Raw genomic sequence first — 56,712 nt, 5'->3', positions numbered from 1 at the left:
CCGCGGTCGCCGCGGCCAACCGCGTCCCGAACGCCGTCACTGCTGGGCGCCGAGTGAGCTGTGCAGCTCCTGCAGCGACCGGACGCCGATGTCGCCGCGGATGCCCGCCTCGATGCCCTGCACCGCCGCCGACGCACCCTGCACCGTCGTCACGCAGGGGATGTTCATCGCGACCGCCGCCGAGCGGATCTCGTAGCCGTCGATGCGTGGTCCCGAGTTGCCGTACGGGGTGTTGATGACCATGTCGACCTCGCCGGCGCGGATCGCCTCGACGGCCGACATCGCCGGCCGGTCGGGGGTCGCCTCCTCGAAGTGCTTGCGCACCTCGTCGCACGGAATCCCGTTGCGGCGCAGCATCTCCGCGGTGCCCTCGGTCGCCAGCACGCGGAAGCCGAGGTCGGCGAGCCGCTTCACCGGGAACACCAGCGACCGCTTGTCGCGGTTGGCCACCGACACGAACACCGTGCCGCTCGACGGCAGCGACCCGTAGGCGGCGGTCTGGCTCTTGGCGAACGCGGTGCCGAAGTCGCGGTCGATGCCCATGACCTCGCCCGTCGACTTCATCTCCGGGCCGAGCAGCGAATCGACCTGCGACCCGTCGGTCTTGCGGAACCGGTTGAAGGGCAGCACGGCCTCCTTGACCGCGATGGGTGCACCCGGCGAGATGCTGGCACCGTCACCGGTGCGCAGCAGCACGCCCTCCTCGCGGAGTTGGGCGATCGTCGCGCCGAGCATCACCCGTGCGCACGCCTTGGCCAGCGGCACCGCGGTCGCCTTCGACACGAACGGCACCGTGCGGCTGGCCCGCGGGTTGGCCTCCAGGACGTAGAGGACGTCGTCCTTCAGCGCGTACTGCACGTTGAGCAGGCCGATGACGCCGACGCCGTGGGCGATGGCCTCGGTGGCCCGCCGCACCGACTCGATGTCCTGGCGGCCCAGGGTCACCGGCGGCAGCGCGCAGGCCGAGTCGCCGGAGTGGATGCCGGCCTCCTCGATGTGCTCCATCACGCCGCCGATGTAGACCTCCGTGCCGTCGCACAGCGCGTCGACGTCGATCTCGATGGCGTCCTCGAGGAACCGGTCGACGAGCACCGGATGCTCGGGGGACAACTCGGTGGCCCGGGTGATGTAGCCCTCGAGCGTCTCCTCGTCATAGACGATCTCCATGCCGCGTCCGCCGAGCACGTAGGACGGCCGGACGAGGACCGGGTAGCCGATCTCGGCGGCGATCTTGCGGGCCTGGTCGAAGCTGGTGGCCGTGCCGAACCGGGGCGCAGGCAGCCCCGCATTGTTCAGCACCTCGCCGAACGCGCCCCGGTCCTCGGCCAGGTCGATCGCCTTCGGCGGCGTGCCGACGATCGGGACGCCGGCCTGCTCGAGCTTCTCGGCGAGGCTGAGCGGCGTCTGCCCGCCCAACTGCACGATCACCCCGACCACGCCGGGACCGCCCTCCCCGGAGATCTGCTCGGCCCGGTACACCTCGAGGACGTCCTCGAACGTGAGGGGCTCGAAGTACAGCCGGTCGGCGGTGTCGTAGTCGGTCGACACCGTCTCGGGATTGCAGTTGATCATCACGGTCTCGAAGCCGGCCTCGCTGAGCGTGGTCGCGGCGTGCACGCAGCTGTAGTCGAACTCGATGCCCTGGCCGATGCGGTTGGGCCCGGAGCCCAGGATCAGCACCTTGGGCTTCTCGGTCTGCGGCGCCACCTCGGTCTCGGCCGACGGGTCGAGTTCGTAGCTGCTGTAGTGGTACGGCGTCTTGGCCTCGAACTCCGCGGCGCACGTGTCGACGGTCTTGTACACCGGGTGGATGCCGAGGCGCTGGCGCAGCGCGCGGACGCCCATCTCCCCGGCGAGCTCGTCGCGCAGGGCGGCGATCTGGCGGTCGGACAGCCCGCTGTGCTTGGCCCGCCTCAGCAGCTCCTCGTCGAGGACGGGTGCGGCGCGCAGGTCGGTCCACAGCGCCACCAGGCCGTTGATCTGGTCGACGAACCACGGGTCGACGCCGGACGCCTCGGCGACCGTCTCGACGCTGGCGCCCAAGCGCAGCGCCATCTCGATGTCGTAGAGCCTGCCGTCGGTGGGCGTCCGCAGCCGGGTCAACAACTCCTCGACCGTGAGGTCGGGGTCGGCCTTGGTCCAGAAGCCGGTGCGCCCCGCCTCCAGCGACCGCATGACCTTGCCGAGCGCCTCGATGAAGTTGCGCCCCAGTGACATCGCCTCACCGACCGACTTCATCGTGGTGGTCAGCGTCGGGTCGGCGCCGGGAAACTTCTCGAACGCGAAGCGGGGCGCCTTCACGACCACGTAGTCGAGCGTCGGCTCGAAGCAGGCCGGCGTCTCCTTGGTGATGTCGTTGACGATCTCGTCGAGGGTGTAGCCGATCGCCAGCTTGGCGGCGATCTTCGCGATCGGGAAGCCGGTCGCCTTGGAGGCCAACGCGCTCGACCGCGACACCCGCGGGTTCATCTCGATGACGATGAGGCGTCCGTCGGCGGGGTCGATGGCGAACTGGATGTTGCAGCCACCCGTGTCGACGCCGACCTCGCGCAGGATCGCGATGCCGAGGTCGCGCATCGTCTGGTACTCGCGGTCGGTCAGCGTCATCGCCGGGGCGACCGTCACCGAGTCGCCGGTGTGCACGCCCATCGGGTCGAAGTTCTCGATCGAACAGACGACGACGACGTTGTCCTTGCCGTCGCGCATCAACTCGAGTTCGAACTCCTTCCAGCCGTAGATGGATTCCTCGATGAGCACGTTCGCCGACGGGGAGGCGGTGAGTCCGTCCCCGGCCATCCGTTCGACGTCCTCGGCCGAGTAGGCCATGCCCGAGCCCAGGCCGCCCATCGTGAAGGACGGTCGCACGACGACCGGCAACCCGAGGTCCTCGACGGTCTCGCGGACCTCGTCCATGGTGAAGCAGACCCGCGACTTGGCCGACTCGCCGCCGACCTTGGCGACGATGTCCTTGAACTTCTGCCGGTCCTCGCCGCGCTGGATGGCTTCGAAGTCGGCACCGATCAGCTCGACGTCGTAGCGCTCGAGGGCGCCGTTCTCCGCCAGGGCGACGGCGGTGTTGAGCGCGGTCTGGCCGCCGAGGGTGGCGAGCAGCGCGTCGATCTTGTTGCCGCGCTCGGCTTGCTGGGCGATGACCTTCTCGACGAAGGCCGCGGTGATCGGCTCGACGTAGGTGTTGTCGGCGTACTCGGGGTCGGTCATGATCGACGCCGGGTTCGAGTTGATCAGCGTCACCTGCAGGCCCTCGGCGCGCAGCACCCGGCAGGCCTGCGTGCCCGAGTAGTCGAACTCGGCGGCCTGGCCGATGACGATGGGACCCGATCCGATGACCAGGACGTGACTGAGGTCCGTGCGGCGTGGCATCTAGCTCTTCTCCCCTGCCATGAGTTCGACGAAGTCGTCGAACAGGTAGTTCGCGTCGTGCGGCCCGGCGGCCGCCTCCGGGTGGTACTGCACCGAGAACGCACGTCCGTCGAGCAGCCGAATGCCCTCCACCACACCGTCGTTGGCGCAGGTGTGGCTCACCACCGCGCGGCCGAACGGCGTGTCGAACTCCTCGCCGGCCTCGCCCTCGAGCGCGAACCCGTGGTTCTGTGCGGTGACGGCGACGCGTCCGGTGAGGTGGTCCATCACGGGGATGTTGATGCCGCGGTGGCCGAACGTCATCTTGTACGTCGAGCGGCCCAATGCGCGGCCGAGCAACTGGTTGCCGAAGCAGATCCCGAACAGCGGGATGCCCGCGTTCAGCACCTCCTGGGTGACGGCGACGACGTGGTCGGCCGTGGCCGGGTCGCCCGGACCGTTGGACAGGAAGAACCCGTCGGGTGTGATCTCGGCGATCTGCTCGAACGTCGCACTGGACGGCAGGACGTGGGTGCGGATCCCCCGGTCGGAGAAGTTGCGCGGCGTGTTGGTCTTGATGCCGAGGTCGAGCGCCGCGACGGTGAGCCGGTGTCCACCAACGGGGTCCACGACGTAGGCGGCGTCGGTGCTGACCGCCCCGGCGAGGTCGGCGCCCAGCATCGACGGCTGGTTGCGTACCCGCTCGAGCAGTTCGTCGACGGGTGCGTCGGCAGCGTCCCCGCTGAAGACGCCCGCCTTCATCGACCCGACCGTACGCAGGTGGCGCACCACCGCGCGGGTGTCGATGCCGGCGATGCCGACGATGCCCTGGCGGGCGAGTTCGTCGTCGAGGGTGCCGGTGGCGCGCCAGTTGGACGCGCGCGGCGAGGGGTCGCGCACCGCGTAACCGGACACCCAGATCTTGTCGCCGCGACTCTCGGCGTCCTCGTGATTCCAGCCGGTGTTGCCGATCTGGGGCGCCGTGGCCACCACGATCTGGCCGTAGTAGCTCGGATCGGTCAGCGTCTCCTGGTAGCCGGACATGCCGGTGGAGAAGACCGCCTCGCCGAGCGTCTGGCCGACGGCGCCGAACGCGGTGCCGGTGAAGACCCGGCCGTCGTCGAGTACCAGCAGTGCCTTCGGGCCGCGCGGTTCAATGCGCGATCCGCTTCGCTGCTCGCTCATGTCGCGTCCTCCTGTACCCAGTTGGCGAGTTCGCGACGGTCGTCGCTGCGGAACCCGGTGTCGATCTCGGTGCCCGAGGGCAGTGTCCAGCGGATGGCCAGGACGCCCTCGTGCGTGAGGGCCTTGCCGGCGATGCCGCGTTCGGTGCGGATGGCGGTGATGGACTCGTCGGGAATCCAGATCGGGCTGGCTCCCGTGCGCTGCAGCATGATTCCCTCCGGGTAGCGCGTGAGGACGGCCTTGCTCCGAAAACCCAGATCGCCCACCGCGACCCGGTCCTGCCAGCTGGGCGCGAGGGTGCTGCCGACGTAGAGCCCGCGGGTCGCGGGGATGAGCGCGGGGCCCACGGTGTCCGGCATCGGAGGCAGCGTGCCGATCAGTTCGGCCTGACGCTGCGCCCGGCGCAGCCACCCTCGCATCATCTGCCGGATGAAGAAGGCGATGAGCACCGCGAGCACGGCGGCCAGGACGAACGACGCGATCAGCGTGGGCGTGTTCACGGGTGAACCGCCTTGCCGTCCCGCGCCGTCACCGTGCCGCGCAACGTCGTCAGCGTGACGACGGCGGGCAGCGTCATCGCCTCGTACGGCGTGTTGTCCGACCTGCTGGCCAGCGCCGACCCCGTGACCGTCCACGTGGCGTCGGGATCGACGACGGTGAGGTTGGCCGGCTCGCCGACCGCCAGCGGGCGGCCCTGGTCGGGCAGACCGACGATGGCCGCGGGCGCCTCGCTCATCACCCGTGCGACGTCGCGCCACGTCAGCAGACCGGTGCCCACCATCGTCTCGGCCACGACGGACAGCGCGGTCTGCAGACCCAGCATCCCCGGTCGCGCCGAGGCGAATTCGCACATCTTCTCGTGGTCGGCGTGTGGCGCGTGATCGGTGGCGACGCAGTCGATCACACCGTCGGCGAGTGCCTGCCGCAGCGCCAGGGCGTCGCTGGCCTCCCGCAGCGGCGGGTTCACCCGGTTGCGGCCGTCGTAGTCCGCGAGGCGGGCGTCGTCGAGCAGCAGGTGGTGTGGGGTGACCTCCGCGGTGATCGAGATGCCCTGCTCCTTGGCCCATCTGAGCAGTTCGACCGTGCCCGCGGTGGATGCGTGGCAGATGTGCACGCGGGCTCCGGCGTCGCGGGCCAGCAGGGCGTCGCGCACCACGATCGACTCCTCGGCGGCGCGCGGCCAGCCCATCAGGCCGAGCCGTGCGGCGTTGGGACCCTCGTGGGCGACGGCGCCGACGGTCAGCCTCGGCTCCTCGGCATGCTGGGCGATGAGCACGCCGAGCCCCGTGGCGTACTCCAGCGCGCGGCGCATCACCAGCGGGTCGTCGACGCAGATGCCGTCGTCGGAGAACATCCGGACCCTGCCGACACCGGCGGCCATGAGGCCCATCTCGGTGAGCTGCTCGCCGCCCAGCCCCACCGTCACCGCGCCGACGGGGTGCACGTCGACGAGCCCGACCTCCTGGCCGCGGTGCCAGACGTGGTCGGTGACGACGGCGGTGTCGGCGACGGGATCGGTGTTGGCCATCGCGAACACCGCGGTGTACCCACCCAGAGCCGCAGCGGCCGAACCGGTTTCGATGTCCTCGGCGTACTCCCGGCCGGGCTCGCGCAGATGGGTGTGCAGGTCGACGAAGCCGGGCAGCAGGATCTGCCCGTGGGCGTCCACGACGTCGGCGCCGTCGGCCGCGGTCAGGTCCGGTCCGATCTCGGCGATCTGGCCGTCGGAGACCAGCACGTCGACGGGGTCGCCCTCGCCGTAGAGGCGGACGCCCCTGATCAGAAGGCTCATGCGGTCACCTCCGCGCCGCTGCCCACCAGGAGATGAAACAGGACCGCCATCCGCACGTGAACTCCGTTCGAGACCTGTTGCAGGACCGCCGATTGCGAGGAATCGGCCACCGAAGACGCGATCTCCATGCCGCGCAGCATCGGACCCGGATGCAGCACCACCACGTCGTCCGACAGCCGAGCGAGACGCCGGTCGGACAGCCCGTAGCGCACCGAGTACTCCCGGGCGGACGGGAAGAACCCGCCGTTCATGCGCTCGGCCTGCACCCTCAGCATCAGCACCACGTCCGCGCCGGGCAGTTCCGCGTCGAGGTCGTGCGACACGGTCACCGGCCAGGTCGAGACGCCGGTGGGCAGCAGGGTCGGCGGGGCGACCAGGACCACCTCGGCGCCGAGCGTCGCCAGCAGCAGCACGTTGGACCGCGCGACACGACTGTGCAGGACGTCGCCGACGATGACGACCCGCCTGCCCTCGATGGAGCCCAGGCGCTGGCGGATGGTGAGGGCGTCGAGCAGCGCCTGCGTCGGGTGTTCGTGCATCCCGTCGCCCGCGTTGATGATCGACGGGCCCGCACCGTCGGGTTCCGCCGTCCACTGCGAGAGCTGCTGGGCCGCACCGGATGCCGGGTGACGGATGATCAGCGCGTCCGCACCCGCCGCGCGCAGCGTCAGCGCGGTGTCGCGCAGCGACTCCCCCTTGGCCACCGACGATCCCGACGAACTGACGTTGATGACGTCGGCGCTCATCCACTTGCCGGCGACCTCGAACGACACCCGGGTCCGGGTCGAGTTCTCGTAGAACATCGTGATGACGGTGCGGCCACGCAGCGTCGGCAGCTTCTTCACCTCGCGGCCGACGAGTGCCTCCCGGAACCGGTCGGCGTCGTCGAGGATCGCGGTCGCCTCGTCGCGGCCGAGGTCGGCGACGGACAGCAGGTGCCTAGTCACGGTTGGGACCTCCGGTGCTCGCGATCGTCACGCCCTCGTGGCCGTCGTGCTCGGCGAGACGAACCTTCACGTTGTCGTGACGGGAGGTCGGCACGTTCTTGCCGACGTAGTCGGCGCGGATCGGCAGTTCGCGGTGGCCGCGGTCGACGAAGACCGCGAGTTGGACGGCCCGCGGCCGCCCCACGTCGCGCAAGGCGTCGAGGGCTGCGCGCACGGTGCGACCGGAGTACAGCACGTCGTCGACGAGGACCACGATCGCGCCGTCGACGCCGCCGTCCGGGATGGTGGTCACGGCGAGCGCGCGCGGTGGCTTGGACATCAGGTCGTCGCGGTAGAGCGTCACGTCGAGGGCACCCGCCTGAACCGGCACGCCGGAGAACTCGGCGATGTTGTGCGCCAGCCGAGATGCCAGGGTCACGCCACGGGTGGGGATGCCGAGCAGGACCACGCGGGGGGCGTCAGGACCGCCCAGGGCGGTCTTCTCGATGATCTGGTGTGCGATGCGGGAGATGGTGCGGCTCACGTCCGCCGCGGACATCAACTCCCGGTCTGCGTCGGCAGCGCCGGTCGAGGTGGGCATGGGTGTACCCGGACCTCCTTCTCCGCCTCTCGGGACGGATCGTTAAAGGACGTCGAACTGCCGGGACTCTATCACCACCGGCGGGGCGTCCCCCGATCGGCGAGAGTGGCCTCGGACACCGTCGCGCCCTGCACCGCTCGCTAGGCTGGCGCGGGTGAATCTCGACGGGAACCAGGCGTCCATTCAGGAGGTGATCGACGCCGGCCTCCTCGCCGGTGCCGTCACCCTGGTGTGGCAGGCGGGCCGCGTCCTGCAGGTCAACGAACTCGGTCACCGCGACGTCGGCGCCGGCCTCCCGATGCAACGCGACACCATCTTCCGCATCGCGTCGATGACCAAGCCCGTGACCGTCGCCGCCGCGATGGCGCTCGTTGAGGAGGGCAGATTCGCGCTGGACGACCCGGTGACCCCGTGGCTGCCCGAGCTGGCCGACGTCCGCGTGCTGGCCGACCCGAGCGGACCGCTCGACCGGACGGTCCCCGCGCGACGGCCCATCACCTTCGACGACCTGATGACCCACCGCAGCGGCCTGGCGTACGCGTTCTCGGTGGGCCCGCCGCTCAACCGCGCCTACGGGAAGCTGATGTTCCGGCAGGACCAGGACCGCTGGCTGGCCGAGGTGGCGGCGCTCCCCCTGGCACACCAGCCCGGCGACCGGATGACCTACAGCCACGCCACCGACGTCCTGGGCATCGCGGTGTCGCGCATCGAGGGCAGGCCGCTCGCAGAGGTGCTGTCGGACAGGATCTTCGGGCCCCTGGGCATGACGGACACCGGCTTCGCCGTGACCCACGAGGGTCGGCGGCGCGCCGCCACGATGTACAAGCTCGAGACCGCAGGCGCCGGTGACCCGGTGCTCCGGGACGACGCGATGGGGCCCGCTCCGGTCACGCTGCCCACGTTCTGCGCCGGCGGTGCGGGGCTGTGGTCGACGGCCGACGACTACCTGGCGTTCGCCCGCATGCTCCTGGCGGGTGGCTCGCTCGACGGCGTCCGCGTGCTGTCGCCGGAGTCGGTCGCGTCGATGCGCACCAATCGGTTGACCGACGAACAGAAGCGGGTCCCGTTCCTGGGCATGCCGTTCTGGCGCGGCCGCGGCTTCGGGCTGAACCTGTCGGTGGTCACCGACCCGGCCCAGTCCCGCCAGCTCTACGGTCCCGGTGGGCTCGGGACCTTCAGCTGGCCCGGTGCCTACGGCACGTGGTGGCAGGCCGATCCGTCGGTGGACCGCATCATGATCTACCTGATCCAGAACCTGCCGGACCTGAGCCCCGACACCGCCGCGGCAGCCGTCGCGGGCAACACGTCGATGGCGAAGATGCAGGCCGCGCAGCCCCGGTTCGTCCGCCGGACCTATCAGGCGCTCGAGGAATGACGGGGTCGCCGCGGTGAACGTGCTGAGGACTCCCGACGAGAGGTTCGCCGGCCTCCCGGGTTTCGACCACGAGCCGCACTACGTCGAGGTCACCGCGCGCGGGGTGGATCCGCTCCGCATGCACTACGTGGACGCGGGCCCACCGGACGCTCCCGTGGTGCTGCTGTTGCACGGCCAGCCGACCTGGTCCTACCTGTACCGCACCGTGATCCCCGTGCTGACCGCCGCCGGTCTCCGCGTCGTGGCGCCGGACAACGTCGGCTACGGCCGGTCCGACAAGCTCACCGAGCCGACGGACTACACCTTCGCCCGGCACGTCGAGTGGCTGACCGGTCTGGTCACCGGACTCGACCTGCGCGACGTCACCCTCGTGGTGCAGGACTGGGGTGGGCCGCTGGGGCTGAGCGTGCTGGCCCGGCACCCGGACCGGTTCGCCCGCGTGGTCGCGACGAACACGATCCTGCACACCTGCGACCCCGCACTCGCCGGCCTGCTCGCGTGGCCGCACCACGGCGTCGGTGACGATCAGGTGCTGCATGCCGAGACGCTCCTCGACTACGTGAGCTACTACCAGCGCGCCCCCGACATCACGCCGAGCTTCTTCGTCGACGCGGTGGCGGGCCCGCTCGACCCCGCGGTGCTCGCGGCCTACGACGCCCCGTTCCCGGACCGGTCCTACACGGCCGGGCTGCGGCAGATGATCGCGCTGGTACCGCTGACCCGCAACGACCCCGGTGCGGCCATCGGCCGCGCCACCATGGCCGTCCTCGAGCAGTGGGAGCGCCCGTTCCTGACCGCCTACTCCGACGGCGACCCCGCCACCCGCGGCTGGGAGACCGTGTTCCGCACCCGGGTCCCGGGGGCCCGCGACGTGACGCACCACGAGATCCGCGGCGCCGGGCACTTCGTGCAGGAGCAGCGCGGCGAGGAACTCGGCGAGGTCGTCGCGCGCTTCGTGGCCGCGACGTAGGCCGCGACGTAGGCCGCGGGCACCGCTACTGCTCGGACGGACCGCCGCGCACGGCGGCGGCCGCCGCACGGATCTGCGGCGTGACGAGCATGACCTGCCCGAGGACGCCGTTGACGAACCCCGGGGAGTCGTCGGTGGACAGCTTCTTGGCCAGTTCCACGGCTTCGTCCACGGCCACCGGCTCGGGAACGTCGTCGGCGTGCAGCAACTCCCACACCGCGACCCGCAGGATGGCGCGGTCGACGGCGGGCAGGCGCTCCAGCGTCCAGCCCTGCAGATGGGCCGAGATCAGGTCGTCGACGTGGGCGGCGTGTTCGGTCACGCCGTTCGCGACGGTCAGCGTGTACGGGTTGAGCGCCGAGATGTCGGCGTCCGTCTCGGCGAACCCCGACTGCGCCTCGGCCACCTCGGCCGCGGTCATCCCCCGGGCCTCGGCCTCGAACAGCAGGTCGATGGCCCGCTTGCGCGCCTGGTGCCTGCCGCGGTCGGGACGGCGGGCCTTGTCGTCGCTCCACTCGCCCCGGCCGGCCTGATGATCGCTGCGGTCCGATCGATTCGATCTCCCGTCGCTTCGCTCACCCGGACGGTCAGGCATTGACCCTTCCCAGGTAGTTGCCGTCACGCGAGTCGACCTTGAGCTTGTCGCCGGTGTTGATGAACAGCGGCACCTGGATCTCGGCGCCGGTCTCCATGGTGGCCGGCTTGGTGCCCGCGCTCGACCGGTCGCCCTGCAGACCCGGTTCGGTGCTGGCGACGAGGAGTTCGACGGTGACGGGGAGTTCGAGGTACAGCGGCACCCCGTCGTGGAAGGCGATCTGCACGGGCATGCCCTCGAGCAGGAAGTCGGCGAGCCTGCCGACCAGAGCCTCGGCGAGCGGGTGCTGTTCGTAGTCCTCGGAGTCCATGAAGACGAAGTCGCTGCCGTCGCGGTAGAGGTAGGTGGCGTCGCGGCGGTCGACCGTCGCAGTCTCCACCTTCACGCCCGCGTTGTAGGTCTTGTCGACGACCTTGCCCGTCAGCACGTTCTTGAGCTTGGTGCGCACGAAGGCGGGGCCCTTGCCCGGCTTGACGTGCTGGAACTCGGTGATCTGCCAGAGTTGGCCCTCGATCTGCAGGACGAGCCCGTTCTTGAAGTCTGCGGTCGATGCCACGGTGGGTGGTTCTCCTAGCTCGTTAGACGATCGCCAGTTCCTTGGGGAACCGGGTGAGTAGTTCGGGTGTATCGGTGGGTGAGTCCGGGCTGCCGACCACCAGCGTGTCCTCGATCCGGACACCGCCGCGGCCTGGCAGGTAGACACCGGGTTCCACGGTGACCGCGGAGCCAGCAAGCAGTGTACCGGCGGACGACGCGCTGATCCCCGGCGCTTCGTGGATCTGCAGGCCGACGCCGTGCCCGAGGCCGTGGCCGAAGTTCTCGGCGTGGCCGGCGTCGGCGATGACCTGCCGCGACGCGCCGTCGACATCGCTGAGCACCGCCCCCGCGCGCAGCGCCTCGCGGCCCGCGCGTTGAGCGGTCTCGACCAGCCCGTAGAGGTCCTGCTGCCACTGCGCGACCGGCGCGAGCACGAACGTGCGGGTCATGTCCGAGTGGTACCCCGCGACCAGTGCGCCGAAGTCGATCTTGACGAAGTCCCCCGCCGCGAGCGTCGCGTCGGTCGGCCGGTGGTGTGGGATCGCGGAGTTCGCACCCGCGGCGACGATGGTCTCGAACGACACGCCGTCCGCGCCGTGATCGAGCATCCGGGATTCGAGGTCGCGCGACACGTCCTTCTCGGTGCGCCCGGGGCGCAGCCCGCCCGCCGCGACGAGGTCGGCCAGGGCCGCGTCGGCCGCCTCGCAGGCCAGGCGCAGCAGCGCGACCTCGCCGGCGTCCTTGACCTCGCGTAGGGATTCGACGGTGCCCGCTGCCCGGACGAACGCGACGCCGTCACCGGCGGCCTTCTGCAGCAGTGCGAACCCGTCGACCGTGACGACGTGGCTCTCGAAGCCCAGCCTGCGCACGCCACCGGAGGCGGCGAGGCCCGCGAGGTGCGGCCCGCAGGCCCGTTCGATGACGAGCTGGGCGTCGGGGGCCTGCGCCGCCGCCTGCGTCACGTACCGGCCGTCGGTCGCCAGCACCGGCACGTCGTGGTCGGCACGAATCAGCAACGCCGCGTTCGACCCGGTGAAACCGGACAGGTAACGCACGTTGACCAGGTCCGTCACCAACATCGCATCGAGGTCGACGGCGGCCAGACGGCGACGCAACCGGTCCCTGCGGTGGGAAATCGTCACAGCGCATGACGCTACTCGCTACGCTGTCGCCTCATGAGTAAGTGGTTGCTGCGCGGACTGGTGTTCGCGGCGCTGATGGTCGTCGTCCGATTGCTTCAAGGTGCGCTGATCAACGCGTTCGAGACGCAGGCACTGCTGATCAGCATCGCGCTGGTCGTACTGTTCGCGATCGGTGCCCTGATCTGGGGTTTCTCCGACGGTCGCAGCGACGCCCGCGCCCAGGCCGACCCGGACCGGCGCAGCGACCTCGCGATGACGTGGCTGCTCGCCGGCCTCTTCGCCGGCGTCGTCAGCGGCTTCGTGTCGTGGTTCATCTCGCTCTTCTACGACAACCTGTACGCGGAGTCGATCCTCAACGAACTCACCACCTTCGCCGCGTTCACGGCGCTGGTGACGTTCGTGTTCGCGATCCTGGGCGTGGCGGTGGGCCGCTTCCTCGTCGACCGCAAGGCTCCGCCGTACAAGCGCCGCACCGAGGACGACGAGCGCGCCGACACCGACGTGTTCGCCGCAGTGGGTGCCCGTGACTACCCCGAGGACGCGAACGAGCGGGAGGGCGTCGAGTCCGCGCGCACCGAGTCGGTCACCAGCACCGTCACGCAGCCCCGCACGGCCGAGGAGTCCGGCGCCGAGCCGACCACCGACAAGGGCTACCGGCAGCCCTGAGGTCGACTCAGGCGGCCGCGGCCAGGTACCGCAGGGCCAGCAGGTAGCCCTGCACGCCCAGGCCCACCAGCACGCCGGTGGCCACCGCACTCAGGTAGGAGTGGTGCCGGAACTCCTCCCGGGCGTGCACGTTCGAGATGTGCACCTCGAGGAGCGGCGCCGTGAGTTCCGCGCACGCGTCGCGCAATGCGATCGAGGTGTGGGTGAGCGCTCCCGCGTTGAGGATGACGGCCTCGCCCGCATCCGCCGCGTCGTGGATCCACCCGAGCAGGTCGGCCTCGCTGTCGGACTGACGCACCCGCACCGTCAGCCCCAGTTCGGCGGCCTCCCCCTCGATCAGGGCGACGAGGTCGTCGTGGGTGGTCGTGCCGTACACGGCGGGTTGGCGGCGGCCGAGCCGTCCGAGGTTCGGGCCGTTGATGACGTTGACGGTCGCGGCGGTGGTCACTGGCGGGTTCCGATCTCCGAGTACGCGGCTGCGACGAGGGCAGGATCCGGCCCCTCGAGCCTGCCGGGCTTCGCCAGCCCGTCGAGGACGACGAAGCGCAGCATCCCGGCGCGGTTCTTCTTGTCCCCCGCCATGTACTCCAGCAACTGCGGCAGCGCGTCGGCGTCGTAGTCGATCGGTAGGCCCAGCGAGGTCAGGACCGTCCGGTGCCGGTCGGCCGTCTCGTCGTCGAGCCGGCCCGCGAGGCGACCCAGTTCGGCCGCGAACACCAGGCCCACCGACACCGCGGCACCGTGCCGCCACTTGTAGCGTTCGCGGCGCTCGATGGCGTGGGCGAGGGTATGGCCGTAGTTCAGGATCTCGCGGAGTGCGGACTCCTTCTCGTCGGCGGCGACCACCTCCGCCTTGACCGCGATGGCGCGACGGATCAGTTCGGGCAGCACTGTTCCGGCCGGATCGAGTGCCGCCTGCGGGTCGGCCTCGATGAGGTCGAGGATCACCGGGTCGGCGATGAAGCCGGCCTTCACGATCTCGGCCATCCCCGCGATGATCTCGTTGCGCGGCAACGTCTCCAGGGTCGCCAGGTCGACCAGCACCGCCAGCGGCTGATGGAACGCGCCGACGAGGTTCTTGCCGGCGTCGGTGTTGATCCCGGTCTTGCCACCGACCGCGGCGTCGACCATGCCGAGCAGCGTGGTCGGGACGTGCACTACGTCCACTCCGCGCAGCCACGTCGCCGCGGCGAAGCCGGCGACGTCGGTGGCCGCTCCCCCGCCGAGGCTCACCACGGCGTCCCTGCGACCGATGCCGATGCGCCCCAACACTTCCCAGATGAAGCCGAGGACCGGGAGTTCCTTGCCCTCCTCGGCGTCCGGGATCTCGACGCGGTGGGCGTCGACCCCGTTGTCCGCCAACGCACTTCGGACGGCCTCGGCCGTCGCGGCGAGCGTGGGCTGGTGCAGGATGGCGACCCTGTGCCGGCCGTCGAGCACCCGCACGAGGTCACCGAGCAGTCCGGTGCCGATGACGACGGGGTAGGGCCGGTCGACCAGGACGTCGACGGTCACGGGTTCAGTCATTGCGCGCTTCCGCTCGACGGGCCAGCGCCGCGGGACTCGGCGGCGACTCGCTGGTGGGACCAGGGTTGAGGACGGTGGGCAATCGACGCCAGGCCGACCTGCGGCGGCGCCGCTGCGACGACTCCATGCAGTCCAGGCGGTGCACGACGTGGCGCACGACGGCACCGGGGTTGCGCCGGTTGGTGTTGACCCGCATGGTGGCCACCTGGCGGAACAGCGGCACCCGCTTCGCCATGAGCGCGCGGTACAGCGCGTCCGGGTCGTCGCCCTCGAGCAGCGGCCGCCCACCACCGGAGGTGCGACGCACGCCTTCGGACACGTTGATCTCGAGGTAGATCACGGTGTGACCCGCCAGCGCCTCGCGCACGGCGGGAGACGTCACCGCGCCGCCGCCGAGGGAGAGGACGCCGTCGTGCTCGGCCAGCGCCGTGCGCACCACGTCGGCCTCGATGCGACGGAACTCCTGCTCCCCGTCGAGGAAGATCTCGGCGATGGTGCGGCCCGTCGTCTCCACGATCTTGGCGTCGGTGTCGAGCAGCGGCACCCCGAGCGCCTTCGCCAGGCGACGGCCGATCGTGGACTTGCCCGATCCGGGCATGCCCACGAGAACGGCCCGGGGCGCCATCAGCCCAGCGCCGCCGCGGTATCGGCGTGCCGGCCCGCGCCGCGCGCCGCGATCGCGGCGAGGTAGCCCTCGACGTTGCGGCGCGTCTCGGTGAGCGAGTCGCCACCGAACTTCTCCAGCGTCGCGCGGGCGAGGACCAGCGCGACCATCGTCTCGACGACGACGCCCGCGGCGGGCACGGCGCACACGTCCGAGCGCTGATGGATGGCGACGGCCTCGTCGCCGGTGGTCATGTCGACGGTGGCCAGGGCGCGCGGCACCGTCGAGATCGGCTTCATCGCGGCGCGCACCCGCACGGCCTGACCGTTGGTCATGCCGCCCTCGAGGCCACCGGCGCGGTTGGTGGAGCGCAGCACGCCGTCGGGGCCGGGATAGATCTCGTCGTGGGCGACGCTGCCGCGGCGGCGAGCGGTCTCGAACCCGTCGCCGATCTCCACCCCCTTGATGGCCTGGATGCCCATCACCGCGGCGGCGAGCTGGCTGTCCAGCCGGCTGTCGCCGCTGGTGAACGAGCCCAGACCGACGGGCAGCCCGTCGGCCACCACCTCGACGACGCCGCCGAGGGTGTCGCCGTCCTTCTTGGCGGCTTCGATCTCCACGATCATGGCTTCCTCGGCGGCCTTGTCGTAGGCGCGCACAGGGCTGTCGTCGATCGCGGCGAGGTCTTCGGGCCGCGGGGGCGGGCCGTCGTAGGGTGCGGACGCCCCGATGGAGACGACGTGGGACAGCACCTCCACGCCGAGCGCCTGCCGCAGGAAGGCCCGCGCGAGGGTGCCTGCGGCCACGCGGGCCGCGGTCTCGCGCGCGCTCGCCCGTTCGAGCACCGGGCGCGCGTCGTCGAAGCCGTACTTCAGCATGCCCGCGTAGTCGGCGTGGCCGGGGCGGGGACGCGTGAGCGGGGCGTTGCGTGCGACGTCGAGATCGGCGGCGTCCACCGGATCGGGCGCCATCACCGTCTCCCACTTGGGCCACTCGGTGTTGCCGATCTGGATGGCGATCGGCCCGCCGAGCGTGACGCCGTGCCGGACGCCGGCGAGGATGGTCACCTCGTCGGCCTCGAACTTCATCCGCGCACCGCGGCCGTAGCCGAGCCTGCGTCGTTTCAGCTCACCGGCGATGTCGTCGGACGTGACGTGGACGCCAGCGACCATGCCCTCGACGACGGCCACCAGAGCTCGGCCGTGTGACTCACCCGCAGTAGTCCATCGCAACACGCGTCCCAGTCTCCCACGCGGGGCGGGGCCGGGCGAAAACCGCGCCTCGTACGGCTACAGCGCCAGCGCGATCGCGCCCGCGGTGGCCAGACACATCGACGGTCCGTGCGGCAGCGCTCGGCGGCGCAGCAGGAGGCCGGCGACGGCGGTCAGCACGGGCGCGAGGAGGGCGGCCATCGTCCACGCGTCCGCGCCGCACCAGCCGCTGAGGGCCCCCACCCCGAGGGCCAGCTTGACGTCCCCGGCGCCCATGCCCGCGGGTGCAGCCAGGTGCACCACCAGGTAGAGCGCGGCGAGGCCTGCCGCACCCGCGAGTGCGGCGGTCCCCCGGCCGTCGACCGTCGCGAGGACCAGGGCGGCCGCGGCGCCGGGCAGCGTCAGGAGGTTCGGCAGCCGGCGCGATCGAAGGTCGTGCACGGTCAGCGCCACCAGCCAGCACGCCGCCGCGATCGCTCCGGCCACCCCCATCCTCGAAGGCTAAGGCCCCGAGAGTGCCGCTCTCATCACCTCTTTGGGGGCAGGCATCCCGGTGAACCGCTCGACCTGCGCGAACGCCTGGTGCAGCAGCATCTCCAGCCCACCGGTGACGCGACCGCCGGCCTCCTCGACCGCCGCGGCGAGCGGGGTCGGCCACGGGTCGTAGATGGCGTCGAGCAGCAGCGGCACGCCCGCGATCGAGGGCGCGTGCAGGGCGGCGACGTCGGCGGGAATGGTGCTGACCACGACGTCCACCTCGCGCAGCGGCGTGCCGAGTTCGACCCACGAGACGGCCACGCCGAGACGGTGCCCCAGCGACAGGATCGGGGTGGCGCGGTCGCGGTCGCGTGAGACGACGACGACCTCGGTCACGCCGAGTTCGGCGAATGCGGCGACGGCGGCGGGGGCGGTGCCGCCGGAACCGATGACGGCGGCCGTCCCGGACACGGTCCCCAGTGCGCCCGCGACCCCGTCGACGTCGGTGTTGTCGGCCAGCCACCCGGTTCCGGTGCGCACCAGCGTGTTCGCCGAACCCACCAGCTCGGCCCGCTCGGTGCGCTCGTCGGCGACGGCCAGCGCGGCGAACTTGCCGGGCATGGTGACCGAGACGCCCACCCACTCGGGACCGAAACCGTGCACGAGACCCGGCAGTTCGTGGGCCGGGCACTCGATGCGGTCGTAGGTCCAGTCGGTCAGTCCCAGCGCCCGGTACGCGGCGAGGTGCAGCTGCGGTGAGCGCGAGTGCGCGATCGGCGAGCCCAGGACCGCAGCCCGGCGAGCAGACATCGACCGGCTACCGGGCGCTGTCCAGCACGCCGTTGCGTCGGGCCACCTCGATGTTGGCGAGGTGCTGCGGGTAGTCGCGGGTGAACAGGGTGGTGCCCTGCATGTCGACGGTCACGAAGAACAGCCAGTCGCCCGGCTCGGGCTTCTCCGCCGCCGCCAGCGCCGGCTGACCGGGCGAACAGATCGGCGTCGCGGGCAGACCCTCGCTGGCGTAGGTGTTCCACGGCGTGACCCGCCCGCGGTCGACGTCGGTGGTCGCGACCTCCTGGCGGTCGAGCGCGTAGTTCACCGTCGAGTCGAACTCGAGCCTGCGGTGCGTCGGGTCGTTGAGGCGGTTGTAGATGACGCGTGCCACCTTGGCGAAGTCGTCGGGCAGCGACTCCTTCTGCACCAGCGAGGCAACGATGAGGATCTCGTAGGGCGACAGGTTGCCCGCCACCCCGGCGTCGAGGAGTCCGCTCTGCTCGTACGTGGCGACGCTCGACGCGACCAGCGTCGAGAGGATCTCCGGAGCCGACGCCGACGGGTTCACGTTCCACGTCCCGGGGGCGATGAGGCCCTCGATGCGGCGGTGATCGGCGCCGAGCGCGACGATCGGCTGCATGGCCCACTCGGGGATGGACAGCTCGCTGGGAAGCGCGGTGGCCGCGGCCTTCTCGAGGTCGTCGGCCGACACGCACCGCTGACCGCCGTCGAGGTCCACGCAGGTGGCCTGCGAGATCAGGGTGAAGATGCCCTCGGTCACCGCGTTGGTCTTCACGTCGGCGATGTCGTCGAGTTGCCTGCCCTCGGGGATCACCAGCCGGCCGACGCGGCTCGCCGGGTCGGCGAGCCGCTTGACCGCGTCGGCGGCGGGGATCTCGGTGCGCACCTTGTAGAACCCCGGCTGGATCGAGGAGATCGCCGAGTTGCCGGAGGCGGCCGACACGAACGTCGACGCGTTGGCGACCACGGTGGCGTTCGCGAGCGTCTGACCGATGGCGGTGGTCGAGTCGCCGCTGTTCACCTCGATGACGACGTCCTGCACGCCGCCGCCCTGGTAGTCGTCACCGGTACCGAACACGCCGTGCCACAGTCGCGACCCGAGGAAGACCGCACCGACGACGACCACGACGAGCGCCGCGACCGAGAAGGCGGTGACGTTGCGGCGTCTGCGCTTGTTGCGGGCGGCCCTGGCGCGCTCGGTGCGGCTCATCCCACGCCGCGGCGCACCCACCGCCTCGGGCTGCGGACGCTCCTGCGGCCAGTCCTCGACCTGCTCGCGGTACCCGCCGTCGTCAGTCATCGGCGGCACCCCCGCGCGGGGTCAGCAGGTGGCGTCGCTGATCCAGCCAGTTCTGCAGGATGCCCACGGCGGCGGCTTGGTCGATCATCGCCCTCTGTCCCTTCGCCCGCACCCCTGCGTCACGCAGTGAGCGCTGTGCGGTCACGGTCGTCAATCGTTCGTCGGTCAGCCGCACCGGGGTGGGCGCGAGGCGCGCGGCGAGCGCGTCCGCCACCGCCACCGCGTCGTGCGCCGACGAGCCGGCCCGGTCGGCCAGGGTGCGTGGGAGGCCGACGACCACCTCCACGACCTCGAGTTCGTCGGCGATCCGGGCGATACGCCGAATGTGCTTGTCGCCCTTGTCCCGTCGCACCGTCTCCACGGGAGTCGCGAGGATCCCGTCGGGGTCGCTCGTCGCGACGCCGATGCGCACGGTGCCGACGTCGACGCCGAGCCGTCGGCCGCGTCCGGGGTCGGAGTCCCCGGGGCGATCGGGCTGGCGGTCGTCGGTCACCCAGTCAGCTCCGGCCCAGCTCGGCGCGCACGGCCGCCAGTGCAGCGTCGATGCCGGACGCACCGCTGCCGGACCCCTGCGCCAGGTCGGCCTTGCCGCCGCCGCGGCCGTTGACCGCCGAGCCGAGCACCTTGACCAGATCGTTGGCGCTGACCCCGAGGTCCTGCGCGGCGGGGTTGACCGCGACCACGTACGGCACGGTGTCGTTCTCGCCCTCCGCGATGAGCGCGACCACTGCGGGATCGGAGCCGAGTTTGCCGCGGACGTCGCCGACGAGGCTGCGGAGGTCGGCGGCCGAGATGCCGCCGGCCATGCGCTGTGCCACGAGACGGACCCTACCGACCGACTCAGCTCCCGCGGCGGCGTTTCCGGCCGCGGCGCGAGCCGACGCCAGCCGTGCGCGATCGAGTTCCTTCTCGGCGGCGCGGAGCCGTTCGACGAGGTTCGCGACCCGCGCGGGCACCTCGTCGGAGGACACCTTGAGCGAGGACGCGAGGCCCGCCATCAACGCCCGCTCCTTGGCGAGGTACTTGAACGAGTCCAGCCCGACGTAGGCCTCGACGCGCCGGACGCCGGAACCCACCGACGACTCGCCGAGGATGGTGACGGGGCCGATCTGCGCGGAGTTGTGGACGTGGGTGCCGCCGCACAGCTCGATCGAGAACGGGCCACCGATCTCGACGACGCGCACCTCGTCGGGGTAGTTCTCGCCGAACAGCGCCATCGCGCCCATCGCCTTGGCCGTCTCGAGTTCGGTGTTGAAGGTGTTCACCGCAAAGTCCGCCTCGACGGCCTCGTTGGTGACCTCTTCGATCCGGGTCTTCTGGTCGTCGGACAGCGCGCCCTGCCAGTTGAAGTCGAAGCGCAGGTAACCCGGCCGGTTCAGCGAGCCCGCCTGTACCGCGTTGGGGCCCAACACCTGTCGCAGCGCGGCGTGCACCATGTGGGTGCCGGAGTGGCCCTGCGTGGCACCGTGGCGCCACTTGGCGTCGACGGCCGCGGTCACGGTGTCGCCCTCGACGAACTCGCCGGACTCGACGGTGACCCGGTGCACCCAGATGGTCTTGGCGATCTTCTGCACGTCGGCCACCGCCGCCCGCGCCGCCCCGCTCGCACCGGTACCCGAGATGGTGCCGGTGTCGGCGATCTGACCGCCGGACTCGGCGTACAGCGGGGTGCGGTCGAGCACCAGCTCGATGCGGTCGGCGGCCTGCGCCTCGGCGCCATGGGCCACCACGGGCACCCGACGTCCGTCGACGAAGATGCCGAGAATGCGGGCTTCCGAGGTCAGTTCGTCGAAACCGGTGAACTCGGTCGGTCCCGCGTCGACGAGTTCGCGGTAGGCGCTCAGGTCGGCGTGCGCGTGCTTGCGCGCGGCGGCGTCGGCCTTGGCGCGCTGACGCTGCTCGGCCATGAGGCCGCGGAACCCCTCCTCGTCGACCGACAGACCCGACTCGGCGGCCATCTCGAGGGTCAGCTCGATCGGGAAGCCGTAGGTGTCGTGCAGCGTGAAGGCGTCGGTGCCGGACAGCACCGACGAACCGGCGGTCCTGGTGGCGCCGGCGGCATCGGAGAACAGCTTCGACCCCGAGGTGAGCGTGCGGTTGAACGCCGTCTCCTCGGCGACGGCGATCCGCTGGATGCGGTCGAAGTCGGTGACCAGTTCGGGGTAGGACGGCCCCATCGCGTCGCGGACGCAGGCCATCAGGTCGCCGACGATCGGGGTGTCGATGCCGAGCAGCTTCGCCGAGCGGATCACCCTGCGCAGGAGGCGGCGAAGGACGTAGCCGCGGCCGTCGTTGCCGGGGCTGATGCCGTCGCCGATGATGATCGCCGCGGTGCGGACGTGGTCGGCAATGACGCGGTACCGCACGTCGTCGTCGTGGTTGCCCGCCCCGTAGCCGCGCGGCGCGATGCTCGCGACGAGGTCGATGACGGGACGGACGAGGTCGGTCTCATAGACGTTGTCGACGCCCTGCAGCAGGCACGCCACCCGCTCCACGCCCATGCCGGTGTCGATGTTCTGGCGCGGAAGCGGGCCGAGGATCTCGAAGTCCTCCTTCGAGGTGCCCTCTCCGCGCTCGTTCTGCATGAAGACGAGATTCCAGATCTCTATGTAGCGGTCCTCGTTGGCCTCCGGCCCGCCGTCGACGCCGTACTCCGGTCCGCGGTCGACGTAGATCTCCGAGGACGGACCGCACGGTCCGGGGATGCCCATCGACCAGTAGTTGTCGGCCTTGCCGCGACGCTGGATGCGCTCCAGTGGCAGCCCGGCGACCTCCTGCCACAGGGCGATGGCCTCGTCGTCGTCGAGATATACCGTGGCCCATAGCTTCTCGGGGTCGAAGCCGTAGCCGCCCTGGTCCTGCGGATTGGTCAGCAGGGTCCACGCGAACTCGATCGCGCCCCGCTTGAAGTAGTCGCCGAACGAGAAGTTGCCGGCCATCTGGAAGAACGTGTTGTGCCGGGTCGTGATGCCGACCTCGTCGATGTCGGGGGTGCGGATGCACTTCTGCACGCTGACCGCACGGTCCCACGGCGGCGTCCTGGCGCCGAGAAAGAACGGCACGAACTGGACCATGCCCGCGTTGACGAACAGCAGGTTGGGGTCGTCGAGGATGACCGATGCGCTGGGCACCTCGGCGTGTCCCGCCTTCACGAAGTGATCGAGGAAGCGCTTCCTGATCTCGTGTGTCTGCACGTGCTGCGTCCTTAGCTGGTCGTGAGCCTGGCCGGTGACCCCTCGGGGGTCCTGCGGATCTGCGTCGATGCCTCTCGACCGCATCACAGTACCGGTCGGCCCGGGCCGGCTCCGGCACCGTCCGCGAGCCCGCGTGGTGGCGGACGGGGCAGGTCAGCCGCTGACGAAGCTGAGCCGGACCGAACGTCGCGGGTTGTCCCGGTTGAGGTCGACCAGCACCACGCTCTGCCACGTGCCCAGGAGGGGCTCGCCGTCGGCGACCGGCACGCTGATCGACGGCGCGACGATCGCCGGCAGCACGTGATCGGCGCCGTGCCCCGGGGAGCCGTGCGAGTGCCGGTATCGCTCGTCGCGCGGCAGGAGTCGCTCGAGGGTGTCGACCAGGTCGTCGTCCGACCCGGCCCCCGTCTCGAGGATGGCGACGCCGGCCGTCGCGTGCGGGACGAACACGTTGCACAGTCCGTCGCCGCGACCGGCGCAGAACGACCTCACCTCGTCGGTGAGGTCGACCGTTCGCCGTCGTCTGGTGTCTACGTCGAGTACCTCGCTCTGCACCCTTGCGAGCCTACGTTCGGCACTCGGTTTGACGCCGCCGTTTATTTTCGCGTCGCAAGGGTATTTCTCTTCCACTCAATTCTCGAGCGAAAGCGAAGACCAATGACTCCCACAGGCATCATCATCACGATTCTCATCGGCGTCGTGGTAGGCGTTCTGGGCCGTCTCGTCGTCCCCGGCAGACAGCCCATCGGCTTCTTGGTCACGATCCTCGTCGGCATCGTCGCGGCGTTCATCGGCGCGTGGTTGGCCCCGAAGCTTGGGATTCCCACGGGGACGAGCGGACCCATTGACTGGATTCTGCTTCTGGTCCAGGTCGTCATCGCGGCCATCGGCGTCGCGATCGCGGCCGCGGTGATGGGCCGTCGCAGGACCGGTACGTTGCGCCGCTAGGCCCCACCCCACCCCATCGAGACTGCGGGGAGATCGTGAATCCGGCCGGGATCACGATCTCCCCGCAGTTTCGTTGTGTCCGCGTCCGTTCGTCTAGCCCCGCCGCCGGCGGATGATCGCGCGCAGCTTGTCGAGCCGGCCGCCGATTTCGCGCTCGGCACCGTGGGTGGTCGGCCGGTAGTAGTCCACGCCCACCAGTTCGGTGGGCGGGTACTGCTGCGCCACGACGCCGTCGGGGTCGTCGTGCGGATACGAGTAGCCCTGCGCGTTGCCGAGTTTCGCAGCCCCCGAGTAGTGCCCGTCGCGTAGATGCGGCGGGACGAGACCCGCCTTGCCCGCCCGGATGTCGCCCATCGCGGCGGCCAGCGCAGTGGTGACGGCGTTCGACTTCGGTGCGCTCGCCAGGTGCACGGTGGCGTGGGCCAGCGTCAGCTGCGCCTCGGGCAGACCGATCAGCTGCACCGTCTGCGCGGCGGCGACGGCGGTGGGCAGGGCGGTGGGGTCGGCCATGCCGACGTCCTCGCTGGCGAGGATCATCAGCCGCCGCGCGATAAACCTCGGGTCCTCCCCCGCGGTCAGCATCCGGGCCAGGTAGTGCAGCGCGGCGTCGACGTCGGATCCGCGGATCGACTTGATGAACGCGCTGACGACGTCGTAGTGCTGGTCGCCGTCGCGGTCGTAGCGGACGGCCGCCTTGTCCAGTGATTGCTCGATGACCTCCACGGTGACGTGATCGCCCGCCTCGGACGCCACCTCCAGCGCGGTCAGCGCCCGGCGCGCATCGCCCGCGGCCAGCGACACCAGCAGTTCGACGGCGTCCTCGTCCACGGCGACCCGACCGCCCAACCCACGTGAATCGGCGATGGCGCGCCGCACGACACTTCGCACCGCGTCCGCGCCCAGCGGTTGGAGCTGCAGGATCAACGACCGGGACAGCAGCGGGGCGACCACCGAGAACGACGGGTTCTCCGTCGTGGCCGCGACCAGGAGGACGATGCGGTTCTCGACGGCGGCGAGCAGCGCGTCCTGCTGGGTCTTCGAGAAGCGGTGCACCTCGTCGATGAACAGCACCGTCTGCTGGCCGCGCAGCAGCGCCACGCGGGCCTGCTCGACGACCGCCCGGACCTCCTTGACACCCGCGGTCAGGGCGGACAGCGCCTCGAAGCGCCTACCGGTCGCGCCGGAGATCAGTGACGCCAGCGTGGTCTTCCCCGTGCCGGGTGGGCCGTACAGGATCACCGACGCCGCGCCTGATCCCTCGACGAGACGGCGCAGCGGCGACCCCTGCTTGAGCAGGTGGTCCTGGCCGACGACCTCGTCGAGGCCCGCGGGCCGCATCCGGACGGCCAACGGACTGGACGCGGTGACGCCCGGGTTCGGCTCGGGGACCGGGTCGTCGAACAGTCCGTCGGACACGGGTTCTGCTTACCACGCCGTCCGGTCGGGGATCATCCTGCGGGTTGGGTGACGAAGTCGATCAGTTCCTCGACGCGACCGATCAGTTCGGGTTCCAGGTCCGTCCACGAGCGCACGCCCGCGCGGATCCTCTGCCAGGCGCGAGCGATGTCGGCCTGATCGCCGTGCGGCCAGCCGAGCGCATCGCAGACCCCGTGCTTCCAGTCGGTCCCCCGCGGCACCACCGGCCACGCCGCCGCACCGATCCGGGCCGGCTTGACCGCCTGCCAGATGTCGATGAAGGGATGACCGACCACCAGCGTGTGCGCGCCACCGGGGCCCTTGGCGACCGCATCGGCGATGCGTGCCTCCTTGGATCCGGTGACGAGGTGGTCGACGAGCACGCCCAGCCTGCGCCCCGGCCCCGGGCGGAACGACGAGACGACGTCGACCAGATCGTCGACGCCACCGAGGTACTCGACCACGACGCCCTCGACGCGGAGGTCGTCGCCCCAGACCTGCTCGACGAGTTCGGCGTCGTGGCGGCCCTCGACGTAGATGCGACTCGCCAGGGCGGTACGGGCCCTCGCGCCGGCGACCGCGACCGATCCGGATGCCGTCCTGGCCGGTGCCGCAGGCGCCTTCCGGCGCATCGGTGGGTTGAGGATCGCGGGCACGCCGTCGACGAGATAGCCCGGGCCGAGCGGGAAGTTCTTGCGTCGGCCGTGCCGGTCCTCCAGCGTCATCGCGTTGTACTCGACCCCGATCACCGCACCGACGTATCCGCTCGCGACGTCCTCGACGACCAAACCCGTCTCGGCCGCGCGTTCCTTGGACTTCGGCCGACGCGTGGCGTGCGGATCGCTCGCGAGGACGTCGGAGCCGTATCGATCGTTCACGGACGCGATCCTAGGAAGCGCGGCGCCGACTCGGGGCGTCGCCACGGCGAGCGTGACCTAGGCGTGACCGAAGGACGTTGCCGGAGTGGGCTCCTGGACTAGGGGGTCGGCTCGGTGTTGATGTCGAACGTCACGTTCTCGCCCTCGACCTTGAGGATCTTCATGTGCGCGGTGTAGGGCGTGTTCTCCGGACCCGTGAAACCGCAGTCGAATTCGACGCCGACCTCGGCCTTGACCCCGCTCGGGCACGTCACGTCGGCCGGCGTGAACTTGGTCTGCTTCGACACCAGGTCGACGATCGACTTCGCCGCGCCCTCGGGCGTGATCGTCGAATCGCCGCACGCGGCCATGGATAGCGCCGCGGCACCTGCGAAGAGACCTGCGCCGACGCGCATGCCCAGAGTACGAGTCATGGTGCGGAATGCTGCTCCACGAGGTGCCCCAGGTCAATGGCTCAGGACAGGGCGTCGATCACGGTGTGAATGAAGCGCATCTTCTCCAGCACCGCGGCAGGCAGCACGAACGGATACAGGTCGTCGCGGCCCATCGATCGGTTCACCATGTTGAGGGCCCAGGACAAAGGTAGCCACATCTCGATGATGGTGTCGAAACCGCTCGGGCCCAACACTCGTCGGTCGAATGTCGCTCCCGCGGGAGCGAAGCCGAACGACGCCGAGGTGTCCAGCGTGTCGCGGATGTGGAGGTAATGGGCAAACGTCTCCGCCCAGTCCTCGGCCGGATGCATGGTGGCATAGGAGGACACGTAGTCCTTCGGCCATCCGGGAGGCGCGCCTTCGCTGTAGTGGCGGTCGAGGGCTTCCTGGTAGTCCAGGTCCGGATCGCCGAAGAGTTGCCGGAACGTCGCGGAGTACTCGGCCGACGAACTGATGAGGCGATAGAAGTAGTAGTGGCCGATCTCGTGGCGGAAGTGCCCGAGCAGCGTCCGGTAGGGCTCGGCCATCGCGATCCGCAACTGCTCGCGGTGGACGTCGTCGCCCTCGGCGAGGTCGAGCGTGACGACACCGTTCGCGTGGCCGGTGAACACCTTCTCGGTCTCACTGGACAGCAGGTCGAACGCGAGGCCGAAGTCGGGGTCCTCGTCGCGGCCCACGATCGGCAGGTTCAGCTCGGTCAGCTCGAAGATCATCCGCCGCTTGGCCCGCTCGGCATTTGCGAAGGCCGCCATGGCCTTCGGGTCGTTGTCGTTGGGCCTGGTCCGCGTCAGCGCACACGATGCGCACAATTGCGCGACGGGGCCCTTCTTCACCAACCAGTTGCACTTCGCCGCATGCAGGTTGGCGCAGAGCCGGTACTCGCTGGCGTCGACCGCACCGGCGTGCTCGCTCTCCTCGCCGGGGGCGATCACCAGCAGGGCGCGGTCGCTCAGGGAGAAGCCCAGCGCGCTGCCGCAGTTCAGGCACACCGAGTTCTCGAAGGCCAGCCGCTGACCGCAGTTGGGGCAGTTGAAGTCACGCATGGAGCAACCCACCCTCGAATGGCGCGACGTCCACCGACACGTCGATCTTGCTGCTGGTGGAGTCGGTGTAGATGATGCCCCGCAGCGGCGGCACGTCGGCGTAGTCGCGACCGAAGCCGACGACGACGTACCGCTCGTCGACCATCTGATCGTTGGTCGGATCCAGTCCGAGCCAATGATTCTGCGGTGTCCAGACCGCAGCCCAGGCGTGTGTGGCGTCGACGCCGACCATGCGTTCCCTTCCCGGGGGTGGGTCGGTCGCGAGGTATCCGGAGACGTAGCTGGCGGCCAGACCGTTGGAGCGTAGACAGGCGATGGCCAGCCGCGCGAAGTCCTGGCATACCCCTTCGCGGGCCTGCAAAACCTCCGCCACCCGCGTCGACACGGTGGTCGACCCCGACCTGTAGGTGAAGTCGGCGTGGATCCTCGAGTTGAGTTCCCGCAGCACGTCGATCAGCGGCCTGCCCGGTTCGAAGCTCGGTGCGGCGTAGGCCCGGAGTTCCTCGGTGATCTCCGGTTCGCGCAGGTCGAGGGTGAACTCCGTGGCCAGGGCTCCGTCCGGACCCACCGGACGCGCGATCTCCCACGGCGCCCTCGCCGACCCGCCCGCGTACTCGTCGGCCGGCGGAGGGTCCACCTCGACCACCGAGTGGCTGGTCACCGACAGGCGGCGGTGGCGCTCGGTGACGTGGAAGTACGAGTAGACGTTGCCGTAGCCGTCGCGACTGGTGGAACTGTCGGCCGCCTCGGGCTCGATGACGAGTTCGTGGAAGAGGCAGCGCTGCCGCCGCGAATCCCGGGGCGTCAGAAAGCCCTTGCCGTAGGAACTGGTGACGTCGTCGGAGTACTCGTAGGTGGTCCGGTGGGTGATCTCGTAGCTGCGGCCCGTCCCGGGCGTCGGGCCGTCGCCGAAGCCATTGCTCACGGCATCACCCGTCGCTCGTCGGGTCCCCACAGCGGCTGCATGTCACCGGGCAGCGAGAGGTGCGTCGCGGTGATGAGGCGGGACAGCTCGCGCAGGGTGGCTTGCAAGCCGTTCAGCAGGTCGCCCAGTTCGCCGCGCCGGCCGTCGGCGGTGACGTCCTCGAGGTCGGTGGGGTCGGTCCGGCGCAACCGGCCGGCGATCTCGTCGATCAGTCGCTCCGGCCTGGTCGATCCCGACGACGACGGCAGCGCCTTCAGATCGTGGCGGATCCGCTCGAACTGGTAGGCCAGCGAGCGCGGGTTCTGCTCGTCGAACAGGACGAGGTCGGCCACGGCGGACACGCTCACCTTGCCCAGGGTGCGCCGGCGGTAACTGATCGACGATTCGCACGCCACCAGCGCCGACTCGGTGATGGTCTGCTCGGCGCCCGCGCTGCGCACCGTGACCAGCGTCGCTCCGAGCAGCGCCGTCAGCCACACGGCACGCTCGATGCGCTTGCCGATGTCCATCACCGTCCAACCGACGTCCTGGACCATCGACTCGGCCGCGACCCCCGACAGCGCGAGCATTCCCGCCAGCGTCTGACTGTGTGCCGCAGCGAGGTACGTCTCGCCCTCGGTCTGCGAGTCCGGTGGTCCCCCACCGGGGTTGAGCATGGTGGGGTTGAGGACGGCGCGCTCGACGGCGGCCAGCACCATCCACGTGTCGTTGGACATCTGGTCGCGCACGGCGCGCGACACCGAACCGAGCCGCTCCACGGACTGCGCCAGTGAGCCCGGGCGGTTCCGGTCGGCGGTCAGGGACCACAGGGTGGTGGGCGCGGTCGCCACCATCTCGGCGTCGTCGCCGTCGGCGCCCGTGTCGGTTCCGGTGATCTGCCCGAGAGCGGTGAGCAGGACGGGCACGCACTCGCTTCCCGTCATCTCGCGGCGGTACCGGAACTCGTGGTAGCGCTCACGGGTCACGACGAGTAGACGTGCGGTGCTCTCGGCACGTTCGGCGTAGCGGCCCAGCCAGAACAGGTCGGACAGCACGCGCGGCGAGCTGATCGCGCGCGTCGGGCTCGGCGTCATCGCGGGCAGGTCGGGCGTGGGCGTCCGCTCCGCCGTCACGCGGTTCGGCGTCCGTACCCAGACGTCCTTGGCGGCAACGGTGTTCACCAGGTGCCCGGCGTGTCCGGACGCCACCAGGTAGCCGAGTCCGCCGATCATCGGCGCGTACCCGCCGCGCTGGGCGACGGTGAACAGCCGCATGCCGACCCGGCCCTCGGAGACGCCGCCGGGTTGACCGTCGGTCGGCGCGGAGGAGAACTCGGGCAGCTCCTGACCCACCCACTGCCACGGTGTCGCGGCGATGGTGGCGGCGAGCGCCTCGAGACGCGCCGCCGAGAGCGCGGGGCCGACGATGGGATCCGCCCCATCCACGCGCTTGAGGACGAGCGACGACAGATGGGTCAGCAGGTGCGCGCGCTCGACGTCGATGCCGCCCCAGTAGACCTGGGCGCTGCGCAGCGCAGGCGTCTCGCCCAGCAGGAGTTCGGCCAGTTCCGGTAGGAACCGCAGCAGCGCAGGGCTTTCCAGCACACCGCTGCCGAGGGTGTTGACGACGGTCACCGCGCCGCGGCGGAGCACCTCGACGAGTCCGACGACGCCGAGGCGCGAGTCGGCCCGCAGGTCCAGTGGGTCGACGAAGTCCGCGTCGACCCGTCGCAGCACCACGTCGACCCGTTTGAGGGTGCCGAGCGACCGCATCCACAGCTTGCCGTCACGCACCACCAGATCGGCACTCTCGACCAGCGGGAACCCGAGCACGCTCGCCAGGTAGGCCTGATCGAATGCCGTCTCGGAGTGGATGCCGGGACTGAGGACCACGACGACCGGTTCTTCGGCGGACTCCGGCGCGGCGTCGATGAGCGCGAGCCGGAGGGCCTGTGCCCAGGGCGACGCGGGCCGCGGGCCTACGCGCTCGTAGAGGTCGGGGACCGCGTGCGCGACCACGCGCCGGTCGGCCAGCGCGTACCCGGCGCCCGACGGCGCCTGGGTCCAGTCGGCGTTGACGGTGAAGTCGCCGCCGGCCGAACGGCTGACGTCGCACCCGTGCAGGAAGAGCTGGTGCCGGCCCGGAACCTGGATGCCGTGCGCGGCACGGACGTAACCGGGATGCGCGAACACCAGCTGCGCGGGCAGGACCCCACTGGTGATCGACCGGCGGGCGCCGTAGAGGTCGGCCAGCACGGCGTCGAGGATGCGGGAGCGCTGCACCAGTCCGGACTCCAGCTCGTCCCAGTCCGCGGCGGAGACGATCAACGGCAGGGCGTCGAGGTGCCAGGGCCCGGGCGCCGGAGGATCCTCACCAGGGCTGCTCGCGCTGCCCAGGACCGCGCCGTTGCGGTCGACCTGGACGTAGGTGATGCCGTCGTTGTCGACCAGCCGCCGCACCGTCGACCGCAGTCGATCGAGACCGCCGAGGCCGCGTTCGGTGACGCAATCGGCGAGTTCCCGCCACGCCGGCCGCACGTCGCCCGCCTCGTCGACGAACTCGTCGTAGCCGGCGACCGGGCCGTCGCGGACGTCGAAGAGCCCGCTCTGGGCCCGCGCGTGGCGGTACCGCGCGAGGACGTCGTCGTCCCCGATCGCTGCCACACCGCCCGCAGCGGCCATCGGCTCTGGTGGGCCGCTTGCTCGAAGCACCATCAACGCAAGACGGTACGCACCCGGCGCAGATCCAAGATGCCGGGCGCGCCCACGTCCGTCGACTGGCGCGCCTGCTTCTCGCGCAGGTCGGCCATGTCGACGTGACCCGGCGTGAAACCGGTCGCCTCGAAGCGCCTGCCCCGTCGCGACTCTGCCTCGACCGCGTTCACCGGTGGTCCCTCGTAGGAGCGGCCGCCGGGATGGGATACGTGATAGGTGCACCCGCCCCGCGAGACACCGGTGGCGGTGTCGACGAGCTCGAACTGCAACGGCCCGTCGACGGTAATGCTGGGATGCAGCGCACTCGGCGGCTGCCAGGCCCGGTAGCGCACGCCGCCGACCTGGATGTCCGAGTTGTCCGTGGCAAGCAGTGGGATCGGGTGGCCGTTGCAGGTGACGACGTAGCGGTGCCGGTCCGCGCCGATGAGCCGCACCTGCATCCGCTCGATCGACGAATCGACGTAGCGTGCGGTGCCACCGGCCGTCGACTCCTCGCCGAGCACGCTCCACGGTTCGATCGCGCCGCGCAGCTCGATCTCCACCCCGTCGAAGACGGCGGTGCCGATCCGCGGGAAGCGGAACTCGGTGAACGGGTCCAGCCAGCTGGTGTCGAAGTTGATCCCGTGGGCGCGCAGGTCAGCCGCCACGTCGGCGATGTCGTGGATGATGAAGTGCGGCAGCAGGTACCGGCCGTGCAGGTTCTCGCCGTGCCGGATCAGGGGTGCACGCAGCGGCTGGTCCCAGAACCACGCCACCAGCGCCCGCACGAGCAGCGACTGCACCATGGCCATCTGATAGTGCGGCGGCATCTCGAACCCACGGAGTTCCAGCAGGCCCAGCCTGCCGCGGGCGCTGTCGGGGCTGTAGAGCTTGTCGATGCAGAACTCGGCGCGGTGGGTGTTCCCGGTGATGTCGGTGAGCAGGTGCCGCAGGGCGCGGTCGGTGATCCACGGACCGGACCCCTCACCCGACTCGTCGTCGACGAGCGCCTCCTCCGTCTGACGCGCGATCTCGGCGAACGCGATCTCGAGTTCGTAGAGCGCCTCCGAGCGGCCCTCGTCGACGCGTGGCGCCTGCGAGGTGGTGCCCACGAAGCGTCCGGCGAACAGGTACGAAAGTGCCGGGTGGCGTTGCCAATACGTGAGCATCGACACCAGCAGGTCCGGCCGGCGCAGCATCGGGGAGTCGGCGGGGGTGACGCCGCCGAGGGTGATGTGGTTGCCTCCACCGGTGCCGCCGTGGGTACCGTCCACCTCGAACGACTCGGTGGACAGCCGAGCCAGCCGGGCCTGGGCGTACAGCGTCTCCAGTTGGTTGCGCTGCTCGGCGAAGCTCCTGCTGGGTGCGACGTTGACCTCGATGACGCCGGGGTCGGGGGTGACGCTCATCGACACGAGGCGGGGATCCGGCGGCGGTCCGTAGCCCTCCACGACAAGCGGGCAGTCGATGGCCGCGGCGGCCTTCTCGATCCGCTCGACGAGGTCGACGAAGTCCGACAGTTCCTCGGTGGGCGGCAGGAACACGTAGAGCACGCCGTCTCGGACCTCTGCGACCATCGCCGTGGTCGGCAGGCCCTCGGCCTCCTCGACGGTCGCGTCCTGGTCGTCCGACTCGAGGGCGCCGCGCTCGGCGAGCGGGTCGGCCTCGGGCGTCACCGGCGGTGGCTCCCAGCTGATCGACTTGAGCGGCAGGCGGAGTCCGGCCGGTGAGTCGCCCTCCAGCAACACGATTCGGCCGCGGCGCAGGCGCCAGTCGGCACTCGCCCACCCGGAACCGTCCTCGCGCCGGTGTACGGGCAGGACGTAGGCGGCGGGTTCGGTGACGGAGTCGTCGAGGGCCTCGACGAGCGCGGCGCGTGCGGCCGGTCCGTCGGCGGCCGGGTCGAGGTCGTCCGACGCGGAGACGGGCTCGCCCTCCGGCGTGCGAATCGCGTTGGCCAGCCTCGCGAGTGCGTCCTCGTAGGCGGGCCTGACCTGGGTGTCGGGCAGGCCGAGCGACGCGGCGACCCCCTCGAGCAGACGGCCCGCGGCGTCCACGGGGGTCTCCGCCGCCGCTCCCCCGGCGCTCCACGGGTCGGCGAGCAGAGCCGGATCGTGCCACAGCGGTTCGCCGTCGGCGCGCCACATGAGCCCGATCTGCCAGCGCGGCAACGGCTCTCCGGGGTACCACTTGCCCTGGTTGCGCTGCACGAGGCCCTGCGGCGCCCACTGCTCCTTGAGCAGGGCCGCCAGCGCCGAGGCACGTTCGCGCTTGTGCGGACCGTCGGCGTCGGTGGTCCACTCCGGGTCGACCTGGTTGTCGACCGAGACGAACGTCGGTTCCCCGCCGACGGTGAGGCGGACGTCGCCGTCGGTGAGGCGTTCGTCGATCCTGGCGCCGAGCGCCTGGATCGCGTCCCACGCGGTCGGCGTGTACGGCAGCGTGACGCGCGGATCCTCGTGCACCCGGGTGACGAGGTTGGCGAAGTCGAGCGTCGTCTCGGCCCGCTTTGTGGCACCGGTGATCGGCGCCGACGAAGCCGGCTGCGGCGTCGCCGACAGAGGGATGTGTCCCTCCCCCGCGAACAGCCCCGACGTGGGGTCCAGTCCGATCCAGCCGGCACCGGGGATGTAGACCTCGGTCCACGCGTGCAGATCGGTGAAGTCCGCGGCGGGACCCGACGGTCCGTCGAGGGCAGGCACGTCGGAGGTGAGCTGGACGAGGTAGCCGGAGACGAACCGTGCCGCCAGGCCCATCTGACGCAGGATCGACACCATCAGCCACGCGGAGTCGCGGCACGAGCCGATCCCGCTGCGCAGCGTGAAGTCGGGCGTTTGCACGCCGGCCTCCATGCGGACGCTGTACCCGACGTCGGCGTTGACCGCCCGGTTGAGTGCCACCAGGAAGTCGATGGTCCGGGTACCCGTCGCGACGTGGAAGTCCTTGACCCACTCGGAGGCCAGGTCACCCGGACCCGAGCCCTCCTCGTTCTCGTCGACGGGACGCAGGTAGGGCTTGAGGTCCTCCGCGAGGTCCCTCGGGTAGGTGAAGCCGACGTGTTCGGCGTAGTCCTCGATGAAGAAGTCGAACGGGTTGATGACCTTGAGGTCGGCGATCAGCCCGACGGTGATGGTGAGGCTGCGGGTGCGGGTCGGGAACACCAGACGCGCCATGAAGTTGCCGAACGCGTCCTGCTGCCAGTTGACGAAGTGGTCGGCGGGCTCGACATTGAGGGAGTACGCCTCGATGGGCGTGCGGGAGTGTGGTGCCGGGCGCAGGCGGACGACGTGAGGAAACACCTCGACCAGTCGGTCGAACGTGTAACTGGTGCGGTGCTCAAGCGCCACCTTGATACCCATAGCGCTGATCCCACCACACGCACCCCCCGCACGCAGAACCGCGGAGCTAGGCCTTGGCCGAATGCGGCACCCATCGGCCCTTGGGCCGCAGGACGAGGACCAGCACACCGGCGATGACGATGCCGACGAGGTTGACCACCAGCTGCAGCGCCGACTTGGCCGCCACGTCCCACTGACCCACGGTGGCCGCGACCACCGCGAAACCGGCTGCCGTCACCGTGTATACGGAGATGAACACCCCCACCAGACCGGTCGCCCGCGCCGACACCAGCGACAGCATCCCCGCGGCACCGGCCAGCAGCGCGACGACGAAGGACAGCGGCCCGACCTTGAAGATGAAGTCCACCTCGTGGACGTTCGCGACGCTGTCGGGCGTCAGCCACCCCACCGCCTCGGCACTCGCGGTGGCGAGCGCCGTGATCCCCATCGCGATGGGGAAGCCCACCACCAGCGCCAGCGCGGCGCGGCGGGCCAGGTTGAGCCGCCGCTGCACCAGGGCCACCGAGAGCGCCGCGAGCGGCCCGAACTCGGGACCGAGCACCATGGCGCCCACCACCGTGACCGTCGAGTCGGTCACCACGCCGATCGCGGTGAGCAGACACGCGAGGGTCAGGAACAGCACGAAGGTCACGCTGAGCGTCGACTCCTCCCGGGTGCGGCCGATCAGTTCGTCCCAGACCACCGCGTCCGCGGGGTCGCCCTCCGCCCGGTCCTCGGCGCGGTGCGCGCGGGTGGACAGGACGGTGTCGAGGATCTCGAGCGTGATGGCCCCGCGGTGCTGGACGTCGAGGTCCTTGAGGCGCCGGATCAGGTCGTTGGCGCACTCGCGGGCGATGTCGGCGGTGATCTCGTCGCCCTCGGGTTCGAGGGCCGCCCCGGGGTGGAGGAGCAGGTTCGCGACGCCCACCTCGCCACGCAGCACCTCGATCACGTCGTCGCGCAGGTCGGCCGGGGCGATGACGCGCAAGTGCAGCACGCGTCGACGCTATCGGGCGCGACGGTGATTCGACCGCATTCGCCTGGGTAGCCGTCGGTGACCACGACAACCCCACGACGAGGAGGACCTCATGGCAGGAGAATTGAACGGCCGCAGGATCGCCTTCCTGGCCGCCGACGGCGTCGAGAGGGTCGAACTCGAGCGACCCCGGTCCGCCGTCGAGGACGCCGGCGGCAGCATCGAGCTGCTGTCGATCGATACCGGCGCGATCGCCGCGCGCGACCACGACCTCGACGACGCGGGCACGTTCCCGGTCGACCGCACGGTCGCCGACGCCTCGGTCGACGAGTTCGACGCGCTGGTGCTGCCGGGCGGCACGGTCAACCCGGACAAGCTCCGGATGGACGGGTCGGCGGTGGCCTTCGTCCGCGACTTCGTGCGCTCGGGCAAGCCCGTCGCCGCGATCTGCCACGGACCGTGGACGCTGGTCGAGGCCGACGTGGTGCGGGACCGGACGCTCACGTCCTACCCGAGCGTGCGGACCGATCTGCGCAACGCCGGCGCCACCGTCGTCGATCAGCAGGTCTGCATCGACGGCAACCTGATCACCAGCCGGTCGCCCGCGGACCTGGACGCGTTCTGCCAGGCCATCACCGACCAGTTCGCGAACACGCCCGCGCACACCTGAGCGGGCGGGGCCGATTAGGTCTTGCGGCCCCGCAGTCGGACGCCGATTTCGTCGGGCGCGACGTCGTGCCCTGCGCTGCAACGGATCTGAACGGTGGCATCCGCGCCGCAACCGAGGTGGGTGAGTCGCAGCCGCGTGTCGGTCTCGCCGCGCTTGCGTCCCCACTCGAACATCGCCAGCACCACCGGCATGAAGTCGGTGCCCTCCTCGGTGAGCACGTACTCGTCGCGGCTGCGCTGCCCCGGCTCCCGGTAGGGACGCTTCTCCAGCAGGCCGATCTCGACGAGTTCGGCGAGCCTCGCCGACATGGCGGCCTTGGTCACGCCGACGCGCTTGGCGAAGTCGTCGAAGCGGGTGGTGCCGTAGTACGCCTCGCGCATCACGAGCATCGCGGACTTGGTGCCGACCAGCGCCATCGTCCTCTCGACGGGGCACCTGCCGATGGCCGACCACGAGTCGCGGTCGGCCAGTGGACCCTGTAGCACGTTCACGGAATCAAACCTCACTCTGAGTTGTTCTAACTATACCCAGGTGATACAACATCTAGGTACATACGAGAATACTCAGCGATGAGGTTTCAGGAGGACACCATGACCGGATCGTATTCGGATCGGGACGCAGTCATCGTGGGTGCGGTACGCACCCCGGTCGGCAAGGGAAAGGCGAACGGTGCACTGCACGACGTCCTCCCCGTCGACCTCCTCGCCCACAGCCTGCGCGAGGTGGTCGAGCGGACCGGCGTCGACCCGGTCCTCGTCGACGACGTCATCGCCGGCGCGGTCACCCAGGTCGGCGACCAGTCCGTGAACATCGCCCGCAACGCCCTGCTCGGCGCCGGCTTTCCCGAGAGCGTGCCCGGCACCACGATCGACCGGCAGTGCGGCAGCAGCCAGCAGGCCATCTCCTTCGCCGCCCAGGGCGTGATCGCGGGCGCCTACGACGTCGTGATCGCCTCGGGCGTCGAGTCGATGTCCCGGGTGCTCATGGGATCCAGCGTGCTACCCGGCAGCGACCCGTTCGGCACGGGCATGGCGGCCCGCTACCCCGACGGCCTCGTGCCCCAGGGCATCAGCGCCGAACTCATCGCGGCCAAGTGGGGGTTCTCGCGCACCGAACTCGACGAGTTCTCCGCGGGCAGCCACGAGAAGGCCGCGCGCGCCACCAAGGAGGGCCTGTTCGACGCCGAACTCGCCCCGATCGCCGGCCTGTCGAGCGACGAGATCATCAGGCCCGGAACGTCTGTCGAGACACTGGCCGGTCTGCGTCCGGCGTTCTTCAGCGAGCGGTACGCGGCGCGCTTCCCCCAGATCAACTGGGAGATCACGCCCGGCAACTCGTCGCCGCTCTCGGACGGTAGCGCCGCGGTGATGATCATCAGCGGCGCCACCGCGCGCAAACTCGGACTCACGCCGCTGGCACGGATCCACACGACGACCGTGGTCGGTTCGGACCCGCTGTACATGCTCACCGGCGTCATCCCCGCCACCGCAAAGGTGCTCGCCCGCTCGGGCCTGTCGCTGTCCGACATCGACCTGTTCGAGGTCAACGAGGCGTTCGCCCCCGTCGTCCTGGCATGGGCCAAGGACACCGGCGCCGACCTGTCGAAGACGAACGTCAACGGCGGTGCGATCGCCATCGGACATCCGTTGGGGGCCAGCGGCGCCCGGATCATGACCACGATGGTCAACGCGCTGCACCAGCGCGGCGGACGCTACGCGCTGCAGACGATGTGTGAAGGCGGCGGCATGGCCAACGCCACCATCATCGAACGGCTCTGAAAGTCCGCGTTACGTATTCATGACGTGGCTGGTCAGCGAGGTTCGCGACGGTGGCCGATGGCTATCAAACGATCGTGAACTTCATTTCGAATGCAAGGGGCGCGGCGTTGATGACGGCTTCGGCCGCCATCGCGTCCGCCGCCTTGCTGGCCGGCTGTAGCAGCGGCGAGAGCACCGACGCACCCACCGACACGTCCGCCGTCAGCACCGCCCCGGCGACCTCGCCGGCCGTGGCCCCGCCGACCAGCTCGCCGCCGGTGAACGTCTCCCCCAGTCCCACGGCACCGTCCCCCACGAGCGGTGGCGGCGGGTCCGGTGGCGGCGGCACCGCAGGCGGCGGTACGGGCGGGGGTGGCACCGGTGGCGCCAGCTCCGCGAACCCCAGTTCCACCGTCAGCGCGGGACCCTCGGCCACACCGCCGTCGGTGCAGAGCACCCCGTCGCCCCCGACCGGCAAGAACCTGCCCGGCTCCAACGCCGGCCCGCAGGGCACCCCGGGAGCGCCCGGCCGGAATTGACCTCGAGAATGCGCTGAGGGCTGTGATCCATCGCGGATCACAGCCCTCAGTGCGGTCTCGACGAAGCTAAGAGGCGCGGACCAGTTCGAACAGGGGGATGCTGCGCGTGGTGTTGGCCTGGTACTCGGCGAACACGGGCGCCTGCTCGATGACCTTCGGGTAGGTCGCGTCACGCTCGTCGTCGGGCAGTTCGCGTGCGGTGACGTCGAAGGCGTCGGTCCCCACCTCGATGCGTGCGCTCGGGTTCGCACGCAGGTTGTGCACCCACGCGGGATCCTTCGGCGCGCCGGCGTAGGAGCCGATGATCATCATCTTGCCGTCGATCTCGAGGTACGCCAGCGGCGACAGCCGGGGCTGACCCGACTTGGCTCCGGTGGTGTGCAGGAGCAGCAGCGCGCCGCCCTCGAACGGCCCGCCCACCTTCCCGCCGTTGGCGCGGAACTCCTCGACGACGTTGCGGTTGAAGTCGTCGAGCGCCTTGGTGTCGGAGACGAGTCTTGCCTTATCGATCTCTGCCATGTGTGACTCAGCTCTCCGTCGTCGGTGGGTATTCCCGCTAGGCCGGGGTGTCGGCCTTCGGCTTGCCGTCGATGCCCGACTCCTTGCGCTGCTGCGGGGTGATCGGGGCGGGCGCGTCGGTCAGCGGGTCGACGCCGCCGCCGGACTTCGGGAACGCGATGACGTCGCGGATGGAGTCGACGCCGCTGAGCAGCGCGACGATGCGGTCCCATCCGAACGCGATGCCGCCGTGCGGCGGGGCGCCGAAGGTGAACGCGTCGAGCAGGAAGCCGAACTTGTCCTGCGCCTCGTCGTGGTCGATGCCCATCATCGCGAACACGCGTTCCTGGACGTCGCGGCGATGGATGCGGATCGAACCGCCGCCGATCTCGTTGCCGTTGCACACGATGTCGTAGGCGTTGGCGAGTGCGCTGCCGGGATCGGTGTCGAACGTCGACTCCGATTCGGGCTTCGGCGAGGTGAAGGCGTGGTGCACCGCCGTCCAGGCACCCGACCCCACGGCGACGTCGCCGGACGCAGTGGCCTCGTCGGCGGCCTCGAACAGCGGCCAGTCCACGATCCAGACGAACTCCCACGCATTCGGATCGATCATGTCCAGGCGCTTGGCGATCTCGATGCGGGTCGCACCGAGCAGCGCGCGCGCCGACTTGGTCGGTCCGGCGGCGAAGAAGATGCAGTCGCCGGGTGCGGCGCCCACGTGACCGGCCAGACCGTCGCGCTCGGCGTCGGTCAGGTTCTTGGCGACCGGGCCGCCCAGCGATCCGTCCTCGGCGACCAGCACGTAGGCCAGTCCCTTGTGACCGCGCTGCTTGGCGAACTCCTGCCAGCCGTCCAGCGTGCGGCGCGGCTGCGACGCCCCACCCGGCATCACGACGGCGCCGACGTGCGGCGCCTGGAAGACGCGGAACGTGGTGTCGGAGAAGAAGTCCGTGCAGTCGACGAGTTCGACGCCGAAGCGCAGATCGGGCTTGTCGGACCCGAAGCGGCGCATCGCCTCGTCGTAGGTCATGCGCGGAATGGGCGTCGGCAGGGTGTAGCCGATCAGCGCCCACAGCGAGGCGAGCACCTCCTCGGACACGGCCATCACGTCGTCGGCGTCGACGAAGCTCATCTCGACGTCGAGCTGGGTGAACTCGGGCTGCCGGTCGGCGCGGAAGTCCTCGTCGCGGTAGCAGCGCGCGATCTGGTAGTACCGCTCCATGCCCGCGACCATCAGCAGCTGCTTGAACAGCTGCGGGCTCTGCGGCAGCGCGTAGAACGACCCCGGCTGCAGGCGGGCGGGCACCAGGAAGTCGCGTGCGCCCTCGGGCGTCGACCGGGTCAGCGTCGGTGTCTCGATCTCGATGAAGTCGTGCCCGCCGAGGACGTCGCGGGCCGCCGCGTTGACCTTCGACCGCAGCCGGATGGCCGCACCGGGACCCTCGCGGCGGAGGTCGAGGTAGCGGTACTTCAGGCGGGCTTCCTCACCGGGCGTCTCGTCGAGCTGGAACGGTAGCGGCGCGCTCTCTGCCAGCACGGTCAGAGTGGTCGCGTTGACCTCGATCTCACCGGTTGCGATGTCGGAGTTGGCGTTTCCCTCCGGACGGGCCTCGACGACACCCGTGACGGCCACGCAGAACTCGGCGCGCAACCGGTGTGCCTGCTCCAGGACGCCGGCGTCGCGGAACACCACCTGGGCGACGCTCTGCCCACTCCCCGAGTCGCTGCGCTCCTGTCCGCCGGCGCCATCCCGCAGGTCGATGAAGATGACGCCCCCGTGGTCGCGCCGGCGCGCCACCCAGCCGGCGAGCGTCACCGTCTGCCCTGCGTCGGTGGACCGCAACGATCCGGCGGCATGACTGCGCAACACTGAAACTCCTCGGGAACTGGGGGGTGGGCCGAGTGATCAGTCTAGAGGGGGCCGGGAGCGGTATCTTGGCGCCGGTGATCGAGACCAGCATCGCCGGCCGGATCGCCGGCCGGATCGCCAGCCGGATCGCCATCGTCGGGCCCGGCGCCATCGGCACTACCGTCGCGGCACTCCTGCACGAGGCGGGGCACGACGTCCTGGTCTGCGGGCGCACGCCGCGCGCCACCTCCGAGGTGCGACCCGACGACGGCGATCCCGTGGTCGTCCCCCATCCGGTGCTGACCGATCCCGCCGGCGTCGACGGCCCCGTCGACGTGGTGCTGCTGGCGGTCAAGGACACCCAGACCGAGGCCGCGGCGGAGTGGCTGCGGGTGCTGTGCGGCCCGGACTCCGTGGTGTGTGCGCTGCAGAACGGCGTCGAGCAGGTCGAGCGCGTCGGTCGGTACTGCCCGCAGGCGACGGTGGTGCCGTGCGTGGTGTGGTTCTCGGCGGAGACGCAGCCCGACGGATGGGTGCGGCTGCGCACCCCGGTGCGGCTCGTCGTCCCCGACGAGCCGGCGGGACGCGTCCTGGTCGAGCGATTGGCCGGCCCGCGGATGTCGGTCGAGGCCGACCCGGACTTCGTCAGCGCCGCATGGCACAAGCTGCTCGTCAACGCCGTCGGCGCGTTGATGGTGCTGTCGGGCCGCACCTCGGGCACCTTCCGGCGCGACGACGTGGCCACCCTGGCCCGGGCCTACCTCGCCGAATGCCTCGCGGTGGCCCGCGCCGAGGGAGCGAACCTCGGCGACGAGGTGATCGACCAGACGGTGGCGCTGTTCACCCAGGTGCCCGAGGACCTGACGACGTCGATCCTCACCGACCGCCAGCAGGGCAGACCGCTCGAGTGGGACGTCCGCAACGCGGTGGTGGTGCGCCGGGCCGCGGCACACGGGTTGCCGACCCCGATCGGCGACGTGCTGGTGCCGCTGCTGGCCGCCGCGAGCGACGGCCCGGGCTAGGCGCCGCGGGTCAGTACAGGCCCTCCCACGCCGCGCGCCGGACCCGGTCGGGGTCGGCGACGGTGTCGTCCCTGGTCGATCGGATGACCCGGGTGCGCCGGTCCCGGTCGTCGTAGAGCGGCCACTCGCCGCCCTCCTGCACGCCGAGCCTGCCCTTGGCGAAGTCGAGCCAGGTGCGCTGCATCCGCCGGCCCACGGCCGGGAGGACCCTCCGACCGAGTGGGTGCAGCTTGCGGCCCAGGTAGGACGAGTAGCTGTGCTGCACGTGGACGATCTCGCTGCCGTGCGTCGCGCCGAGACCCAGGGCCCGCAGGGTCCACGTGGTGTGGTCGAAGCGGTACACGTGCGTCGGAGCCCGACCGCTGTAGGCGTCGGCGAACGCCCACGTCGGCGCGCCGAACATCGCGTCCGCGCCGATCGCCACCAGTGCGCTGCGCCGGGGGTAGGCCGGGTACGCCGCGAGCACCCCGGGCTGGGCGTCGGGTGCGGTGCGCGCGAAGTAGGCGTCGATGCCGGCCAGCGTGGTCGGCAGCATCGGGGGCTTGCCCCACGCGAACATCGACGCCTCGTGGGTGTTGGTGCCGACGATCAACGGCACGTCGGACACGGCGCCCATCCGCGCGGCGTCGATCGGATGGTGCGGCAGCAGGTCCACCCCGTGGGTCAGGCCGTAGGCCAGGACCGGGCTGTCGTCGACGCTCTGCGCCTGCAACTCCCCCGCCGCCCGCCGCAGCCGGCGCTGCGGCAGCGCCTTGACCTCGTCGACGCCGACGCCGAGGCGGTCGAGGAAGGCGTGGGCGCGCCGGGCCCGGGTCTCGCGGTCGGCGATCAGCGGCAGCGCCGGGCTCTGCGCGATCGCACGGGTGAACAGACCCCGCGCGGCCGGACTCGCGAGCAACGCGAGAACCGATGTCGCACCCGCGGATTCGCCGAACACGGTGACGCGGTCGGGATCGCCGCCGAACGCGGCGATGTTCTCCCGCACCCAGGCCAGCGCGGCCAACTGGTCCCGCAGGCACAGGTTGTCGTCGAAGCCGTCGCCGAGGGCGCCGAGGTCGAACCCGCCGAACACGCCGAGCCGGTAGGTCACGTTGACGACCACGACGTCGCCGTTCGCCGCCAGCCGCGACCCGTTGTACAGCTGCAGCTGGCCCGCGCCGTAGACGAACGCCCCACCGGGGATCCACACCATCACCGGCAGGTTGCCGCGCGGGTCCGGCGACCACACCGTCAGCGTCAGACAGGCCTCGTCGCGGATCTTCGGGTCGTCTCGACCGCCGCCCACGAACGACCGGCCCTGCGGGGGCAGCGGTCCGTGCTCGATGGCGTCGCGCACCCCCGACCACGGTCGCGGCTCGGCGGGCGCCGCGAACCGTCGCGACCCGAGCGGCTGCTCGGCGTACGGGATGCCACGCCACACGCCGACGCCGCCCTCGACGGTCCCCCGCAGCGCGCCGTACCCGGTGTGCGCGACGGTCGAGTCCGTCGATTCGCGCTGTGCGGCCACGGCTGAATCGTAGTGTGGGAAGCTGAACGCGGCTGGCGCCCAGCCTCCCCGGCGCCACGCCGGTGAACGACCGGTGAACTGGGACGGAGCGAGAAGTGACCTTCAACGAGGGCATCCAGATCGACACCAGCACCACCAGGTCGAGTGGTGGCGGCGGTGGCGGTGGCCGTGGCATCGCGATCGGCGGCGGCGTCGGCGGGCTCATCATCATGGTGGTCGCCCTGTTCCTCGGCGTCGATCCCGGCACCGTCGGACTGCCGCAGGGCGGGACCGGCGAGTACGACTCGCAGGGCGTGCAGACCCCGGGCTTCGACCTGAGCCAGTGCAAGACCGCGCAGGACGCCAACACCATCGACCAGTGCCGCGTGGTGGCCACCGGCAACTCCGTCGACGCGGTGTGGGCCCAGCTGATGCCCGACTACACGCGGCCGTCGGTCGAGTTGTTCACCGGCAGCGTGAGCACGGCGTGCGGGCCGGCCACCACCGAGGTCGGGCCGTTCTACTGCCCGGGCGACCAGACCGCCTACTTCGACACGGCCTTCTTCGAGGAGTTGACCACCCAGTTCGGCTCCAGCGGTGGGCCGCTGGCCAAGGAGTACGTGGTGGCCCACGAGTTCGGCCACCACGTCCAGGACCTCAAGGGCGACCTCGGCCGTGCGCAGCAGGACCCGACCGGCCCCGAGGGCGGGGGCGTGCGCACCGAACTGCAGGCGGACTGCTACGCCGGCGTGTGGGCCCACTACGCCGCCATCACCAAGCAGGAGAGCACCGGCGAGCCCTTCCTGGAGCCGCTCACGGAGAAGGACATCGCCGACGCCCTGTCCGCCGCGGCCTCGGTCGGCGACGACCGCATCCAGGAGTCGGCCACCGGGCGGGTCAGCCCAGAGTCGTGGACGCACGGATCGTCGGCGGGCCGCCAGTACTGGTTCACCGAGGGCTACCAGACGGGTCAGCCCGACTCGTGCGACACGTTCAGCGCACAGGACCTGCACCAGGGATGACGGTGGGCCGCGGCGACGACGCGATCCAGCCCGACACCAAGGACTGGACCTGGGTCCTCGAACGCCCCTGTCCCGACTGCGGTTTCGACGCCTCGACGGTGGGCTACGCCGAGGTGGCCGAGGTCGTCCGCCGTGACGCCGACCAGTGGAGCGGCCGGTTGGCCGCGCCGGACGCGGCGGCACGGCCCCGGCCGTCGACCTGGTCGGTGCTGGAGTACGGCTGTCACGTCCGCGACGTCCACCGCGTCTTCGAGACCCGGGTGACGCTGATGCTCACCGAGGACGACCCCGTGTTCCCCAACTGGGATCAGGACGCGACCGCGGTGGCCGACGACTACGCGTCACAGGAGCCTGCCGTCGTCGCACGGGACCTCGCATCGGCCGCGCACCGCGTCGCCGACGTCTACGCCTCGGTCCGCGACGGCCTGTGGTCACGACGGGGGTTGCGCAGCAACGGAAGTGAGTTCACGGTGGCGACGATCGCGGTCTACCACCTGCACGACGTGGTGCACCACGCCTGGGACGTCGGACCCGGTCGGCATTGACCTCGTTGAACACATGTCGCTAATGTGTTCAAGTGCGCGACGCGGCGTCCGGACGGACCACCTCCCCGGCACTGCTCGACGCGACCGCGGGCACGCTGCGGCGGCTGGGCCCCCGCCAGTTCACGCTGACCGCCGTCGCCGACGCCGCGGGAGTCTCGCGGGGCACGGTCCACAACGCGTTCGGTAGCCGCGACCACGCGATCAGGGTCGCCCTCGACCATCTCGCGTCGGCGTTCGTCGACAGGATGGCCGAGGAGATGTCGGGGGCGACGACGCTCGTCGACCAGATCGCCGCCGCGGCGCTGCTGGTGTGCGCCCACCGGCAGCGGTCGGACCACGCGATGGCGGGCGGCATCAACGAGAGCATCCTGGTCCTGCTGCTGCGCAACGACGGTGACGACGTCGCGAATCGCGCCGTCGCGCTGTGGAAGCCCCGCGTCAAGGCGGCGCAGTCGCACGGCGAGGTGTCCCCGGGCATCGATCCGGGGCGCGCCGCCGAGTGGATCGTGCGGATCCTGTTCAGCTTCGAGCTGCTTCCCCCGATGGGGGTCAATCTCGACAGCCCCCGTGCCGTACGACGATTCGTGACCGAGTTCGCGGTCACGGGACTGACCGGAGGTGGACATGGCTGACGCCGACCACGAGGTGGCGATCATCGGCGCCGGGCCCGGTGGCATCGCCGCCGCACACCTGCTGCGCCGCAGGGGCATCGACGACGTCGTGATCCTGGAGCGGGGCGACGACTTCGGCGGAACGTGGCGGGACAACCACTACCCCGGGCTCGCCGTCGACATCCCCACGCTCTGGTATCAGCTGTCGTTCGCGCCGAACCCCGACTGGTCGAGGCTGTTCGCACCCGGGCCGGAGATCCACCGCTACCTGCGGGACACCGCGGCGACGCTGGGCCTGTACCCGCTACTGGTGCCGAACACCGAGGTGGTCCGGCAGCACTGGGACGACGCCGCCGGGCTCTGGCGCCTCGAGTTCGCCGACGGCGGCGGGACGACGGCCCGGTTCCTGATCAGCTCGGTGGGCGGCTACGTGAACGCCAAGGACACCGTGGACGTCGACGGACTCTCCGACTTCGCCGGAACGGTACTGCGCCCCAACGCCTGGGACGACGCGTACGACCCCCGCGGCAAGAGGGTGGCGGTGATCGGCACCGGATCGAGCGGTGTGCAGATCGCCGCGGCGCTCTCCGGAGAGGCCGCCAGCCTCGAGGTGTACCAGCGCACGCCGGCGTGGATCCTGCCGAAGGTCGACTTCGACATCCCCCCGCTGATGCGTCGCGTCCTGCGCCTGCCCGGCGTGGTCGCCGGCGTCAACGCGGCCGGACGCCTGCTGATGGACGTCGCGATGATCGCGCCCATCGTGCACGTGTTCTCCCGTCTCCCGTCGAGGGTGCTGGTGCGCGTGATGCCGTGGTACGACGCGTATTGCCGCGCGCTGTACCGGCTGCTGCTCCGCGCCGTGGTCGCCGACCCCGCGACGCGGGCCGCCCTCGTGCCCCGGTACGGCATCATGGCGAAGCGGCCGGTGATCTCGAGCGCCTTCCTGCCCGCGCTGAACGACCCGACCACCCATCTCGTCACCACGCCGATCGAGCGGATCACCCGCGACGGCGTCCGCACCGTCGACGGCCGCGAGCATCCCGCGGACCTGATCGTCCTCGCCACGGGCTACGAGCTGTGGACCGACCCCGAGACCTACCGCACCGGAACGGTGCTGGGCTCCGACGGATTCGACCTCGCCGCCTACTACCGCGCGCACGGCCTGCAGAGCTACGCCGGCTCCGCCCACCCCCGGCTGCCGAACCGGTGGGAGATCGTCGGCCCCAACGGCTTCGTCGGCTTCGCCTGGCCGGACTTCGTCGAGACGATCGCCGCGCACGCGGTGCGAGTCATCGACGAGACCCGCCGCCGCGGCGACCACGTCGCCGAAGTCGCGCCCGATGCGTTCAACCGCTGGAACGCCCTCATGGCCCGCCGTGGGCGCACCGCGCACCTCTACTTCACCGAGTGCAACCCCGGCCTCAACACCTACTTCGTCAACTCGCGGCGCGAGACCGTCTACCACCGGCCCCAGACCATCACCGCCGCACGCCGATTCGCCCGACGATCACCCCTCACCGACTATCACTTCTCTCGGGAGCAGACGGCATGAGTGACACCTCGCTGGCCGGCCGCGTCGCCTACGTCACCGGTGCCGCACGGGGACAGGGCCGCTCGCACTGCGTGCGCCTCGCCAGGGCGGGCGCCGACGTCGTCGCCCTCGACGCGTGCGGGCCCGTCGCCGAGCACAACGGGTACGCACCCGCCTCGGCGGAGGACCTCGCCGAGACCGTCCGCCTGGTCGAGGACGAGGGCCGGACGATCGTCGCCAGGGAACTAGACGTGCGCGACCTCGAGGGCCAGCAGCGCCTCGTCGCCGACGCCGTCGATCGGTTCGGCCGCCTCGACGTGGTCGTGGCCAACGCCGGGGTGCTGAACTGGGGCCGCCTGTGGGAGATCTCGGCCCAGCAGTGGCAGGACACCATCGACACCAACCTCACCGGCGTGTGGAACACCGTCAAGGCCACCGTCCCCGCGATGATCGAGGCCGGCAACGGCGGATCGATCGTCACCATCAGCTCCGCCGCCGGGATCAAGGCCGTCCCCGGCTGCGGGCACTACAGCGCCTCGAAGTTCGGCGTCGTCGGCCTCACCAACTCGCTCGCCGTCGAACTGGGTGGGTACGGCATCCGGGTCAACTCGGTGCACCCCTACGGCACCGACACCCCCATGGCCAACGACCTGTCGATGTACCAGATGTTCGCCGACCATCCGACCTTCATCCACAGCTTCTCCCCCGGCGCGCTGCCCACCGACTCGCTCGCCGCGCCGGACCTGGTCTCCGACATCGTGGTCTGGCTGGCGGGCGACTCGTCGTCACTGATCACCGCGGCGCAGATCCCCGCCGACAAGGGTTATCTCAAGGTCTGAGCCGGCAGGTCGGCGGCGACGTCCGCCTCGGGGCTCTCGAAGCTGAGGAAGCCGCGGATCTGCTCGGACTCCGGCAGCGGGTCGCGGTAGCTCCACCCGACGTCGGGCACCCGGCGGTCGCCGACCACCGCGGCCCAGTACGTCGCCTCGCCCTTGTAGTTGCAGTAGCTCGAGGTGTCCGTGGCGCGCAGCAGGTCGGTCCGGACGTGCCTCGGGTCGACGTAGAGGCGTGGTGCGAGTGCGGTCTCGAAGACGACGACGGTGTCGTCGGTGTCGACGAGGGTCACGCCCGCGACGGTCACCGTCAGGCGGCGACGCGTCGGCCTGCAGTCCACCCGGTGGTAGGGATTCGGCGGGTAGTGGACGAGGCGCCTACCCTCCTCCGTCCAGGCCTCCATCGCGTCCCACGGCACCTCGACGTACCCCGGCGCCTCCGCAACCGGCTTCGCTGCAACGTCTCCCACCGCGTCGACCGGGAACGCGTAGCTCAGCGGACGGCCCTCGCGGTGCACCAGCAGCGCCCGTTCGGTGTCGATCACCGACACCCCGTCCCGGATCCCTCGGACCCGGCGCGGATGCGGCTCGACGAACGTCGGCGAACCCTCCACGGGAGGGACGAACCATCCGGCGCGCCGCGAACTCAGCGGACCATGACCGGCGACCAGGCTCACCGCGTGCTCCTAGAGTCGCGCGGCCGCGTCGATGGAGGTGTCGGTGGTGCGCAGCGGACGGATCATCGCGTCCTGGGTGAACGACGCGATCAGCTCCCCGTCCTCGGTGTGCACCGTGCCGCGGACGTAGGACATGCCCGCGCCGACCTGGGTGCTGTCGTGGGTGTAGAGCAGCCAGTCGGTCCAGCTGAACGGCTCGTGGAAGCTGACGCCGATCGTCATCGGCGCCGTCGACACGGTGAGGTGCGCCTGACTGGTGCCGATCCCCTCGTGCGCGCGCATGGTCGTCGAGATGCCGAGGTGGCCGGTGAAGTACGCGACCAGCGCCTTGGCGAGGTCGTCGCGTTCCGGCACCGGGTCGTAGTGCAGCCAGGCGTGCAGTTCCGGCGGTCCGACCTCGTCGGGGCTGTTGACGTCGACGACGTCGACCAGCCGCACCTGCCTGCCCACCATCGGCATGCCGGCGTCGTGGGCGTCGGCGGGCGCGGTGACCGCCGGACGCGGCAGCTGGTGCCGGATCACGTCGTCGGACGGGACGTCGGTGAAGACCGTGACCGTGATCGCCCGCCTGCCGTTCTGACTGGCCGACACGACAGCGGTCGCGGTGGTGCGCCCCTCCGCGATCACGTCGATCGACAGCTCCACGGGCGGGCCGACGAGCACCGCGCGGGAGAACACCGCCGACACCGCCCGTACCGACTTGCCGGGGAACCGCTTCGCCACGGCCACGATGGCCTGCCCGAGGACCTGGGTGCCCTCGACGACCTGTCGCTCGTCGGCGCCGACGATGCCGGTCCGGCCGGTGAACCGGTCGGTGCCGTCGGGCTGGACGTCGAAGATGTCGAGGAGATCCGCCAGTGTCCACGGCGCGGTCTCGGCGTGTGTGGTCTCGGCGTGTGTGGTCCCGGACGGAGTGGTCATGGTGTGGGCACCCTTCCCGTGCGCAGTGGTTCCGGTCGCGGACGCGACGCTCGGCCGCAAGCACACCACAGACTCCCCTGAAACGGTAACGTCATTCTCGTGGCCCGGAGCGGAGCGGCTGAGCCCGTCGAGCCGACGGTCGAGGAGGAGTCGCGCGCGACGCGCTTCATGCGGTCCGCGCTGGCGATCCTCGGAGAAACCGGTCGGGCCGACTTCACGGTGCTCCAGGTCGTCGAGCGCTCGAAGACGTCGCTCCGGTCCTTCTACCAGCACTTCGCCAGCAAGGACGAGCTGCTCCTGGCGCTGATCGAGAAGATCATGGCCGAGTCGACCCTGCGGTGGCGCACGGAGACGGAGCCGCTCGCGGCACCCGACGCGCTGCGCACCCTGATCGACCGGATCTGCGCGCCGGCGTCGTCGACCACCCAGGACAGCATCAACCGGGGACTGACGTTCTACAACGACCACCTGGCCGAGACGGTGCCCGCCGAGTACGCCCGGGTGCTGTCCCCGGTGAACGTGTTGATCGGCGAGATCATCGACCGTGGCATCGCCGAGGGCGCCTTCGCCGCCGACCTCGACGTGGCGTCGGCGGCCACGCTGATCATGCAGTCCACGATGGGTGCGATGCGGCTGCGCGTGCTCGGCGCGGAGTTGAACGGCGCCCCGCTCGAGGGCAGGCACATCTACGACTTCTGCATCCGCGCGCTGTCCGCCTGACACCCCGCGCAACCCGTCACCCGGGTGGTAACGTCATTACCGCCAGTGAAAACGGGACTCTCACGAAGAAGGCGCAGCCTGATCATGACCACGAATCCGGAGCAGGTCCTCTTCGCGTCGACGGCGCAGGCATTCCTGGACAGGGAGGCCTCGCTCACCCGGGTACGCGAGCTGCACTCGGCAGGGACGTCGTTCGCTCCCGATTGGTGGCAGCGCGCCGCCGAGCTGGGCTGGGCGAGCCTGCTGGTGCCCGAGGACCTCGGCGGCGGCAGCGTCTCCGGTGACGGCGTCGCCGACCTCGCGCTGATCGCCGAACTGATCGGCCACACCGTGGCGCCCGGCCCGCTGCATCCGGTGAGCACCGTGCTCGCAGGCCTCGCCGACGCGGAGAACGCCGACGCGCACTCGGCCACCATCGAGGCGCTGGTGTCCGGCGACCTCGTCGCGTCCTGGGCCGTGTACGAGCCCGGCCGCGGCTGGGCACCGGGCAGGTCCACCGTCACCGCCACGCCGACCGCTGCCGGCTACCGCGTCGACGGCGTCAAGGACCGCGTCGAGGCCGGTCCCGAGAGCGGCGCCTTCCTCGTCACCGTCACCGTCGACGGCGAGCCGGGGCAGGTGCTCGTCCCCGCGGACGCGGACGGCGTGACGGTCGAGCCGCAGAACTCACTCGACCTGGTGAAGCGCTACGCACGGGTCACGTTCGACGGCGTCGAGGTCGGCGCCGACGCGATCGTCGGCTCCGCCGCGCAGACGCCGGCGCTGATCGCACGGCAGGCGCAGATCGCCCAGGTGCTGCAGTGCGCCGAGGTGGTCGGCATCCTGAACACGGTGCTGGACTTCAGCATTCAGTGGGCCCGGGACAGACACTCGTTCGGCCGGCCGTTGGCGTCCTACCAGGCCCTCAAGCACCGCTACGCCGACATGAAGATCTGGTTCGAGGCGTGCCGGGCGACCACCCGGGCCGCCGTTGCCGCCGTGGGTGCGCGCTCGTCCGACGCCGACCTCCTGGTCAGCGTGGCCAAGTCCTACGTCGGCGAGCACGCCCCTGACATGGTCCAGCACTGCGTGCAGATGCACGGCGGCATCGGGGTCACCTGGGAGCACGATCTGCACCTGTTCCTGCGCCGGGTCACGCTGAACCGCTCCATGTTCGGCACCCCCGACGAACACGACCTGCGCGTCTACGCGCTGAGCGAGAAGGCGGCCGCGTCATGACCAGTGAGACCGTGGCGGCACCCGCCGCAGACACCACCGAGACGGTGGCCGAGTTCGCCGAACGCGCCCGGACGTGGCTCGCCGAGAACATGCCCCGCGTCGATCCGGCCAACCCGCCCGACGCCGACCGCGGCGCCGACGCCCCCTGGCAGCGCGCCCGCGAACTCCAAAAGCTCTTGTACTCGGGCGGATTCGCGGGTATCTGCTTCCCCGTCGAGTACGGCGGCCTCGGCCTGCCGATCGCCTACCAGCGGGCGTTCGACGACGTCTCGCGCGGCTACGAGCTACCGCTGATCCTCAATACGCCCACGTTCACGATCTGCGCGGCGACCATCCTGGACACCGGCAGCGAGCAGCAGAAGCGCGACCGGATCTCCGCGGCCATCCGTGGCGACGAGATCCTGGTGCAGCTGCTCAGCGAGCCGAGCGGCGGCTCCGACCTCGCCGGCGTGATCACCCGCGCCGAGCGGCGCGGCGACAGGTGGATCGTCAACGGCGCCAAGACCTGGAGCACCAGCGCGTTCGCCGCCGACTACGGCCTGCTGCTGGCGCGCACCGACTGGAACGTCCCCAAGCACGAGGGCCTCACCATGTTCCTCGTCCCGATCGACAGCCCCGGCATCACGATGCGGCGGATCACGCAGGTCGACGGCGGCAACGAGTTCTGCGAGGAGTTCTTCGACGACCTCGAACTCCCCCTCGACGCGGTGGTCGGAGAGGTCGACGACGGCTGGGCGGTGGCGTCCCGGCAGATGTTCCACGAACGCCGCGCGGTGGGCGGCGGGTCGGAATTCTCGAGCGGCATCGGCGCCGAGGGCGAGACCGACCAACCCGTCGACTACGTCGCACTCCTCGAGGCCACCGGACAGTCGGGCAGCGAGCGGATGCGGCAGCTGGCGGGCCGGGCGCTGGCGCGGCGGATGGTGCAGGAGCAGCTGGTGGACCACGTGTACCACGGCGTCCTCGACGGATCCCTGCCGTCGGCAGCGGGTTCCATCATTCGCATCACCCACGCCGAGACCATCCAGTTCGAGATCGACACGGCGCTGGCCATCGCGGGCAGCGGCGCGGTCGTCGACGACGGCCGCGGACTGTTCCGCTACGGCGAGCGGTATCCGTCCCGGCAGACCGCGTCGCTCGGCGGCGGGACCACCGAGATCGCCCGCAACATCATCGGCGAACGCATCCTCGACTTCCCGCGCGAGCCCGCCGCCGACCGCGGCGTCCCCTTCAATCAGGTCAAGCGCAACCAGAACTAGCGCGCCGGCTCGGCGACGTGTGCGCCGACGAGGTCGAGCAGCCGCGGCCACGCCCCCACCGGGAGGTCGTGACCCATGCCGGCGATGGTCTCGAGCCGGGCACCGGGGATGGCTCGCGCGGTCGCCGCCCCACCCGTCGGGTGAACCATCCGATCCCGGTCGCCGTGGATCACCAGCGTCGGCACGTCGATGGCGGCGAGTTCGGCGGTGCGGTTCCCGGACGCGAAGATGCCGGCGAGCTGCCGGTTGACGCCGCCGACGGTGGGATCGCGATCCCATGCCTCGCCGGCCTTCTCGGCCACCCACCGGGCGTCGAACGGGAAGCCGTGCGAGCCGATGTGGCGGAACGTCGCCACGGCGCCGTCGATGGCCTGCTGACGCGTGCGCGCCGGCTTGGACCTGGCCAGCCGCAGCCACGTCGACGGTGCGGGCCTGCCGGTCCGCGGGGCGCCGGTGGTCGACATGATCGACGTCAACGTGCGGACCCGACCGGGATGGTGCGCGGCCACGGTCTGGGCGATCATCCCGCCCATCGACACGCCGACCAGGTGCGCATCCCGGAGGCCGAGCGCGTCCAGCAGGCCCACGGTGTCGCGGGCCATGTCGCCGAGGTGGTACTGGCGGGGATGGTTCCCACCGCGCAGCGTGGCGATGGGCCCCGGCGCCGGGAAGTCCATGTGCGTCGAACGCCCGACGTCGCGATTGTCGAACCTGACGACGCGGTGCCCGCGTCGTGCCAGCTCGGCGGCGAACTCCGCGGGCCAGGTGTGCTTCTGCTGACCGAGCCCCGCGATCAGGACCACCGGCGGGTCGGCGGGATCGCCGAAGCCGTCGTGGCACAGCGTGATCCCGCGGCCGACGTCGACGAGTTCCTCGGTGACGGTGCCGTCCCCGGCGCTCATGCCGTCACCCGTGCCGCGTCGGGCCGCGGTACGTCCTGCGTCACCCGGCGCCGGTGCACGACCGCACGGCCACCCCGCCCGGGAGCGCTCGCGACGCCGCGGGAGCGCACGGGTTCGGCGTCGGCGTAGGTGCCGCGGAACTCGAACTCCCGCAACAGGGTTTGCAGCGTCACCATCATCTCCATGTTCGCGAAGGCGGCCCCGATGCACCGGCGGACGCCGCCGCCGAACGGGATCCACGAGTGGTTCTCGGGTGGGTTCCCGACGAACCTGTCGGGGTCGAACGCACCCGCGCCGGCGAAGCTGCGCTCGGCGGCGTGCGCCAGCGAGATGCTCACCAGGATGACCTGGCGCGCGGGGAGCACGTAGTCCCCCAGCCGGATCCGCTGCTTGGTGACGCGGGCGAAGCCGTCGATGACGGGACGGACGCGCTGCACCTCGAAGATCGTGGCCTGCAACAGCTCCGAACCGCCGGCGTCGGCCTCCTCGGTGAGGCGGGCGAGCAGGCGGGGGTGCCGGGTGATCCGCTCGACGGCCCACGCGAGGGTGGTCGCGGTGGTCTCGTGCCCGGCGGCGAGCAGGGTCAGCAGTTCGTCGGCGACGTGGTCGTCGGTGATCGACGACCCGTCCTCGTAGCGGGCGGCCAGCAGCATCGCGAGAACGTCGCCACGCTCGGAGAGGTGGGGGTCGCGGCGGGCGTCGGCGATCAGCCGCGCGATCGCCGCGTCGTACCGGCGGCGCAGGGTCTCGACCCGCCCCCACGGGCTCCACGGCCCGAGGTCGCGCCGGAACGCGGGCGGCAGGACGGCGAGCCGCGACGCCCGCAGCACCATGGGCGGCAGCAGTTCGCGTAGCTCCTCCAGCGCAGCGCCGTCGGCGCCGAAGACCGCGCGCAGGATCGCGTTCAGGGTGATCCGCATCATCGAGGGCAGTGTCTCGAACTCCTCGCCCTCGACCCAGGTCGCGCTCTCGCGCCGGACCTCCTCGGCGATGATGTACTCGTACGCCTGCATGCGCTTGCCGTGGAACGGCGGGACGAGCAGTTTGCGTCGCGCCCGGTGGGCCCGCCCGTCGAGGCTGAAGGTCGAGCCGGGACCGAGCACCTCGCCGAGGGTGCCCGCGCGGCCGATCAGGTCGGTGTTCGTGGTGAACACCTCCTTGACCAGTGCTGGGTCGCTGATCACCACCGTGGACCCGAAGATCGGCAGGTTCAGCACGAACTCGGAACCGTGCCGGCGGGCGAGCCGTGCCACGGCGCGCTCACGGGCGGCCACGAAGCCGATGCCCTGCAGCAGTTTCGGTATGCGCGGCGACGGCGGCAGCCGCACCGGGTCGGTCGTCGTCTCCGCCACGTCGCTCGGCCTCCATCGGTACTCGGCAGTACCGAACACGGTACGCATCGGTACCGACGGGCGCAAGGCGCGCGTCGGGCCGGGCCTCGTCAGGTCGGGCGGTGTGCCGACCAGAAGTCGACGAGCACGGCCGCGCCGGCCGCCGGGTCCTGCGTCATCCACCAGTGACCCACGCCGTCCAGCACCTTGATCCGCGCGCCCGCACGGGTGGCGGCGCGTCGCCTCTGCTCGTCCGTGCCGACGTACTCGTCGCCGGTGGGCAGCAGCGCCAGACCCGGCCGCGCGGCGGCCTTCTCGAGATCGCCGCCCGCCTGGGCGGCCTTCGGCTGGGCCGCCGACCGGTACAGCGTCAGGATCGCGCGGCCCATCGCCTCGTCGATCCCCGGCGCGACGCGTTCGGCGATCCCCGCCACCATGCCCGCACCCTCGAGGAACGCCGTGCGGTCCTCGACCGGCATGGCCGCCAGCCCCGCCACGACGGCCTCCCCCACCTCCGGGGTCTGCCACTGCTGGGCGAGGTCGTGCCACGCGTACTCGGCGTCGAACACCCCGGGGACGTCGGACACCCACGTCCGGATGAGATCCGGCCGGGTCATCGCGACGTTGAGGACGTGACCACCACCCCAGTCGTGGCCGACGAGGTCGACGGGTTCGCCGATCGCCTCCAACTCGCCCGCCAGCCAGTCCCGGTAGCCGTGCATCGAGGCGTCGAAGCCGTCGGGCAGGTCGGCGCCGAACCCGGGCGGTGACAGCCGGCGTACGTCGGCCTCGCCCGCGGCGGCGAGGCGCTCGACCAGCAGGTCCCACACGGCGGCGGTCTCGGGCACTCCGTGGACCAGGACGACGGTCATGAACTCTCCTCGCGATCGGTGTCGGAAGGCAACATAACCCGCCGGGACCGGCCCGCTCAGCGCTGCCGGGTGGGCCGCACGATCATCTCGCTGACGTCGACTCCCTCGGGTTGGCCGACGGCGTAGGCGACCGCGTCCGCGATGGCCTCGGGTGCGATGGCGTCACGGCGGTACTCGTCCATCACCGCCTGCGCGACCGGATCCGAGATCGTAGTTGCCAGTTCGGATTCCACGACACCCGGCGAGATCGTGGTGACGCGGATACCGGGAGCGGACTCCTGGCGCAGGCCCTCGGTGATCGCCCACGCCGCGAACTTGGTGCCGCAGTACACCGCCGCCGTCGGGCTGACCTCGTGCGCGCCGATCGAGGCCATCGTGACGACGTGGCCGCGGTCCTGGCGGGTGAAGTGCGGCAGCACCGCCGCGATCGAGTACAGCAGCCCGCGGACGTTGACGTCGACCATGCGGTCCCACTCCTCGATCAGCCCCGCGTCCAGCCGCGACAGCGGCATCACGCCGGCGTTGGCGACCAGCACGTCGATGCGGCCCCGGCGGGAGACGACGTCGTCGACCACCACGCGGACGGCATCGGCGTCGGTGACGTCGAGGGTGACGGGCTCGATGCCGGGACGGGTCCGGGCCAGTTCGGCCAGCATGTCCGACCGCCGTGCGGCGGCCAGGACGTGGAAGCCGTCGGTGGCCATGCGGTGTGCGACCGCGCGGCCGATGCCGCTGCTGGCGCCGGTGACCAGGGCGACCGGGGTGTCGTGTTCGTTCATGTCGGGTGTCCTCTCGTTCGGGGGGTGGCGACTCGGGTTCCATGCTGACCGCGCGGCGGGTCCCGCGAACAGGGCGGGCCGAGCCTGGGTGCGGCACACCCAGGCACGTCGCCGGGGCGCGTCGTACCGTGGGCCCATGGCGAGCGAACTCGGCGACTTCCTACGCGCCGGACGTGCCCGCGTCACCCCCGACCAGGCCGGCCTGCAGACGTATCCGCGCGAGCACCGCCGGGTGCCGGGACTGCGGCGCGAAGAGGTGGCGATGCTCGCCGGCGTCAGCATGGACTACTACACCCGGCTGGAGCAGGGCCGGGAGCGTCGGCCGTCCCCGCAGGTGCTCGAGACGCTGGCCGCCGTGCTGCGGCTCGACGACGACGCACGCACCTACCTCTACCGGCTCGCCGAGGCTACGCCGGTCGCACGCGAGTCGCCGGCCGACGGGGTGAGCGACGACCTCGCCGAGCTGATGGCGGCCTGGCCGGACAACCCGGCGATGGTCTTCGACCGCGCCTACGACGTGCTGGCCTCCAACCCCATCGCCGACGCGCTGTTCTGCGGGTGGCGGCACTCGCGCAACCTGCTGCGGATCGTGTTCACCGACCCGGCTGCGCGCACCTTCTACCGCGACTGGCCGGAGGTCGCCGCGGGCGCGGTCGCCGGGTTCCGGCTCGGCTACGGACACGACCCGGGCCATCCCCGGGTGCGTGAGGTCCTGAGCGAGATGCTCGCGGCGAGCCCGGACTTCGCGGCCCTGTGGGCCGAGCATCGGGTACGCGGGAAGTC

The 56,712-nt window shown here is 70.9% G+C and carries 55 protein-coding genes (2 of these 55 only partly in view); 16 read left to right on the top strand and 39 right to left on the bottom strand.

Features of this window, described 5'->3' with window-relative positions:
• The 7 genes in view from pyrF to pyrR are tightly spaced (each overlapping or abutting the next) and all read right to left on the bottom strand, a layout consistent with a single transcriptional unit that may run on beyond the window.
• Positions 1-40, bottom strand: the start of a protein-coding gene (gene pyrF, locus G6N64_RS18580) for an orotidine-5'-phosphate decarboxylase (RefSeq protein WP_163798588.1). It extends 776 nt beyond the left edge of the window; 40 of the gene's 816 nt are visible here — the first part of the coding sequence; its start codon is at positions 38-40; its stop codon lies beyond the left edge, outside the window.
• Positions 37-3,381, bottom strand: coding sequence for a carbamoyl-phosphate synthase large subunit (gene carB / locus G6N64_RS18575; RefSeq protein ID WP_163798586.1), 3,345 nt, complete (start codon positions 3,379-3,381; stop codon positions 37-39). Before carB ends, pyrF begins: the two co-directional genes overlap by 4 nt.
• The gene (gene carA, locus G6N64_RS18570) at positions 3,382-4,545 is read right to left on the bottom strand and encodes a glutamine-hydrolyzing carbamoyl-phosphate synthase small subunit (RefSeq protein ID WP_163798584.1); all 1,164 of its coding nucleotides are present in this window, start codon (positions 4,543-4,545) and stop codon (positions 3,382-3,384) included. It lies immediately after the preceding gene.
• Positions 4,542-5,045, bottom strand: coding sequence for a PH-like domain-containing protein (locus tag G6N64_RS18565; protein WP_163798582.1), 504 nt, complete (start codon positions 5,043-5,045; stop codon positions 4,542-4,544). Before G6N64_RS18565 ends, carA begins: the two co-directional genes overlap by 4 nt.
• Positions 5,042-6,337, bottom strand: a complete 1,296-nt coding sequence (locus G6N64_RS18560) for a dihydroorotase (RefSeq protein WP_163798579.1) — start codon at positions 6,335-6,337, stop codon at positions 5,042-5,044. Before G6N64_RS18560 ends, G6N64_RS18565 begins: the two co-directional genes overlap by 4 nt.
• Positions 6,334-7,284 carry an aspartate carbamoyltransferase catalytic subunit gene (locus tag G6N64_RS18555; RefSeq protein ID WP_163798577.1) on the bottom strand — a complete coding sequence of 317 codons (951 nt, stop codon included), beginning with the start codon at positions 7,282-7,284 and terminating at the stop codon, positions 6,334-6,336. The genes G6N64_RS18560 and G6N64_RS18555 overlap by 4 nt, the downstream gene beginning before the upstream one ends.
• Positions 7,277-7,864, bottom strand: coding sequence for a bifunctional pyr operon transcriptional regulator/uracil phosphoribosyltransferase PyrR (pyrR, locus tag G6N64_RS18550; protein WP_163798575.1), 588 nt, complete (start codon positions 7,862-7,864; stop codon positions 7,277-7,279). Before pyrR ends, G6N64_RS18555 begins: the two co-directional genes overlap by 8 nt.
• Positions 7,865-8,018: 154 nt before the next feature.
• On the opposite strand from pyrR, the gene G6N64_RS18545 reads away from it, so the two are divergent.
• Together G6N64_RS18545 and G6N64_RS18540 are read left to right on the top strand one after the other, a co-directional pair.
• On the top strand, positions 8,019-9,239 hold the full coding sequence (locus tag G6N64_RS18545) for a serine hydrolase domain-containing protein (RefSeq protein ID WP_163798573.1): 1,221 nt from the start codon (positions 8,019-8,021) through the stop codon (positions 9,237-9,239).
• 13 nt (positions 9,240-9,252) lie between these two features.
• Positions 9,253-10,209 (top strand): haloalkane dehalogenase, encoded by a 957-nt coding sequence (locus G6N64_RS18540; protein WP_163798571.1) that lies wholly within the window; start codon positions 9,253-9,255, stop codon positions 10,207-10,209.
• 25 nt (positions 10,210-10,234) lie between these two features.
• Here G6N64_RS18540 and nusB read toward each other — a convergent pair whose 3' ends face one another.
• From nusB to G6N64_RS18525, 3 genes are read right to left on the bottom strand one after another with little or no spacing between them, the layout of a single operon-like run.
• A complete protein-coding gene (gene nusB, locus G6N64_RS18535) occupies positions 10,235-10,804 on the bottom strand; it encodes a transcription antitermination factor NusB (RefSeq protein WP_163798569.1) in 570 nt (189 codons plus the stop codon).
• Positions 10,797-11,360, bottom strand: a complete 564-nt coding sequence (gene efp, locus G6N64_RS18530) for an elongation factor P (protein WP_163798567.1) — start codon at positions 11,358-11,360, stop codon at positions 10,797-10,799. The genes nusB and efp overlap by 8 nt, the downstream gene beginning before the upstream one ends.
• Positions 11,361-11,382: 22 nt before the next feature.
• Positions 11,383-12,483, bottom strand: coding sequence for an aminopeptidase P family protein (locus G6N64_RS18525; protein ID WP_163798565.1), 1,101 nt, complete (start codon positions 12,481-12,483; stop codon positions 11,383-11,385).
• Between the two features lie 33 nt (positions 12,484-12,516).
• Between G6N64_RS18525 and G6N64_RS18520 the strand changes: the two genes are divergently transcribed.
• Positions 12,517-13,149, top strand: a complete 633-nt coding sequence (locus G6N64_RS18520; protein WP_174266843.1) for a B-4DMT family transporter — start codon at positions 12,517-12,519, stop codon at positions 13,147-13,149.
• Positions 13,150-13,156: 7 nt separating this feature from the next.
• Here the strand turns inward: G6N64_RS18520 and aroQ are convergent, their stop codons facing one another.
• The 10 genes from aroQ to G6N64_RS18470 all read right to left on the bottom strand — a co-directional run bounded on the left by aroQ (position 13,157) and on the right by G6N64_RS18470 (position 22,812).
• On the bottom strand, positions 13,157-13,597 hold the full coding sequence (aroQ, locus tag G6N64_RS18515; RefSeq protein ID WP_163798563.1) for a type II 3-dehydroquinate dehydratase: 441 nt from the start codon (positions 13,595-13,597) through the stop codon (positions 13,157-13,159).
• Positions 13,594-14,676 carry a 3-dehydroquinate synthase gene (gene aroB / locus G6N64_RS18510; RefSeq protein ID WP_163798561.1) on the bottom strand — a complete coding sequence of 361 codons (1,083 nt, stop codon included), beginning with the start codon at positions 14,674-14,676 and terminating at the stop codon, positions 13,594-13,596. Before aroB ends, aroQ begins: the two co-directional genes overlap by 4 nt.
• Positions 14,669-15,301 carry a shikimate kinase gene (locus G6N64_RS18505; protein ID WP_163798559.1) on the bottom strand — a complete coding sequence of 211 codons (633 nt, stop codon included), beginning with the start codon at positions 15,299-15,301 and terminating at the stop codon, positions 14,669-14,671. The genes aroB and G6N64_RS18505 overlap by 8 nt, the downstream gene beginning before the upstream one ends.
• The gene (gene aroC, locus G6N64_RS18500; RefSeq protein WP_163798558.1) at positions 15,301-16,515 is read right to left on the bottom strand and encodes a chorismate synthase; all 1,215 of its coding nucleotides are present in this window, start codon (positions 16,513-16,515) and stop codon (positions 15,301-15,303) included. Before aroC ends, G6N64_RS18505 begins: the two co-directional genes overlap by 1 nt.
• Positions 16,516-16,569: 54 nt before the next feature.
• On the bottom strand, positions 16,570-16,983 hold the full coding sequence (locus G6N64_RS18495; RefSeq protein WP_163798556.1) for a prepilin peptidase: 414 nt from the start codon (positions 16,981-16,983) through the stop codon (positions 16,570-16,572).
• A 9-nt stretch (positions 16,984-16,992) separates the two neighbouring features.
• Entirely contained in the window at positions 16,993-17,778 is a 786-nt protein-coding gene (locus G6N64_RS18490) for a shikimate dehydrogenase (protein WP_163798554.1), read from the bottom strand.
• Positions 17,779-17,785: 7 nt separating this feature from the next.
• Positions 17,786-19,063: an endolytic transglycosylase MltG gene (locus tag G6N64_RS18485; protein WP_163798552.1), complete on the bottom strand. Its 1,278-nt coding sequence runs from the start codon at positions 19,061-19,063 to the stop codon at positions 17,786-17,788.
• Positions 19,056-19,556 (bottom strand): Holliday junction resolvase RuvX, encoded by a 501-nt coding sequence (ruvX, locus tag G6N64_RS18480; protein ID WP_163798550.1) that lies wholly within the window; start codon positions 19,554-19,556, stop codon positions 19,056-19,058. Before ruvX ends, G6N64_RS18485 begins: the two co-directional genes overlap by 8 nt.
• A gap of 4 nt (positions 19,557-19,560) precedes the next feature.
• Positions 19,561-22,257 (bottom strand): alanine--tRNA ligase, encoded by a 2,697-nt coding sequence (gene alaS, locus G6N64_RS18475; protein ID WP_163798548.1) that lies wholly within the window; start codon positions 22,255-22,257, stop codon positions 19,561-19,563.
• 153 nt (positions 22,258-22,410) lie between these two features.
• Positions 22,411-22,812, bottom strand: a complete 402-nt coding sequence (locus G6N64_RS18470; RefSeq protein WP_163798546.1) for a secondary thiamine-phosphate synthase enzyme YjbQ — start codon at positions 22,810-22,812, stop codon at positions 22,411-22,413.
• A gap of 102 nt (positions 22,813-22,914) precedes the next feature.
• On the opposite strand from G6N64_RS18470, the gene G6N64_RS18465 reads away from it, so the two are divergent.
• The gene (locus G6N64_RS18465) at positions 22,915-23,205 is read left to right on the top strand and encodes a GlsB/YeaQ/YmgE family stress response membrane protein (protein WP_163798544.1); all 291 of its coding nucleotides are present in this window, start codon (positions 22,915-22,917) and stop codon (positions 23,203-23,205) included.
• A gap of 93 nt (positions 23,206-23,298) precedes the next feature.
• Here G6N64_RS18465 and G6N64_RS18460 read toward each other — a convergent pair whose 3' ends face one another.
• The 8 genes from G6N64_RS18460 to G6N64_RS18425 all read right to left on the bottom strand — a co-directional run bounded on the left by G6N64_RS18460 (position 23,299) and on the right by G6N64_RS18425 (position 34,908).
• A complete protein-coding gene (locus G6N64_RS18460; RefSeq protein WP_163798542.1) occupies positions 23,299-24,621 on the bottom strand; it encodes a replication-associated recombination protein A in 1,323 nt (440 codons plus the stop codon).
• Between the two features lie 32 nt (positions 24,622-24,653).
• Positions 24,654-25,499, bottom strand: coding sequence for a DUF3097 domain-containing protein (locus G6N64_RS18455; protein ID WP_163798540.1), 846 nt, complete (start codon positions 25,497-25,499; stop codon positions 24,654-24,656).
• Between the two features lie 98 nt (positions 25,500-25,597).
• The gene (locus tag G6N64_RS18450) at positions 25,598-25,912 is read right to left on the bottom strand and encodes a DUF4333 domain-containing protein (RefSeq protein WP_246230704.1); all 315 of its coding nucleotides are present in this window, start codon (positions 25,910-25,912) and stop codon (positions 25,598-25,600) included.
• Between the two features lie 41 nt (positions 25,913-25,953).
• The gene (locus tag G6N64_RS18445; protein ID WP_163798537.1) at positions 25,954-26,976 is read right to left on the bottom strand and encodes a zinc-binding metallopeptidase family protein; all 1,023 of its coding nucleotides are present in this window, start codon (positions 26,974-26,976) and stop codon (positions 25,954-25,956) included.
• Entirely contained in the window at positions 26,969-27,901 is a 933-nt protein-coding gene (locus G6N64_RS18440; RefSeq protein WP_163798535.1) for a transglutaminase family protein, read from the bottom strand. The genes G6N64_RS18445 and G6N64_RS18440 overlap by 8 nt, the downstream gene beginning before the upstream one ends.
• Positions 27,898-30,594, bottom strand: a complete 2,697-nt coding sequence (locus G6N64_RS18435; RefSeq protein WP_163798534.1) for a circularly permuted type 2 ATP-grasp protein — start codon at positions 30,592-30,594, stop codon at positions 27,898-27,900. Before G6N64_RS18435 ends, G6N64_RS18440 begins: the two co-directional genes overlap by 4 nt.
• Positions 30,594-33,932: a transglutaminase family protein gene (locus G6N64_RS18430; RefSeq protein WP_163798531.1), complete on the bottom strand. Its 3,339-nt coding sequence runs from the start codon at positions 33,930-33,932 to the stop codon at positions 30,594-30,596. Before G6N64_RS18430 ends, G6N64_RS18435 begins: the two co-directional genes overlap by 1 nt.
• Positions 33,933-33,978: 46 nt before the next feature.
• Positions 33,979-34,908 carry a DUF389 domain-containing protein gene (locus tag G6N64_RS18425; protein WP_163798529.1) on the bottom strand — a complete coding sequence of 310 codons (930 nt, stop codon included), beginning with the start codon at positions 34,906-34,908 and terminating at the stop codon, positions 33,979-33,981.
• 91 nt (positions 34,909-34,999) lie between these two features.
• On the opposite strand from G6N64_RS18425, the gene G6N64_RS18420 reads away from it, so the two are divergent.
• The gene (locus G6N64_RS18420; RefSeq protein WP_163798527.1) at positions 35,000-35,557 is read left to right on the top strand and encodes a type 1 glutamine amidotransferase domain-containing protein; all 558 of its coding nucleotides are present in this window, start codon (positions 35,000-35,002) and stop codon (positions 35,555-35,557) included.
• 14 nt (positions 35,558-35,571) lie between these two features.
• Here the strand turns inward: G6N64_RS18420 and G6N64_RS18415 are convergent, their stop codons facing one another.
• Entirely contained in the window at positions 35,572-36,048 is a 477-nt protein-coding gene (locus G6N64_RS18415) for a winged helix-turn-helix transcriptional regulator (RefSeq protein WP_163798525.1), read from the bottom strand.
• A gap of 99 nt (positions 36,049-36,147) precedes the next feature.
• On the opposite strand from G6N64_RS18415, the gene G6N64_RS18410 reads away from it, so the two are divergent.
• Positions 36,148-37,335, top strand: a complete 1,188-nt coding sequence (locus G6N64_RS18410; protein WP_163798524.1) for a thiolase family protein — start codon at positions 36,148-36,150, stop codon at positions 37,333-37,335.
• Positions 37,336-37,399: 64 nt separating this feature from the next.
• Here G6N64_RS18410 and G6N64_RS18405 read toward each other — a convergent pair whose 3' ends face one another.
• The 3 genes from G6N64_RS18405 to aspS all read right to left on the bottom strand — a co-directional run bounded on the left by G6N64_RS18405 (position 37,400) and on the right by aspS (position 40,221).
• The gene (locus G6N64_RS18405; protein ID WP_163798522.1) at positions 37,400-37,792 is read right to left on the bottom strand and encodes a hypothetical protein; all 393 of its coding nucleotides are present in this window, start codon (positions 37,790-37,792) and stop codon (positions 37,400-37,402) included.
• A gap of 127 nt (positions 37,793-37,919) precedes the next feature.
• Complete coding sequence (locus tag G6N64_RS18400; RefSeq protein WP_163798520.1) at positions 37,920-38,372, bottom strand: nitroreductase family deazaflavin-dependent oxidoreductase; 453 nt, start codon at positions 38,370-38,372, stop codon at positions 37,920-37,922.
• A gap of 37 nt (positions 38,373-38,409) precedes the next feature.
• Positions 38,410-40,221, bottom strand: a complete 1,812-nt coding sequence (gene aspS / locus G6N64_RS18395) for an aspartate--tRNA ligase (protein ID WP_163798518.1) — start codon at positions 40,219-40,221, stop codon at positions 38,410-38,412.
• A gap of 74 nt (positions 40,222-40,295) precedes the next feature.
• Between aspS and G6N64_RS18390 the strand changes: the two genes are divergently transcribed.
• Positions 40,296-41,222, top strand: a complete 927-nt coding sequence (locus G6N64_RS18390; protein WP_409370733.1) for an oxidoreductase — start codon at positions 40,296-40,298, stop codon at positions 41,220-41,222.
• A 10-nt stretch (positions 41,223-41,232) separates the two neighbouring features.
• On the opposite strand, the gene G6N64_RS18385 is transcribed toward G6N64_RS18390, so the two are convergent.
• A complete protein-coding gene (locus G6N64_RS18385) occupies positions 41,233-42,729 on the bottom strand; it encodes a carboxylesterase/lipase family protein (RefSeq protein WP_163798516.1) in 1,497 nt (498 codons plus the stop codon).
• 95 nt (positions 42,730-42,824) lie between these two features.
• Between G6N64_RS18385 and ypfJ the strand changes: the two genes are divergently transcribed.
• The 5 genes from ypfJ to G6N64_RS18360 are packed head-to-tail and all read left to right on the top strand — an operon-like array spanning position 42,825 to position 47,256.
• Positions 42,825-43,730, top strand: coding sequence for a KPN_02809 family neutral zinc metallopeptidase (gene ypfJ, locus G6N64_RS18380; protein WP_163798514.1), 906 nt, complete (start codon positions 42,825-42,827; stop codon positions 43,728-43,730).
• Positions 43,727-44,275: a DinB family protein gene (locus G6N64_RS18375; protein ID WP_174266842.1), complete on the top strand. Its 549-nt coding sequence runs from the start codon at positions 43,727-43,729 to the stop codon at positions 44,273-44,275. Before ypfJ ends, G6N64_RS18375 begins: the two co-directional genes overlap by 4 nt.
• Positions 44,276-44,307: 32 nt before the next feature.
• Positions 44,308-44,907: a TetR/AcrR family transcriptional regulator gene (locus G6N64_RS18370; RefSeq protein WP_163798512.1), complete on the top strand. Its 600-nt coding sequence runs from the start codon at positions 44,308-44,310 to the stop codon at positions 44,905-44,907.
• The gene (locus G6N64_RS18365; RefSeq protein ID WP_163798510.1) at positions 44,900-46,438 is read left to right on the top strand and encodes a flavin-containing monooxygenase; all 1,539 of its coding nucleotides are present in this window, start codon (positions 44,900-44,902) and stop codon (positions 46,436-46,438) included. Before G6N64_RS18370 ends, G6N64_RS18365 begins: the two co-directional genes overlap by 8 nt.
• Complete coding sequence (locus G6N64_RS18360; RefSeq protein WP_163798508.1) at positions 46,435-47,256, top strand: mycofactocin-coupled SDR family oxidoreductase; 822 nt, start codon at positions 46,435-46,437, stop codon at positions 47,254-47,256. Before G6N64_RS18365 ends, G6N64_RS18360 begins: the two co-directional genes overlap by 4 nt.
• Here G6N64_RS18360 and G6N64_RS18355 read toward each other — a convergent pair.
• Both G6N64_RS18355 and G6N64_RS18350 read right to left on the bottom strand, forming a co-directional pair.
• Positions 47,241-47,927 carry a DUF427 domain-containing protein gene (locus tag G6N64_RS18355; RefSeq protein ID WP_163798506.1) on the bottom strand — a complete coding sequence of 229 codons (687 nt, stop codon included), beginning with the start codon at positions 47,925-47,927 and terminating at the stop codon, positions 47,241-47,243. The genes G6N64_RS18360 and G6N64_RS18355 overlap by 16 nt on opposite strands.
• Before the next feature lie 9 nt (positions 47,928-47,936).
• Entirely contained in the window at positions 47,937-48,848 is a 912-nt protein-coding gene (locus G6N64_RS18350) for an acyl-CoA thioesterase (protein WP_163798504.1), read from the bottom strand.
• 93 nt (positions 48,849-48,941) lie between these two features.
• Here G6N64_RS18350 and G6N64_RS18345 point away from each other — a divergent pair, with 93 nt between their 5' ends.
• The 3 genes from G6N64_RS18345 (at position 48,942) to G6N64_RS18335 (ending at position 52,045) form a co-directional block, all read left to right on the top strand.
• Positions 48,942-49,568, top strand: a complete 627-nt coding sequence (locus G6N64_RS18345) for a TetR/AcrR family transcriptional regulator (protein ID WP_409370748.1) — start codon at positions 48,942-48,944, stop codon at positions 49,566-49,568.
• Positions 49,569-49,652: 84 nt separating this feature from the next.
• Positions 49,653-50,786 (top strand): acyl-CoA dehydrogenase family protein, encoded by a 1,134-nt coding sequence (locus G6N64_RS18340; protein ID WP_163798502.1) that lies wholly within the window; start codon positions 49,653-49,655, stop codon positions 50,784-50,786.
• Positions 50,783-52,045 carry an acyl-CoA dehydrogenase family protein gene (locus G6N64_RS18335; protein ID WP_163798500.1) on the top strand — a complete coding sequence of 421 codons (1,263 nt, stop codon included), beginning with the start codon at positions 50,783-50,785 and terminating at the stop codon, positions 52,043-52,045. Before G6N64_RS18340 ends, G6N64_RS18335 begins: the two co-directional genes overlap by 4 nt.
• Here G6N64_RS18335 and G6N64_RS18330 read toward each other — a convergent pair.
• The 4 genes from G6N64_RS18330 to G6N64_RS18315 form a co-directional block, all read right to left on the bottom strand.
• The gene (locus G6N64_RS18330) at positions 52,042-52,947 is read right to left on the bottom strand and encodes an alpha/beta fold hydrolase (protein WP_163798498.1); all 906 of its coding nucleotides are present in this window, start codon (positions 52,945-52,947) and stop codon (positions 52,042-52,044) included. The genes G6N64_RS18335 and G6N64_RS18330 overlap by 4 nt on opposite strands.
• Positions 52,944-54,299, bottom strand: coding sequence for a cytochrome P450 (locus G6N64_RS18325; protein ID WP_163798496.1), 1,356 nt, complete (start codon positions 54,297-54,299; stop codon positions 52,944-52,946). Before G6N64_RS18325 ends, G6N64_RS18330 begins: the two co-directional genes overlap by 4 nt.
• A gap of 89 nt (positions 54,300-54,388) precedes the next feature.
• Positions 54,389-55,150, bottom strand: a complete 762-nt coding sequence (locus tag G6N64_RS18320) for an alpha/beta fold hydrolase (protein WP_163798494.1) — start codon at positions 55,148-55,150, stop codon at positions 54,389-54,391.
• A gap of 56 nt (positions 55,151-55,206) precedes the next feature.
• On the bottom strand, positions 55,207-55,929 hold the full coding sequence (locus tag G6N64_RS18315; RefSeq protein WP_163798492.1) for an SDR family oxidoreductase: 723 nt from the start codon (positions 55,927-55,929) through the stop codon (positions 55,207-55,209).
• 136 nt (positions 55,930-56,065) lie between these two features.
• Between G6N64_RS18315 and G6N64_RS18310 the strand changes: the two genes are divergently transcribed.
• On the top strand, positions 56,066-56,712 hold the 5' portion of the coding sequence (locus G6N64_RS18310) for a helix-turn-helix domain-containing protein (RefSeq protein ID WP_163798490.1). The gene runs 196 nt beyond the window's last position; 647 of the gene's 843 nt are visible here — the first part of the coding sequence; its start codon is at positions 56,066-56,068; the stop codon falls past the right edge of the window.

This window comes from Mycolicibacterium sediminis, from assembly GCF_010731735.1.
Classification (GTDB): Bacteria; Actinomycetota; Actinomycetes; order Mycobacteriales; family Mycobacteriaceae; genus Mycobacterium; species Mycobacterium sediminis.
This window is presented reverse-complemented; position numbering and strand designations above follow the sequence as displayed.

What these genes read in the sequence shown, in the direction of transcription:
- carB (WP_163798586.1), bottom strand. Translation starts at nt 3,381, where the DNA reads ATGCCACGCCGCACGGACCTCAGTCACGTCCTGGTCATCGGATCGGGT.
- carA (WP_163798584.1), bottom strand. Translation starts at nt 4,545, where the DNA reads ATGAGCGAGCAGCGAAGCGGATCGCGCATTGAACCGCGCGGCCCGAAG.
- G6N64_RS18560 (WP_163798579.1), bottom strand. Translation starts at nt 6,337, where the DNA reads ATGAGCCTTCTGATCAGGGGCGTCCGCCTCTACGGCGAGGGCGACCCC.
- pyrR (WP_163798575.1), bottom strand. Translation starts at nt 7,864, where the DNA reads ATGCCCACCTCGACCGGCGCTGCCGACGCAGACCGGGAGTTGATGTCC.
- nusB (WP_163798569.1), bottom strand. Translation starts at nt 10,804, where the DNA reads ATGCCTGACCGTCCGGGTGAGCGAAGCGACGGGAGATCGAATCGATCG.
- G6N64_RS18520 (WP_174266843.1), top strand. Translation starts at nt 12,517, where the DNA reads ATGAGTAAGTGGTTGCTGCGCGGACTGGTGTTCGCGGCGCTGATGGTC.
- aroB (WP_163798561.1), bottom strand. Translation starts at nt 14,676, where the DNA reads ATGACTGAACCCGTGACCGTCGACGTCCTGGTCGACCGGCCCTACCCC.
- G6N64_RS18505 (WP_163798559.1), bottom strand. Translation starts at nt 15,301, where the DNA reads ATGGCGCCCCGGGCCGTTCTCGTGGGCATGCCCGGATCGGGCAAGTCC.
- G6N64_RS18495 (WP_163798556.1), bottom strand. Translation starts at nt 16,983, where the DNA reads ATGGGGGTGGCCGGAGCGATCGCGGCGGCGTGCTGGCTGGTGGCGCTG.
- G6N64_RS18490 (WP_163798554.1), bottom strand. Translation starts at nt 17,778, where the DNA reads ATGTCTGCTCGCCGGGCTGCGGTCCTGGGCTCGCCGATCGCGCACTCG.
- G6N64_RS18485 (WP_163798552.1), bottom strand. Translation starts at nt 19,063, where the DNA reads ATGACTGACGACGGCGGGTACCGCGAGCAGGTCGAGGACTGGCCGCAG.
- G6N64_RS18465 (WP_163798544.1), top strand. Translation starts at nt 22,915, where the DNA reads ATGACTCCCACAGGCATCATCATCACGATTCTCATCGGCGTCGTGGTA.
- G6N64_RS18450 (WP_246230704.1), bottom strand. Translation starts at nt 25,912, where the DNA reads ATGACTCGTACTCTGGGCATGCGCGTCGGCGCAGGTCTCTTCGCAGGT.
- G6N64_RS18445 (WP_163798537.1), bottom strand. Translation starts at nt 26,976, where the DNA reads ATGCGTGACTTCAACTGCCCCAACTGCGGTCAGCGGCTGGCCTTCGAG.
- G6N64_RS18435 (WP_163798534.1), bottom strand. Translation starts at nt 30,594, where the DNA reads ATGGTGCTTCGAGCAAGCGGCCCACCAGAGCCGATGGCCGCTGCGGGC.
- G6N64_RS18430 (WP_163798531.1), bottom strand. Translation starts at nt 33,932, where the DNA reads ATGGGTATCAAGGTGGCGCTTGAGCACCGCACCAGTTACACGTTCGAC.
- G6N64_RS18420 (WP_163798527.1), top strand. Translation starts at nt 35,000, where the DNA reads ATGGCAGGAGAATTGAACGGCCGCAGGATCGCCTTCCTGGCCGCCGAC.
- G6N64_RS18410 (WP_163798524.1), top strand. Translation starts at nt 36,148, where the DNA reads ATGACCGGATCGTATTCGGATCGGGACGCAGTCATCGTGGGTGCGGTA.
- G6N64_RS18400 (WP_163798520.1), bottom strand. Translation starts at nt 38,372, where the DNA reads ATGGCAGAGATCGATAAGGCAAGACTCGTCTCCGACACCAAGGCGCTC.
- G6N64_RS18375 (WP_174266842.1), top strand. Translation starts at nt 43,727, where the DNA reads ATGACGGTGGGCCGCGGCGACGACGCGATCCAGCCCGACACCAAGGAC.
- G6N64_RS18365 (WP_163798510.1), top strand. Translation starts at nt 44,900, where the DNA reads ATGGCTGACGCCGACCACGAGGTGGCGATCATCGGCGCCGGGCCCGGT.
- G6N64_RS18360 (WP_163798508.1), top strand. Translation starts at nt 46,435, where the DNA reads ATGAGTGACACCTCGCTGGCCGGCCGCGTCGCCTACGTCACCGGTGCC.
- G6N64_RS18350 (WP_163798504.1), bottom strand. Translation starts at nt 48,848, where the DNA reads ATGACCACTCCGTCCGGGACCACACACGCCGAGACCACACACGCCGAG.
- G6N64_RS18340 (WP_163798502.1), top strand. Translation starts at nt 49,653, where the DNA reads ATGACCACGAATCCGGAGCAGGTCCTCTTCGCGTCGACGGCGCAGGCA.
- G6N64_RS18335 (WP_163798500.1), top strand. Translation starts at nt 50,783, where the DNA reads ATGACCAGTGAGACCGTGGCGGCACCCGCCGCAGACACCACCGAGACG.
- G6N64_RS18330 (WP_163798498.1), bottom strand. Translation starts at nt 52,947, where the DNA reads ATGAGCGCCGGGGACGGCACCGTCACCGAGGAACTCGTCGACGTCGGC.
- G6N64_RS18320 (WP_163798494.1), bottom strand. Translation starts at nt 55,150, where the DNA reads ATGACCGTCGTCCTGGTCCACGGAGTGCCCGAGACCGCCGCCGTGTGG.
- G6N64_RS18315 (WP_163798492.1), bottom strand. Translation starts at nt 55,929, where the DNA reads ATGAACGAACACGACACCCCGGTCGCCCTGGTCACCGGCGCCAGCAGC.